Origin of the sequence: uncultured Maribacter sp. (genome assembly GCF_963977385.1) — a bacterium.
Lineage (GTDB): Bacteria > Bacteroidota > Bacteroidia > Flavobacteriales > Flavobacteriaceae > Maribacter.
Window position 1 is genome coordinate 1 of record NZ_CAXBOU010000023.1, and the last position, 57,671, is coordinate 57,671.

Genomic DNA, 57,671 nt, shown 5'->3' on the forward strand with positions numbered 1-57,671 from the left:
ACTGAAAATGGGAGAACAGCTTTTCTTGGTAATCCTTTTTTCCCTGCATAACTAATGTTAAGCAAAAACAGTATTTTTATCAAGGACTTGTGCAACAGGCACACCCAATAAAAATAATTGCTATTTTAGGCTTAAACAAAGGTAGTTGCACTTTTGTTACTTCTGATTATCCTTCGGAAAATCCTCGCACACAAACACGCAACATTTCATATACATAAACGTTACCTAACATAAGCCTTAGCGAACATAATTTTTGATGAAGAAAATTATATTGATTTTAAACTGAAAAGTTATTTTAATGTCCAGATTGATAAATCAATAATCATATTGAAACTTAAAATATATTATAGATGCCACTAATGAAAAGTAATCATTAAAAAATAACGTAACAAGTTGTAAAAAAGAAAAATATTATGATTTGTTTATTTTCTAATAAATAGTAATTTTAGAGTAGGCTTTGAAAAATTAAAAATTGTGATTAAAAAAATACAAAGCTTTTTCATTCTGCTCTTATTAGCAGGAAGCCTTTATGCCCAAACTCCTTTTATTCGCAATTTTCCACCAGAAGAGTATAAAGCTCACTCACAAAACTTTGCAACAGTGCAAGACCACCGTGGCGTTATGTATTTTGCAAATAACAATGGTGTATTGGAATATGATGGCACAAATTGGCGGAAAATAAATACACCATATGATCCGAGATCTATTTTTATAGACAGTATGGGTGTAGTTTATGTTGGTTTGAATGGTGATTTCGGATATTTACAACCGGATAGTCGTGGGAGTTTGCAATATAAATCATTAAGAGATAAAATTCCCGAAGAGCATCAGGATGTTAAAGCAGTCTGGGACATAAATACTTTAGGAAGTAAGGTTGTTTTTGTAGCTGCAAATAAAATATTTATACTGCAAAATGATAGCATTGATGTATTAGAAAGCGATGTTAATTCTATTAGACTTTTTGTTGTTGGTAATCGAATTTATATTCATAAAAGAGGAGAAAGCTTATATAGTTTGGAAGGCGATAGTCTTCGTCTTTTGCCGGGTAGCAGAGAACATTTTTACGACAAAAATGTCCGAGTCATGCTTCCTTACGAGAATGACGATATATTAATTGTTACAGATGAACAAGGGATTTTTATTTATAACCCAAACAATGCGCCATTCATACGGAAACCTGAAGAATTTGAAGCCGTAGATGATATCCTTATAAATAATAAAGCCTACTGCGGAACATTGTTATACAACGGGCATTTTGCCATTGGCACAAATTCAGGGGGCATTCTTGTTTTCGACAAAAAAGGCAAAATACATAGCCATTACAATAAACAAAATGGCTTACAAAGTAACAACATTTATTCTTTATTCACAGATTTAAACGGACAACTATGGACGTCTCTTGAAAGTGGGATTAGCCTTATTATGAATAATTTACCATTTGCAAACTATACTGATAAAAATGGATTAGATGGTTCAGTTTATTCCATACAGAAATTTAAAAATAAATTGTACGCAGGTACTTCCAATAATCTGTATATACAAAATAAAGAGAATAATTTTGAGAAAATTGAAGGTACAGAAGGGCAAAATTTTTTCATGCTTCAGGCAAAGGAAAAGTTATTATTAGGAAATAGCCAGAAAGGGATATTTTCTATAAATGATAATCAAGCATTACAATCGAAAAGTCTTAAGAATGTAAGTTCTGCTGTAGCAAAAAAATTGCACAAATATCCAAATTACATTATAACTTATGTATGGAATAAAGGCTTAGCATTACTTGAATACAAAAATGAGCAATGGGTATTCAAACATTTCATAATAGGCTTTGATAAAAACTTACGAAATATTGAAGAAGACAACAATGGGTACCTCTGGGTAGATGCTAACAACTCCTTATATCAACTTCGTTTAAACGAAACCCTAGATAGCGTAATATCCTCACAACATTACCCCATAGATAAATATCATTTACCAGTGGGTTCTCTAATACCATACCGATTGAATGATGGAGAAATTATTTTTGGTTCAGACAAAGGTATTTATCATTACATCTCTGATGGGGATTATTTTGAGCCACACCCAGACTTCTCTATGTTTACAGAAGGCATAAAATATATAAAACAAGATGTAAGTGGCAAGATATGGTTTGAGGAATATAAGAAAGGCGATTTTGCCGAAAAGGGGGTATTACAGTTAATTAATGGCAAATATGAAATTGTCAAAACCCCTTTTTTCAAATTTATCGATATACCTATTTCTAATGATTATTCTCTATATCCATACTCCGACAGCTTAGTTTATTTTGGTACAAATAAAGGGGTTTTAGAATATCATCCCAAGCAAAAAACGAATTACGATATCCCATTTAACACACTAATTCGTAATGTATTTATTGTTGATAGTTTAATTTATGGGGGTTCTCGTAATGATTCTTCTTTGATTTCTGATGGTCCGGTAATTTTAAAATACAAGGATAATAATCTGTTCTTTCATTATTCCGCTACTTTTTACGAAGAATCAGAAAAGAATTTATTCTCCTATCGCCTCATCGGTTCTTCCGATACCACATGGTCTGCCTGGACAAATAAGCACCAAAAAGAATACACCAACTTGCATGAAGGAAAATATATCTTTGAAGTAAAATCTCAAAACATTTATCGAAAACAAGGTGTTAAAGCAGCCTTTGCCTTCGAAATACATCCTCCATGGCAACGAACATGGTGGGCTTTTTCTATATATGGGATTTTAGCGATCGGTCTTGTTTGGTTACTCATTAGAATAAACTCAGCACGGTTGAAACGGCAAAATGAATTGCTAAAGCAAACTGTAAAAGAACGCACTGCTGATATAATACAACAAAAGGAAGAATTATTAGCGAAAAATAACAAACTCATTGAACTCGACCACTTCAAAGAAGGCATGACTGGCATGATTGTTCATGATTTGAAGAATCCTTTAAGTACAATAATTGGCTTATCTAAATCACAAGAAATTGTTCAGGCTGGTAATCAAATGTTGAACATGGTACTCAATATTTTAGATGTGCAAAAGTTTGAAGATGCGGAAATGAAACTGCAGGTATCAGAATTTCATGCAGCTGGAGTTATTAATGATTCAATAAAACAAGTACAGCCATTGTATGATCGAAAATCAATAGAAATAAAGCAAAACATAAATGCAAAAGCCAATCTGCAAGCAGATAAAGAAATTATAAATCGGGTAATCGTAAATATCCTTACTAATGCAATAAAGTATACTCCAAACAATGGTTCAATTACAATCAATGCTGATCCTGTTGAGGATTCTGACTTTATTAAAATTTCTATTACAGATACCGGAGAAGGAATTCCAAAGGATAATCTTGCATCCGTTTTCGATAAGTTCTCTCAAGTGGCAGCTAAAAAGTCAGGGGGAGTTGCATCAACAGGTTTGGGATTGACCTTTTGTAAACTGGCTATTGAGGCTCATGGCGGAGAAATTGGGGTCGAATCCAAATATGGAGAGGGAACTACATTCTGGTTTATTCTACCAAAAGCAAAGGCAGCAATATCTGAAATTATAGAAATTGAAGATACAAAGATTAAGGAGCTTGAAACATACAAACAACTTACAGATGTAGATATAGCCTACTTGGCTCCATTCATTATATCTTTAAAAAAGTTTACCGTTTATGAGTTTAGTGATATAATCACGATTCTGAATACAATTAAAACAAAAGAGAGTAATGCAGTTCTTAAATGGAAAATGAATATTGAAAATGCAGTGAGGGCTTGTAATGAAGAAAAATATAACGAACTACTAAAATAAAAAAGCGATGGGTAAAACTACGATTCTTGTTATAGACGATGAACAAAGATTTTTAGATATTATAACAAATACGCTCAAAGCATCTAATTATAAAGTGATACAGGCGCTGAATGGAGAAATGGGATGTATGGTTGCGCGAAAATTTATTCCCGATATCATTATCTGCGATTGGGAAATGCCGGTTATGAATGGTATTGATGCCATTAAAATCCTTAAACAGGATGATTTGACTAAAGACATCCCTATAATTATGGCAACAGGTGTAATGACCACAGCAGAAAACCTGAACATGGCATTATCTGCTGGAGCAATTGATTATATTCGGAAACCCATTGTTCCTATTGAACTTCTTGCTAGACTGAATTCTGCTTATAAACTAGCATCATCTTATGCTGAAATAAAAGTAAAGAATGATAAAATTATGGAACAGTTTAACGAGCTTAAACTTTTAAATGCAACAAGAGATAAATTTTATGCCATCATTTCTCATGACCTAAGGAGCCCCTTCAATGGTATATTAGGGCTTACAGATTTATTAGTTGAAAACTATGGTGATTACGATGATTCTGAGAGAAAAGAAATTATTTTTTTGTTAAGAGAATCATCCTATTCTGCATTTGAATTACTAGAAAACTTACTTTCTTGGTCACAAATACAAAGAGGGCAAATAAAAATTAATAAAGAAAATCTCAACTTAAAAGAATTGGTTGAAACAAGTATTGCTCCTTATAAGTACAATAGTTCGAAAAAAAATATTGAGATAATAACAAATATCCCCCCCCTTACTAAGATTTTCATTGATAAGAATACCTCAATGACATTTATTGGAAATTTGGTAAATAATGCGATAAAGTTTACTCCTGAAGGAGGGACAATTACAATTAGTTATAATGAAAATGATGCTAATATTGAACTGCACATTATTGATACTGGTGTTGGCATGACTTCAGAAGTTATTGGGAGATTGTTCAGGATTGACGAAAACATATCAACCAATGGAACTAATAATGAAAAAGGTACAGGATTGGGACTTATTCTTTGTAAGGAATTTATACAAAAAAATGGCGGCGATATTTCAGTAATAAGTGAAGTAGGAAAAGGCAGCGATTTTATTGTAACACTTTCTAAGTAAAATGATTCATAAATCCATAATAGCTATTGAATTACGTTAGGTAACAAAAAAAAAATATAGGTCATTTTGCGGATAATGCTAAATTTGAAAATGTGTCCATTTAATATACAGCGGTGCTTTAAAATACCAAACGCCCCATATTTAAACCGTTGAATCAATAGCTCAAAAATAAGAATAAAACCTTCTTTGAACTTCACAAGGAAAAACATCTACGCAACCTAAATATATTTATTACATCTAATTAATAGCATAGTAAATTGTCAAGTTATGAATCGGATTATTATAATTGTCCTATCTATTTTTCTCATTTCCTGTGAGAAAAACGGATTAAATTCTCAAGATGAAATTGAATTTCAAGCTGGAAAGTTTCCCCAAAAATGGGAGTTAGTAAAGATGTCTGGTATGGTGGCAAATGAACCACCTACGGAAGGCAATGATATGGATTGGCAAGAAAGTTATGTTTTAAAAGCGGATGGCGCATTTATAAAATCCAGAGTTAGTAATGAAGAAACAGCTATAGTAACTGGCCTTTATAAAATAGTGAAACTAGAAGATGGCGAGTACCTGAAATTGTCACATGAATCGTTCAGCGATATTATTGGAAATTGCACTAACAGTTCAGAAGAATATCTAAGATTTGAATCTGTCAATTCTCTCATTGGAACTTGGTGGGCTTGCGATGGGCCAGGCCTTTTCTATGGAAGGACTCAATAAAATTATTTATCCAATTAGATTAATTACTTCTTTTAACTAATTACAGATTTCGAAATTTTCAAAATTTGAAATCTTAAAAAAGGTAGTTGGTTTGCGCAAATGGACTTTACTCGAACGCAACTGTTACGCAGATTGACTTCACTCAAACGCAACTGTCGCATTGAGGAACTTACCACTCAGACAAAAAAGCTAACTCGGACGGAAAAAACGTTGGGTAACAATACCTATAGCAAATAGAACGAAAAGTACTAAATTTAATAGCTTGAGCTTAGTTGTCTAGTCCGCCAATCCGATAGCTATCGGGATTGGATTTTGCTTTTAAAAGAAAAAAACAAAATGTAAAAATTCGTCTCTGTGTTATCCCTATAACTATTTAGACCAAACGTCAGCGTCCTTTTACATGCTCATTTCAAACAACCATTAACTGTAAAATAGTAAGCCTGACTAAAAGCTACATAACAAAACAATTAAGTTATTAGTTGTTTCAGTGAAACCTTCATTCGAAAATCATTAGCAGCTCTTAACCATTTAAGCATATGCCAATGAGTTAAGTAATTTTAACATTAAACTCCTGATTTTAAGACAACATTGTAAGAGTTCGGGTATTTAACCCTTATACTATCTATGAACGTTTAAAACGATGTAAATGGGAATGATAAAAGATAGAAAGAAATTCAAAAGAACAAAAGAACAGACCAATCCAACAAATCCGACCGGTAATACTGACCAACTTACCAATCATTTTGATTATGATGAGACGACTGTGAAAAAACAACAAAACAAAAATTAAGGGAATTGAAAAATACATAAGAGCAGAAGGAAAAAAGGAAAGAGTAATCTATTAAAACAAATACATATGAGTACAACATATTTGAATACTAAGTCAAGAGGAATAACGAAAACAGTAGCTGAATTTTCCAAGCAGGATGGTCAGAGCAACAAAGAGTTCCGTGAATTTATCAAGGAACAAGTGGTGGAGCATAGGAAAGAGGGAATGGACGTATTCAAGTCACCGAGACCAGGAGATAACCAAAAGAACTAAAAACCTCATAACGAGAATCAAAAAAGGAGTATTACAAAGGACTAAAAGGCTATTCAAAAAACTTAAATAGCCTTTTAGAAACCTTTAATAAAAGCATAATAAACTATGACAATTCAAATAAATACTGACAAAACAATTTCTGGAGAACAAAGGAGCGGTGATTTTTTTAACTCTCAAATTGCCAAAGCATTAGAACTGTTCGAATCTCATATTACCAGAATAGAGGTTCACTTAAAAGATGTGAATAGAAAAAAGGATGGATTTAATGATATCTCGTGTCTACTAGAGGCTAGACTTGAAGGCAGACAACCCATTGCTATCAGTAAATAGACAAACACAATTGATCTTGCCGTAGCAGGTGCAATTGACAACATAAAAAGTACCATTGAAACCATTATAGTAAAAAGTCAAAAGCATTAATATTTATAAAAAATTAAATATAATATTGATTTTGAATCAACAGATGAAATGAGGGATAATGAAAAAAGTACCTTTTAGAAATCTAGTTAAAAGTTAAGTTTGATAAAAAAACGCAGTTAAATAAAATGTTTTATATGATTTAATAACTAGATTAAAATCTATTACAATAAAGTAACAATCTAAAAAATACATAAAATTTAAAGTATACTCTCTAGAACTTATCTGCCTAAATTAAAGCATAAAATTACCGCCATTTCAGATAAATATTTTGTTCTTCAAATAAAAGGAATTACTACATTCATTCGATTATTTAAGCTTAAAAAGCAATACACCAAAATCGAAAAAACAACTTTACATGAAGAAACTAATCCTTATCCTTTCTTTTACTTTTCTAGGTTGTACAAATAGTGTTCCTGAAAATCAATTGAAAAACTCTCAGTTGTCGATTCGAAAAAACTAAAAAGAATTCAAATATTAAATGTTAGTTTTTTTTATTTTGGTTCCGTTCGCACTATTCAACGATTTACACAACTCTCTTACTGGTTTATCGAACTTGGAATCATGCCTGTCTTTTTAGACCCGGCACCCCCCGAACAGAATGGACGACATGAATGCATGCACCGTGATCTGAAGGCCGCTTGCGCCAAATCCTTGGCTTATGATTTAAAAGCCCAACAAAGACGTTTATACCACTTTGTGAAAGAATATAATCATACCAGGCCTCATGAAGCCTTGGGATTGGAAACCCCTGCTTCTATTCATGATTTCTCCAATAGACCTTTTCCAGAAAGAATACTTAAATTCGAATATGGGAGCAATATGAAAATAATGAAGGTTTATCAAAACGGGTCTGTCAGATGGAAATCATATTAATGGGTATATCTAACTGCAGCACTCAAAGGTAAATATGTAGCTATAGAGGGTATGGGAATGGGCATTCGAAAGGTGTTTTTTAGAAACGTATTTTTAGGTTTTTTTAATGAAAATAATATCAGAAATAAACAAGTATCAATAAGGTTAAGTCAACATATGGTGTAAACTATGTCCCTTTAACTTTGTAAACTATCTGCCTTAACGAACATGTAAATCGACCGAAAGAATATGAATTTAAATCAGATAACAGTTCCATCATTGGATTTGACAAAATCAATCCCCTTTTACGAAAAATTAGGGCTAAAATTGATTGTAAAATCTCTCCCTCATTACGCACGATTTGAATGCCCAAATGGAAACTCAACTTTTTCAATTCATCAAACAGAGATATTGCCAAAAGGAGATGGAATATATGTTTATTTTGAATGTGAAAATCTAGAAGAACAAGTTGAAAAAATAAAAGAAAGCGGAATTAAGTTTGAACAAGAACCAACTGACCAAAATTGGCTGTGGAAAGAAGCACGATTAAAAGATGTTGATGGAAATCAACTGATATTATTTTATGGTGGAGAAAACAGATTAAATCCACCTTGGAGAATATATAGTTGAGCAGTATGAATAACAAAAAACGACAAACAGTAATGTATAAAAATAATAGCGGTTTAATCGCTTAAACAAAATTAAGTAAATATAAAAAAGGTCAGTATTAAACCGAAAAGTTAGCATTTCAAAATTCGCTACTATTCGTATAAGAGACGGTGACAAGCTAAAAAAACACCCGTAACAATCATTGAATTATTGCATCTTTAAAATGAACACTAATACCTAAACAATGAGAACTATAATTCTAGTAGCCTTAGTTTTTTTCCAAGTATGTTTAGCAAATGGACAGACATCATTAAAAGAAATAAACCTAAAAAGCGGAGCGTATAATGTAGGTTTTAAACATTATACAACAATCGATAGCACAAGACTTTATATAATTGAAAATGACTTTAATAATCAATTAGTTTACAGGCCAATACCAGTTAGCATATGGTATCCAGCCGTAATTGACAATAAAAATTCTAAACAGTTAACAGTTTTAGATTATTTGCAGATTTTAAAAGAAGAGGAAGAATCGAAAAACTTGCCAAACGAGTTATTGTTGGATTGGTTTCCTGAATTAGGGGACACACCGCAAAATAGGGCCCATTTGTCTGAAAAAGTAAATGCCTTGTTGAATACCAATTTTCTGGAAGGAAAATTCCCGGTAATAGTTTATGCACCAAGCTATCAAGCCTCATCAATTGAAAATTTTGCATTATTCGAATATTTGGCAAGTAATGGTTACGTAGTAATATCAAGCCCTTCAAGAGGAACAGATACAAGATGGTTAGAAGGAGGAACTACAAAAGATATGGAAACGCAATCTAGAGATGTAGAATTTCTTTTAAAAGAAATTCATAAATACGAATATATAGACTTCGATAGAATAGCACTTATGGGCTTTAGTTTTGGCGGACTATCCAATGCTATAACGGTCATGAAAAATAAGAAAATAAGTGCATTAGTGAGCTTAGATGGAACTGAAAGATATAATTACCCTGTATTAGAAAAATCACCTTACTTTAACGTAGATAGGTTCAATATTCCTTATGTCCATTTTGCTCAAAAAGATATTCCAGTAGAAATACTTACAAGTGATAAAATACCCGCCGAGTTAAATTATAAATTCCAACTGTACGATTCTTTAAACTATAGTGATACCTACAGTTACAAATTCCATGACCTAACACATTCCTATTTTGGTACTGTTGGTGTTTTATTTTCATATAGAGACAAAAGACAAGATAAAAGTGACGATAAAATTATGGCGTCTTACAAACTACTTTCTCAACACACCTTGCAATTTTTAAATGCTACTTTGAAAAATGAGGAGAGCGCAAAGGAATTCATTGAAAATAGCCCAGATAAAAATGGTATTTTGAAAAACTTGGTTTCGAAAAAAATAAAAAAATCACTTACAAAAGAGTTTGATTATAATGATTTCAAGAATTTGGCTCTCAATCAGGGTCATCGAGATTTAATCCCCCTATACGAAAAAACAGTAGCGAAGCATTCAACACTTAAGCTTGAAGAAGGTATGTTAAACAACCTTGGCATTCGATTATCATTTAACGCTGGAAAGATGGAGCAAGGTATAAATGTCTTTTTATTGGCTCTACATATCTATCCGAAATCAGCAAACTTATATGATAGTTTGGCCCTAGCTTATCTTTATAATCAAGATCATAAAAATGCTATTGCTAACTTCAAGAAGTCATTGAAGTTAAATCCCGAAAATCAGCATGCAATTGATAAACTTAAACAATTGACGGAATAGAACCAGCTATTAATAAAACCTAAACGTTAGACTTCATGATGACCAACCATTAAGAAATGATAAAATTCTTTAGAAAAATACGCCACGACCTTATGGAGAAAAATAAAACTGGAAAGTATTTGAAATATGCCATTGGTGAAATTATCCTTGTAGTCATTGGAATTTTGATAGCTCTTTCTCTTAATAATTGGAAAGAAGAAATTAAAGCAACACAAGATTTAAAAACATCTATGAATTTAACGCTGGATGATTTATCACAAGATATTGCTTTTTACAATCTACAAATTGAAAAAATAGCAACCAGAATATTACTTCTTAATAATTTTGCGCAAGGGAACTATTCGTATATTGATATTGAAACAATTTCTGGTGAGGTATCTAAGAATGTTCCATATAAAATTTTCGGAACAACGCATATAAGTTTAAAAGAGGATAGAAAATTTAGTGTGATTAAGAACCTGGAGTTGAAAAAGAAAATCACTTTCTATTATGAAGTGTCTTGTAAAACATATTCTCAATTCTCAAATTGACACTATTGAAAGTTATATTGTTCTTAATCTTCCTTTAAAAAGAGGCTATTTAGTCAACTCAAAAGATGTAATTAAATCATTAGAGAATAGCAAATTGGTTAGTTTAATAAACTATCAATTAACAATTAATGATGAAGCATTAATAATGTTAAAGAATAACAAACTGTTGGCAGAAGAATTGAGTAAAATAATTAATTCTGAATTTAATTAGATTTGAATAAAACTTAAGAAGAATTGAGGTAAAAACAATTCATTTCTTCCATAATACAAGACACTAATATTCTAGCCATGTAGTTACGCTTTAATATTTTATATGCTTTGTCTAAAACTACCATCTACCTGTATTTCAAAAGCTTTCTAATAGTATTATTTTATTCATTCTCCCTTCTTAGACCCTTATTATATGCATTGAATTCAACTAGTGTGAAAAGCATAAAAGTACTTTTACAAAAATTTTAGTACGGTCTTTCAAAACATTATTCTTGTATCGAATATGCTTCTTAAATAAATAAAGAAAGGTTTTTCTTACAACATTTATTAAACGTTCTACGTTATCTAATGAGGTTTCAAATTAAAATTGGCTCTATTTTTCTATAGACCATAAAACTATTAGGTAACAGTTTGGAATTAATTAATAAATAGGATGGTAAAAAAAGCTAAAAGTTCAGGAAGACAATTTTGGGTAGGTCTTACTTCAATTTTATTGGGATTAGTTGTGATAATCGGTTGGCGGTTAGAGATTCAAGTACTCATGACTATTGTACCTGGCTATGAATCCATGAAAATAAATACGGCACTTTTCTGCATACTTTCAGGGATTGTGTTAGTTCTATTGAGCCTTAATAAAAATCGCAAACAAATACTATTTCTTTCGTCATTTCTAGCTGTTTTTGCTTTCGCCTCTTTATTACAAGATATACTTTCTGTAAATTTTGGAATGGACCAACTTTTTATTTTAGATAAAACGGCTATAGAAAAGGGCCATATGACCCCTGGTCGACCATCACCTATAACCTCGCTTTGTTTTGGTTTGCTCGGAATAGTTTTCACTATTATCCGTTCGAAAAGTTTACACTTTAGAAAAGCAGCACAATACATATCACATATAATCACTTTTCTTTCTTTTATAGCCATACTAGGGTATCTTTTTAAAGTACCAACTTTCTATAAATTATCTTTTTTTACATCGATGGCTATCCATACCTCTATTACGCTTTTCTCTCTGTCAATTGCTGTTGCTTTGGTCAATCGTGAATTCGGAGTTACAGCATTATTTAGTGGAGAGAAAATAGGTAATGTTATGGCCCGAAACTTGTTCAAAAAAATGCTACCTGCAATTTTGTTTCTTGGGTTCTTTCAATTGATACTATTGAGAATGAACATTTTAACCGTTGATTTCGGTATAGCCCTATTCACTACTTGTTTTATATTAATTATTTTATATGCTTTATGGTCAACGGCAAAATTGCTTAATAGAATTGATGACCAAAGAAAGGTTGCTAGAGAAAAAATCATAAAAACAAATAAAAACCTAGAGAAAACAGTAGGTGAGCGAACTTCTTATTTAACCAAACAAAATAAGCAATTAGAAGATTTTTCTTATATAATATCACACAACTTACGTGGCCCAATGGGAAATCTTAAATCACTTTTGAACTTTTATAAAAAAGAAGAAGAGATAGAGGGTAAAGATTTGTTGATGGATTATTTCAATACAACAGTTGGTAATCTATCTGGTACACTTGACGATTTATTAGAGGTTGTTACCATTCGTAATAATTCTAAAAAAGAAAAAAGCATAATAGCTTTTAAGGATGTTTTTTCAAAAATATTAGAGAATTTCCAAGGACAGATTATGGAGACCAATGCAATTATAACTTCTGACTTTTCGAAAGAACCAGAACTAAATTATTCATCTGTCTATTTAGAAAGCATAATGCACAACCTTTTCAGCAATTCCTTAAAATATAGGTCAAAAGATCGTGTGCCTAAAATACATTTTGAAACAAGAAAAACAGGTGATAAAATTGAACTGTTAGCTAGTGACAACGGCCTTGGCATGAATATGAAGACTCACGGAAGTCGCCTATTTGGATTACACAAAACATTTCATAAACACCCTGATGCGAAGGGAGTCGGTCTTTTTATAACCAAAGCACAAGTAGAAGCTATGGGAGGGGGAATAAGTGTACAAAGTGAAGTTGACAAGGGGTCTACTTTTGAAGTAATATTCTAAATCACATCACAAATCTACTTACTAGTTTATGTATATACACAACAGAAATTATCGATTTAAAAAGCTATTTACTCTTATTATAGTATGCTTCATATTTGTGTCTGTTAAGGCACAACTTATCATAAACGACACACACGTAGAGTTCATTTCCGTTCGTCCCCAAGCAGAACTATTTCTTGCTGGCCAGAAAACGTATAGTATTGACGACATTCTTCGGTTGAAAAACGAACTTCCATTTTCCCCTTTAACTGACTATAAAGAAAACTACGGTTTTTCTGATGATAATTTTTGGATTAAGTTCGAAATCAAAAACGATACAGAGCATACTGTTGATTATTATCTTGAAACAGGACGTCCATTTACAGACGAACTCACGCTTTATCAATTTGGGCCAGATGGGAGAAAAGATACCCAATATAGTGGTGACCAAATTGCATTTAAGCAAAAGAGTGTCATGCAGCGAAAATCGGTATTTACAATCCACCTTCTTCCAGGTGAAACAACCTCTGCCTTTATACATATGAAGAGTGATGGTCAAGAAGTTATGCTCACCTTAAGGTTATATTCACAAAATGAGTTTATGTTCAGGTCTTATAATGAACAATTATTCAATGGCCTTTTTTACGGTATTTTAATGTTGGCCTTCATTATATACCTATTTTTCTTTTTTGCATTGAAAGATTCCGTATTCATTTATTATAGTTTCTATGTATTATCTATTGCTATGCTGCAGTTTGCTCTCGATGGATTTTTTCATCAATATGTTATACCAGAAGGAGGGTTGTTATTAAATCAGTTAACACTTGCAACAGCACTTATTTGCTTGATCTTCCTTTTTAAATATATAGGTACATTTTTGAGGATAAAACATTACTTAAGACCTATGCACAAACTGTTTACAATTCTTTCAGTTATTGTTACCATTTGTCTTACTGCACTATTCCTGGCACCTAAATATTCGGCATTTTATTATCCGATTACTAACCTACTTGGGTTTGCTATATTGGTACTGGTCATTTGTTCAATCATCGTGCTAAAATTTAAAAAAGCACCTGTAGATATATTTTTTATTGCAGGAATATCCTTTTTAATTCTGGGTTTCGTATTCTTTATACTGAACAATTTTAATTTTATTCAAAATTCATTTTTCACTGAGAACGGCACAAAATTAGGTATAGGACTGGAGATTATTTTGCTATCCCTATCTATGAGCAACAGAATTCGAGGCCTAAGGATGGAAAACGAAATGAATCATACATTGGCATTACAACGTGCGGAGGACATGAACGACATGAAATCCTCATTTCTTTCTAATATCAGTCATGAGTTACGAACACCACTAAACTTGATTATGGGGGTAGCTACCTCACTTAAGAGCACCAAAGAAAATAATAATCACCAAGAAAATTATGATCTTATATTAAAATCATCAGAAACCCTTTTGGGATATATTGAAGATATATTGGACTTCACCATCATCGAGAAAGAAGGACAGCAACTAGAGAAAACCTCTTTTGACCTAGCTTCAGTTATACAGAGAACAATCTATGTCAACAAGAGAAAAGCAGAAATAAAAGGGTTGCAATTCGACTTTAGCCTCTCAGAAGAGCTACCCAAAAAAGTAATTGGTGACCCAACCAAACTGAAACAGATACTGAACAATCTTCTTGACAATGCGATAAAATTTACATCGTTAGGTTCTATAAAAGTTCATCTTGAACCAGTTATCATAAAGGGCGAATCCATTAAACTTAAAATAACGATTACAGATACTGGCATAGGTATTACCGCAAATAAAATGAGTACTATTTATGAGTCTTTTGCCAAAAGATCCTATATCGATAAGCGAGAATTCAGTGGTCTTGGGTTAGGACTATATATCGTAAAAACTTACGTAGATCTGTATGATGGTACTATTAAGATTAGTAACAACAACCCAAAACCAGGCACCAATTGTTCGGTAGTCTTAGAGTTTCAATTGGAAGAGGAAAGTCTTGATAATAAAAGTTTTAACCCTGTCGAAGTTTTGGAGAACCAGAACCATCATCTTGATAGATGTGATATCCTCTTGGTCGAAGACAATAAAATGAACCAAATGGTCATCAACATGTTCGTCAAAAATTGGAAAAATTTCACATTAACCATTGCGAACAATGGACAGGAGGCCTTGGAAAAAATCAAAGAAAAATCGTTTGACCTAATTCTAATGGATCTTCAAATGCCTATAATGGACGGTTTTGAGACGATGTCAATTATCAGGAGTGGCGAAGCTGGTGCTGCTATTATGGATATTCCGATAATCGTAATAACAGCAGATATTACAGAAAATACCAAAAGGGAAGTTCTAAGGTTAGGGGCCAATGATTATATGACCAAGCCAGTAAACAGAGAGCTACTTTTAAGCATGATAACAAAAAATATTAGCCAAACTTGGTCAAAGGAACATAAATCGTAATTCTTTATATTATTCCTTCCCTTGCTTCTTTACGTATTCCGTTTTATTCTTTTATTATAATAGCTACCTACTCTTTACTACAAAGATTATTTAATTCTTATCTTTCTAATGAATTATAATCTATAACTCACAAACCATGAAGAACTTAATCACAGTATTAATTTTTACAGGACTATTGATTTCTTGTAATACATCGGACAAAACAAAAAAGGCTTCGGAAGAAGTCTCAGAAACAGAAATGGCTACAGAAAGCTCATCAAAAGAAGCCAAAAAAAACTTAAAGGCTATTGAGAGCGATGAAGATTTAATTGCAACAGCATTAATGGCAGCTCCTGAAAAAAGTAGAGCTTCAGCTAAAGTTATAGTATTTAACATGGCGGGTGAATTTGTAACACTTAAAGAAGGTGATAATGAGTTTATTGTTCTTGCAGATGATCCAACCAAAGATGGCTTTAATGCCGCATGTTATCATAAGAACCTTGAACCTTTTATGGCAAGAGGAAGAGCATTAAGAGCAGAAGGCAAGTCGGCTGAAGATGTATTTGCAATGCGAGAAGAAGAAATGAAATCAGGAAAACTTAAAATTACTCCTGGTTCAACACTACATATCTATTACGGGCCTAATACCATGTACGACCCAGAAACTGCAGCTGTTGATGGCGCACAAATGCGTTATGTAACCTATATTCCTTGGGCCACTTCAGAAACTATTGGTATACCTGAAGCACCTACGGCACCAAATCATCCTTGGCTTATGAATGCCGGTACACACAGAGCACATATTATGATTTCACCTTTACCAAAAGATAAAGAGTAAAATTAATAAGGAAGTAGAAAAAAGAATACAAAGAAAAGAAAGTCCTGAAAAATATGAAAAAACCAATTCTAAACTACATTGGTTGGACGTTGATAGCTTTTTTATTAGGGTTTGTTCACATGCGTATCGTATTAGGACCTTCGCCAGAACCATCTTCAGGCGCACTGAAGATGTTTAATGGTCTTCATGAATTTGTTTTCATTTATGTAGGGTCAATTATCGGTAGTATTATTGCGGTAATATTTATTTTACTAGATGTTTTCTACTTCAAAAAAAAACTTAGTAATAATACCAATGCAACTCTCATTCGTTTACTACTTATTATTTTCATTGCCATTGTGGTGGGGTCAACCCATTATATTTTAGAGGAAGTTGTGAATGTAATTTAATTTTACATACCCAATAGATTATTGCACAAACTCTATCTTAGCATTTATGAATACACTTGATATTAGAACAGTTGATGTTGTTCAATATTTACAACCATTACGAGAAGGAGGTTCAATGCCTGCTATTGTAAAGGCGGATGATGATTTTTTATACGTTTTAAAATTTAGAGGTTCAGGCCAAGGTAAAAAATCACTTATTGCCGAATTTATAGGTGGAGAATTAGCACGTGCTATTGGCTTAAAAGTCCCGGAACTAGTATTTATGAATCTAGATGATTCCTTTCGAAATACCGAACCAGACGAAGAGATTCAAGATTTATTGAAGTTTAGTGTTGGGCTAAATCTAGGATTACATTTTCTTTCAGGCGCCATTACCTTCGACCCACTGATTTCAAGGGCAGATGCTATGACTGCTTCAAAAGTTGTGGTGTTAGATAGTCTTATCAGTAATATCGACCGTACAGCTAAAAATGCTAATCTATTATACTGGCACAATGAATTGTGGGTTATTGATAATGGAGCAAGCTTCTATTTTCACCATAACTGGGAAATTTGGGAGAGTCACCTTTCAAGAACATTCCCTTTTATAAAAGATCATGTCTTATTAGAGCAGGCAAATGATTTAACCGAAGCAGCTCATGAAATTCATGGTTTACTTACACCAGAAAAAATCACCGATATTGTTTCGAATATACCCGAAGATTGGTTGATTAGTGACTCAGATTTTTTAAATACCGATGAAAAAAGAGCAGCCTATATTCAATTTATAACCACTAAACTATCTATGATTGATGTATTAGTTAAAGAAGCTGAAGATGCAAGATAGATATACCTTTAAGTATGCCATTATTAGAATCGTACCTAAAGTAGAGCGAGAAGAATTCTTTAATGTGGGCGTCATTCTATTCTGCAAGCGAACAAAGTTTTTAGATATTAAGTATCATATCGATGAAGAAAAGTTAAACGCCTTTTCTCCAGAAATAGAGTATGGAATATTAAATGATTACTTAAAGGCTTGGAAATTAATATGTGAAGGGAACGCATCTGGTGGACCTATAGGAAAATTAGATTTATCTGACCGATTCGGTTGGTTGACTGCTTGTAGAAGTACTGTTATTCAAAGTTCAACCACCCGATCAGGATTAAGTTTTGACCCACAGTTGGAGTTGGAAGATATATTTAATAAATATGTTTTGTAATTTACACTGATCAATTAATAATATAGGTGAACAAATAAACCATAATTTTTAAGCTTAAAATTTATCATGAAATCTTAATGGATTTCTAAATTGGTAACTAGTACTATTAATGGTGGTTTTGAAAAATCAAAACAGAACATTATGCATGATTTATTATTTGATTTTATCTCAAAATACATAACCCTTTCCAACGCAGAGAAGGAGAATTTAATTTCTTTAAACATTTTTCATTCTAAAAAAAAAGGAACAGTTTTACTCAAACAAGGGCAGCACAGTAAAGAAGGCTATTTTGTATTAAAAGGATGCATTCGAACCTACTACATCATTAATGGTGAAGAGAAAACAACCGCTTTTTATACAGAAATGGAAGGTGTAACACCAAATATTGTTACTAGTGGTGAAGCATCTGAGTATTTCATAGCGTGTAATGAAGACTCTATTGTAGTAGTTTCTAATCCAGAAATGGAGAGTGAAATTTTTGATAAATTCCCTAAATTCGAGACCTTGTGCCGTATACTATCCGAAGAGCTTTTAGCGAAACAGCAAATCGATTTTGACCAGTTCAAAACTACTTCTCCCGAACAACGCTACTTAAACTTATTAAAAAACAGACCCGACCTTATACAGCGAATTCCACAACATCAACTGGCTAGTTTTATAGGCGTTAAGCCGCAATCATTAAGTAGAATAAGATCTAGAATTCTAGATAAAAAAGTATAGTCTTCATTTCTTCACTTAAGTGAACGTTTTCTGCACTCGAGTGAGTTTAGTTTTGTGTCAAACATATAATGATGCAGAACAACATTTTAATTGTAGCATTGACACTTTTATTGATGAATTCATCAAATCTCAATGCGCAATACACAGAAGAGGAAACCAAAACTAACAGATGTTTTATAGGGAGCACTCCCTTCATGTTCTTTAATCTAGATTCAAATGAGCGACCAGATTTTTATCAGCTTAATCTTGGGTATCGCATAACACACAAAGATGTAATTGCTGTCGAGTTTAAAACGTGGCGATATTTTGAACCATTAGGAATCCCCTATGGTAAATCGCGTAATGATAGTGCCGAAAATTTCCCAGGGTATATTCGAGAAAAAGGATTTGCACTTGCCTATCAACGGTTTTGGTGGAAAGGTTTATATACAGGAATTCATATTATGAATGCCTGGCAAAATTTTATTGACGAAAATGAAGATAAAATTGACAATGGCTTTCAAATTTTTAATACCTATCGAATTGGGTATCACATAAAACTTTTTAAAGGAAGTTTTTTCATTGAACCGTCTATTGCCATAACACATAGACCGTACCACACCAAAATGCCAGATTCATTTAAGCAATTAGATGATAAATGGTCTAAATTCTTTTACGGAGAGCCAGGGCTGCATGTTGGTTTTAATTTTTAAAACACTTAAATATTGACCATTGAACAATAGAACCATAAATACCAAACAACTACTATCAACTCTATGGATATTTTTAACTGTTAATTATATCTTCTGTGATGTATTCTCTCTGTATTATTCAGAGTTTTTAAAGCAGTTACTTATAGGCGAAATTGATGGCATTTTATTTACCGAAAAATTTCTACTCTCTTTTGCTATAATTATGGAGATCCCGATGTTAATGATAGTACTCTCCAAAATACTTAACCACAAACAAAATAGAGTACTAAATATAGTTTGCGGAGTCTTAATGATTGTTGTTCAGATTGGTAGTTTATTAACTGCTAACAATACGCTGCATTATTATTTTTTCAGCTTCATCGAGATTTGCACTTTGGTAATCATAATCTGGTTTGCATGGAAATGGATTACTCCTGAACAATTGATTAAAACGGATAAAACAACAATGCAAACAAGATAATAGTAAAGGAACCAATTAATATAAAACTCATTCAAAAGCAAACAAATGAACAAATCATCACTCTTATATTTTCTTTTTTTTATCGCCAACGTATGTTATGGCCAAAATGATGCTCAAAGACTAAAGGGACTTGACCAAGACATACAAACCTTACTTGAATCTTATAATGCAGTTGGTTTATCTGTATCGATTGTAGAAAAAAAAAATATTATATATTCTAAAGGTTTTGGTTACAGAAATTTAAAAAGCAAACTACCTGTTTCTGAGAATACAAGTTTTCATGTAGCTTCTGTTACAAAGGCATTTACGGCTTCTTTATTGGGAATTTTAGCATCTAGAGATAGTATTTCTTTAAAACAAAAGCCATCTTTTTATATTCCAAAACTTCAATTCTTCAATAATGAAATGGACAATTTAATTACTATAGAAAGTTTATTGTCCCATAAAAGCGGCATTGGAAATCTTGATGGTTCTCTTGTTCTTTTTCCTGAGAATAATAGATTAAAAGCTCTTGAAAAACTAAAATATCTAAAGCCTAATGGTAAAATCAATGATAGTTGGTTATATAGTAATGCAGGCTATACAATAGCTGGCGCAGTTACCGAGCAAGTTTCTGGCCAAAGTTGGGACAAGAATATTGAAAGTAGAATTTTTAACCCTTTATATATGACCAATTCGCATACCGATGTGCAAAAAATGAAATTCAAAAACAACTATTCTTTGGGCTATGGATTGTTACATGGAGAAATTAAAAATGTTCCTTTTGAAAATTATTTTGATTATAGTCCAGCTGGTGCTATTAAAAGTTCATCAAACGATTTGGGCAATTGGATGATTACTTGGTTAAACGAAGGCAATTTCGAGGGTAATCAAATAATACCCCAAAATTATGTTTATGACGCTACCACAATACATAATATAAGACTAGGGCAAAGAGAAGAAAATTCTTTCTTATTTGGTGATGGATTCGGTTGGAGAATGGAGTCGAAAAACGGTAATTACAAAGTATATCATGGCGGAAACACTTCTGGTTTTACATCACTCGTTGTTTTGTATCCGTATAAAAAACTAGGTATTACAGTACTGACCAATCAACAAAATTCTACACTACCATATATAATAGCAGATATAATAACAAATAGGATGTTACAAATGCAAAAGATGGAAATCAGTGAATACCCTATTATTGTTTCTGATATTTACACTAATGACAAGGTTCTAAATGCAACAACCCAAGAAAAAAAACCAACTTATAAATTATCAGATTTTTGCGGCAAATATTTCCACCAGGGTTATGGAAAATTAGAAATAAAGGAATTAAATGGTGTTCTTTATGTTTCTTATCCAAGCATCACTTATAGACTCGAATATTTATATAACAATACATTCAAAATGAAGCTTGATAAAAATGGTTCTCAAATACTGAATCCAGATTTTTTTGAATTAGCTTTTTATTCAGATAATGGTGGTATAATAAATACTATGAAAATTAATCTAGCATATGAACCTATAGAATTTGTTAAGTTAATTACGGATTAAGGTTTAAAAGTAATTGTAACAACCGATAAAATACAGATGATTATGCTTTTTAAATACCAAACATATTTACTATGTTTATAGCAAATCAAAAAGCCCGACATAATGGAATCATCTGAACTTCATAAAATTATTCAAGGTATTCCTAAAGCTGAACTTCACTTGCATATTGAAGGAAGTTTTGAACCCGAACTTATGTTCAAGATAGCAGAAAGAAACAATATTGTCTTAACATATGATTCTATTGAATCGTTAAAGAAAGCCTACCAATTCAATAATCTTCAAGAGTTTTTAGATATCTATTATGCCGGTGCACAAGTATTGATTCATGAACAAGATTTTTTCGACTTAACATGGGCATACCTTACCAAAGTGCATAGTCAGAATGTAGTACATGTAGAAATATTCTTCGACCCGCAAACGCATACAGACCGAGGTATTTCTTTTGATGTAATGTTTAATGGCATTTATAAAGCATTAGAAAAAGCCAAGAACGAGTTAAACATTTCCTATAAACTAATTATGTCTTATTTGAGGCATTTAAGTGAAGAAGCAGCATTTGAAACATTAGAAGCTTCCCTCCCATTTAAGCATTTAATTGATGGCGTAGGTTTAGACTCCTCTGAAATGGGAAATCCGCCAAGTAAGTTTGAAAAAGTATTTAAAGCATCTGCCAAAAATGGTTATAAATTGGTAGCTCATGCTGGCGAAGAAGGTCCGGCAGAATATATCTGGGAAGCCTTAGATCTTTTGAAAGTCGTTCGAATAGACCACGGAAATCGATGTTTATATGATGAGAGTTTAGTGCAAAGATTAGTAAAAGAGAAAATTGCTTTAACCCTCTGCCCTACTAGTAATGTTGCACTCAAGGTTATTCAAAAAATGGAAGAACACCCTGTTGCTCAAATGCTTGAAAAAGGAATTTTAGTTACTATTAATTCTGATGACCCAGCGTATTTTGGCGGTTACATGAATGAAAATTATTATGAAACAGCAAAAGCCCTAAACTTAAATATTGACCAATTAATGCAACTAGCCATCAATGGTTTTGAAGCAAGTTGGTTAAGCAAAGAAGCTAAAGAGAAACGAATTATTGAAGTAAAAGACTATTTCAATTCTTTAAGCACATAAATAAGTACTCTCAATTGAAAAATTTTTATAATTAGCTCTTGGCCAACGGAATAAAAACTTCAAATTTCGCACCATTTCCAGGGCTACTTTCTACTCTAATTTTTCCTCTATGGGTAAGTACTATTCTTTTCACTATAGCTAAACCAATACCTGTACCTTGATATTCTTCATCACTATGTAAACGCTGAAAAATTTCAAATACTTTGTTTTCATATTTCTGGTCAAACCCTATTCCGTTATCGACTACAACAATATGAGCATATTTACTATCTTCGGATAAATCAAGATTAGGATATGATTTACCCTCAATAATATCTCCGCTTACTTCTATTTTAGGGAATTCATTCTTTTTAGTGAATTTAATGGAGTTCGTAAATATATTGAATAACAACTGTTTAAACTGAATAGGCCTTACCGTAATCTCACAATCGTTTAAGACTTTAAGAACTGTCTTGTGTTCTTTCAACTCTTCACTCAAAACATCTTTTACATCTTCAACAAGCTTTTTAAATGACACATTCGTTAAGCTATTGTCAATTGTTTCGGCAAAACCGTAGGTCAATAGATCTTGAATAAGGTTACGCATTCGTGCAGCAGAAAGGTCAATTCGCTCTAATTTATGTTTTCCGTTAGCAGATAAATTATCGAATTCAGTATCACTTACTTGAGAAATGAACATTTGAATTTTTCTTAAAGGCTCTTGTAAATCATGACTACAGATATGGTTAAAAGATGCTAAATCATTAATCATCAACTCTAACTTAATAGTCTTAATCTCTAACTGATTTGTCCGTTGAAAAACCTTTTTCTCTAATTTTTTAGAAAACTTTTTAAGCTTCTTATGCGTTTTTTCTAGCTCTACCTTATTTCTTCTAAGTTCTAATAAGTTTATGACTTGTTCAGAAATAATTTGGAGCGACTCTTTTTGATTGACTGTCAAAGTTCGAGGCTTTCTGTCTATTACACATAAAGTACCTAAGGGTAAACCATTTGAATTTCTTAAGGGAATACCAGCATAGAACACGATATTAGGGTCACCGGTAACCAAAGGGTTATCATGAAAACGAACATCATCTCTAGCGTCGTTCATTGTGAATATGGCATCATTTCCGGTAATTGCATGCGCACAAAATGCATTCTCTATTGGAGTTTCTGAAACAGCTAAACCATGGTGAGATTTAAACCATTGCCTTTTATCATCAAGTAAAGTAATTAATGATATAGGTGTTTGACAAATTTCAGCAGCAAGTTTCGTAAGGTTATCATAATCCTGTTCAGGCAGTGTGTCTAAGATAGAATATGAATTAAGAAGCGTAAGTCTCTCCTTTTCCTTATCATGAATCTTGGCTTTTATCATATTTTATATTCTAGTAGATATTTAAAATGAAAATAGTAAAAAACAGGAACAAATATAAAACATTAACCATCCTAGTTGTATAAATATAAGTCAATACCATTTAGGAATAGAGTAACATAAAATTAATCCTATTTACATTTTTTCAATATTCATAACTGAAAAATAAATTGATTTGACCTGGTGTAATGTGCGTAATGAGACAATTGTTAATTCAAAAAAGCACTAGTTTGTAAAAATAATTGTTAGTTTTGCATGGAATGAAACAAATTTTGCATAAAATAACAGCAGTTTTTATGGCAGCCGTAGTTCTGATGACTACGATGTCTTTTGCTGTTGACATGCATTATTGCGGAGATACATTGGTTGATTTTTCTTTTGTTCATCAAGTAGAATCTTGCGGCATGGAAAAAGCCCAGGTTATTGCAAATTGTGAAACTTCTATTGCATCAGAAAAATCTTGCTGTACCGATAAACAATTGATTATAGAAGGTCAAGAAGATTTGAAAGTTTCATTTGACCATCTAACATTAGAGCAACAAATCTTTGTTGCTTCCTTTACATTTTCTTACATCAATCTTTTTGAAGGAATTGAAACTAACGAAGTTCCTTTTGTAAATTACGCACCGCCCTTTCTCAAACAGGATGTGCAAGTACTGCACCAGACATTTTTAATTTGATTTATTAGACACTTCCGATAAACATCGGACATTAAAGCCCTTTGCAATTTTGTTTTGGGCATGTTTTGTTGTTTTTATTTTTTTTTGAAAACTATCAAAATCATATTAATATAACTGTCTAATATTCAATTCATATGCTCAATAAAAGCATCAAGTTTCTTATAGATAATAAATTGGTTGCTGTTCTTTTACTCGCACTCTTTGTGGGTTGGGGAATTGTAAATACCCCTTTTAATTGGGATACCGGCATTCTACCTTCTGACCCTGTAGCTGTAGATGCCATTCCTGATATTGGAGAAAACCAACAAATTGTTTTCACCAAATGGCAAGGTCGTTCGCCACAAGACATTGAAGATCAGATTACCTATCCTCTTACTACAGCGCTCTTAGGTATACCTAGTGTGAAGACCATACGTAGTTCTTCAATGTTTGGCTTCTCTAGTATTTATATCATTTTTGAAGAAGATGTCGAATTCTATTGGACCCGAAGCCGAATATTAGAAAAACTAAATTCTTTACCTAGCGGATTATTACCTGACGATGCTAATCCGGCTTTAGGTCCCGATGCAACAGGTTTGGGTCAGATTTTTTGGTACACCTTAGAAGGTCGGGACAACGATGGTAATGTTACGGGAGGTTAGGATTTACAAGAACTGCGAAGTATTCAAGATTACTATGTAAAATATGGATTGGCCTCAGCAAGTGGTGTTTCTGAAGTTGCATCTATTGGCGGTTACGTTCAAGAATATCAAATAGATGTTGACCCTGAAAAGATGCGCCAGTATAATATTGGTTTAAGTGCTATAGTAAAAGCAGTCAAGCAAAGTAATCAAGACATAGGTGTACAAACTTTAGAGATGAACCAAGCCGAATATTTAGTCCGTGGCTTGGGTTATATAAAATCAATTTCAGACATTGAAGATGCTGTTGTTACTTCTGAAGATTTCACCTCTATTCGTATTAAAGACATCGCTAATGTTCATTTAGGCCCTGAAGCAAGACGCGGTATTTTAGATAAAGAAGGTGCCGAAGTTGTTGGTGGGGTCGTAGTTGCTAGATACGGTGCAAATCCACTAGAAGTAATTAATAATGTAAAAGAACAAATTGCTGAAATTTCATCTGGACTACCTAATAAGGTTTTAGCAGATGGTCGTACTTCACAACTTACCATTGTTCCTTTTTACGACCGTACAGAACTTATTCAAGAAACATTATTTACACTAAAGGAAGCACTAACATTAGAAATTCTCATTACCTTTTTGGTCATTATTGTAATGGTTTTCAATCTTCGCGCATCCATTCTAATTTCAGGATTATTACCAGTTGCCGTACTCATGGTTTTCATTGCGATGAAACTCTTTAATGTAGATGCCAATATTGTTGCCCTTTCAGGTATTGCCATCGCTATCGGCACAATGGTGGACGTTGGTGTCATACTTGCCGAAAATATGATCCGACATTTAGAGGATGAAAAGTTACGTTTTCGAGAAAGTGGTATTGAATATACCACGAATGAAATAGTTTATAACGCAACCGCCGAGGTATCAGGTGCTATACTTACCGCTGTTTTAACAACGATTATCAGTTTTTTACCCGTATTTACTATGGTAGGCGCTGAAGGAAAATTATTTCGCCCCCTAGCATTCACCAAAACAATGGCACTATCGGCGTCATTGATTATTGCACTTTTTTTAATTCCACCAATCGCAGCATTCCTTTTTAGAAAAAGTAACATTAAGGAACGCTCTTTATACATAATAAATGGTGTGCTCATTATTCTTGGTATCATAGCAATCGCCTATGGTTATTGGTTAGGTCTTATATTGATTGGATTTGGAGTTGTTGCATTCTTACGTTCTCGCAGTTTATTTACTGCCAAGCGAGCTAACCTCATAAATATTATTATTTCAACCGTAGCCATTGTAATCTTACTGGCAGAATATTGGCGTCCGCTCGGGTTCGACCGTAGTATTATAATGAACCTAATTTTTGTTTCGCTTATTTGTTTTGGATTACTAGGTGTGTTTACTGTTTTCCAAAGGTATTATGATCGCATCCTTCGTTGGGCACTTCAAAACCGAATCCTTTTTTTAATGATTCCAGCCACGGTTTTGATTTTAGGTATAGTCATAATGCGCAATACCGGTAAAGAGTTTATGCCAGCGCTTAATGAAGGTTCCTTTCTTTTAATGCCTACCTCTTTACCACATGCTGGTGTTGAGGAAAACAAGCGTGTGCTACAACAACTCGACATGGCCGTTGCCAGTATTCCAGAAATTGAAACAGTTGTAGGTAAAGCAGGTAGAACAGAATCTGCCCTTGATCCTGCACCATTATCGATGTATGAGAATATGATTCAGTATAAATCTGAATATATGCGGAATACAGATGGGGAGCGACAACGCTACCGAATAAATGACGATGGCCTTTTTGTACTTAAAAATGATAAATTCATCATCAATCCGAACAATAAAACTGATGCTGATGCAAACTACGATGCTTCAAATTTGAGAACAACGGCAACTCATCATGACCTAATTCTCGATGATGACGGTGAATATTACAGAAACTGGTGACCAGAAATAAATAGTCCCGATGATATCTGGAATGAGATAGTTAAAGTAACCAAATTCCCAGGTATTACATCTGCGCCAAAATTACAGCCGATTGAAACAAGGCTTGTAATGTTACAGACTGGAATGCGAGCACCTATGGGGATAAAAGTAAAAGGTCCTGACCTGAAAAGTATAGAAGCCTTTGGCTTACAACTTGAAGATATTTTGAAACAAGTAGAAGGTGTAAAAAAGCAAGCTGTATTTGCTGACCGTATTGTTGGTAAACCTTATTTACTTATTGATATAAAGAGAGATCAATTAGCCCGATATGGAATTACAATTATGGATGTACAAGAAGTGCTTCAAGTTGCCGTTGGTGGCATGCCTCTTACACAAACAGTAGAAGGTCGAGAACGATATGGAGTTCGAGTTCGTTACCCAAGAGAACTAAGAGCAAACCCAGAAGATTTACGAAATATTTATGTACCTGTTGCGAATGGAAGTCAAGTACCACTTGGGGATCTTGTAACTATTAGATACGAGCAAGGCCCACAAGTAATAAAAAGTGAGGATACTTTTTTGATTGGTTATGTCTTATTCGACAAACTAGATGGTTTTGCAGAAGTAAATGTGGTGGAAAATGCACAAGCACTAATTGAGCAAAAAATAGATAGTGGCGATTTACTGGTTCCCGAAGGCATTAGTTATCGCTTTACCGGAACGTATGAGAATCAACTACGTGCAGAAAAAACCCTTTCTATTGTTGTACCTATGGCATTAGTCATCATCTTTTTAATTCTCTACTTTCAGTTTAAATCAGTTTCTACTTCGCTAATGGTATTTACAGGAATAGCCGTTGCTTTCGCTGGTGGATTCATAATGATATGGTTGTATGGGCAAGATTGGTTCTTCAATTTCAATTTATTTGGCGAGAATCTTCGAACACTTTTTAATATGAAGACCATCAATTTAAGTGTAGCGGTTTGGGTAGGTTTTATAGCCCTTTTTGGTATTGCTACAGATGATGGCGTAGTAATGGCCACGTATTTAACTCAGACTTTTGACAGAGAAAATCCAAATGATAAGAAGGGAATTCGACATGCAACATTAGAAGCTGCCGGTAAAAGAATACGCCCATGTTTAATGACAACAGTAACGACCATATTGGCACTTTTACCAGTGTTAACGTCCACAGGAAAAGGAAGTGATATTATGATACCGATGGCTATCCCGATTTTCGGAGGAATGATTATCGATATAACATCATATTTCTTAGTGCCAGTACTATTTAGCTGGAAAAAAGAATACCAACTTAAAAAAGCAAACAAATGAAAAATTGTATAATTATAATAGGTCTTTTGTTCGTTTCAACATTCGCTAAAGGACAACAATTACAAACTTATATAGACGAGGCCACAATAAACAGTCCAGAGATTCAAGCCTTCGATATTCGATATACTATTGCTGAAGAAAGAGTGGAAGAAGCAAATTGGTTACCCAGTACTGAAATTAGCGCTGGCTACTTTGTAAGTGAACCAGAAACGCGTGTGGGAGCACAACGTGCTAGAATTAGTTTGAAACAGATGCTACCTTGGTTCGGTACCATTAATGCACGTGAAAATTATGCATCATCAATGGCAGAAGCTGAGTTCATTGAGGTTACAATTGCCAAGAGAAAATTGGCGTTATCAGTTGCCGAAACATATTATTTGCTTTATGAGGTACGCAGAAAACAAGCGATACTAGATGAAAACATTCAACTTTTAGAAACGTATGAACGTCTTGCACTTACCTCAGTAGAAGTAGGTAAAGCTTCTGCAGTTGATGTACTACGTCTGCAAATAAGACAAAATGAATTAGTACAAGAAAAAAAAGTTTTGGTGCAACAAGCATTAGGAATTCAAGCAGCTTTCAACAATTTACTTAATAGGCCATATAGTCTTGCAATAGAAACAGTACAGAATTTACAGTTGCCCGAAGAAGATTTGATGACTAGTTACGATGCGTTATCACTTAACCCCGAACTACTCAAATATGATAAGCTTTATGAATCAGTCATAAAATCTGAACTAATTAATCAAAGAGAAAGTTTACCAATGATTGGTGTTGGAGTAGATTACCTACCTGTGAGTGAACGAACTGACATGGCCTTATCTGAAAATGGAAAAGATATTTTGATGCCAATGATTTCTGTATCCATTCCGATTTTCAATAGTAGATATAGCTCTATTTCAAAACAAAATGAACTCCGTCAACAAGAAATTAAGAGCAAAAAAGAATTGCGATCAAATGTTTTGGAGTCTGCTTTCGCCAAAGCGTTGTCCCAGCGAAATCAATCGCGAATTAAATACGAAACACAAATTGAAAATCTTAAACAAGCTAAAGATGCAGAAGAAATATTAATCAAAAACTATGAGACAGGTACAATAGATTTTAATGATGTTTTAGATATTCAAGAGTTACAATTAAAATTTCAAATGAACCAGATTGAATCTGTAAATAATTATTATTCGCAAACGGCGATCATTAATTATTTAACAAATCAATAAATGAACGATTAGCGTCAAAGGAAATCCATAATAAACGATAATTTGTTTTAAATAGTAATTCTATGAAACTTATACTCAACATTTCACTACTAGTACTGATTGTTTCTCAATCCATTTTTGCACAGCAAAAAAACGGTAATAAAGACCATTTAGCTGTGCATGAATACACTTTGACCATTAAGAAAGAGATGGTTAATAAGGCAGGTAAAGAAGTTATGGGAATGACCGTGAATGGGACCATACCAGGACCAACACTCGAATTTACCGAAGGAGAATATGCAGTTATACATGTTAAAAATGAAATGAGCATGGAAACTTCAGTTCATTGGCATGGGTTACTATTGCCGAATTTTCAAGATGGTGTTCCGTATTTAACAACACCACCTATTAAACCTGGTACAACGTTCACTTATGAGTTTCCTATCAGGCAATCGGGAACTTATTGGTATCATTCACACACCATGTTACAGGAACAGAGTGGCGTTTTTGGCTCTTTGGTGATACAGCCAAAAGCTCAAACACTTGAATATGATAAAGAACTGGTTTTGATGCTGTCTGACTGGACGAATGAGAAACCACGTAATGTGTTACGTAATTTAAAACGTGGCAACGAGTGGTATCAGATGAAAAAAGGGACTTCAACACCGTTAAATAGGGTTGTAGCACGTGGAGCTTTTGGTGCACAACTAAATTTTTGGAAACAACGAATGGAAGGTGCAGACATTGCAGATGTATACTATCCAGCTTTTTTAGTTAACGGTAAAGAAACGGTTGAATATCCAGAATTTAAGTCTGGAGAAAAAGTCCGACTGCGTATCATCAACGGTTCTGCCTCCTCGCAGTTTTGGATGACCTTTGGAGGAGAGCTGCCCATATTAGTATCTGCCGATGGACTCGATGTCGTTCCTGTAGCTCGTAATAAAACCTTTATTGGGGTAGCAGAAACTTATGATTTTATCGTTACGATTCCACAAAATGGAAAAATTGAATTTAGGGCAATGGCACAAGATGGTTCGGGAACAGCTACAGCTTATTTTGGAGAAGGAACAGTACTGAAAGCTAAAGAACTTCCGCGTCCAGACAAAATAAAGATGATGCAGCAAATGGCGAAAATGGACATGAAAATGGGTGCGCACGCTTTAAAATTCCAACCCAAAGAGGACGACCGTTTTGAGATGAAAGAAGAATATGGAATGCAGATGGATGAAATGACCATGAAAACAGATGCTGTGATTATGGATCATAGTAAAATGGATCACGGTAAGATGAAAGAGAATAACTTGAAGATGGAAAATATGGAAATGAAATCCGATTCCACATCTATGGATCACTCAAAAATGCCTTCCGACAAAAAAGTAATGGACCATTCCAAAATGAGTGCTATGCAGATGAGTGGCATGAACATGTTCGATGAATATAATTATGAATACCTGAAAGCAAAGGAAAACACTACGTACAGTAAAGACCTTCCTGTTAAGAAAATTCTCTTGAATCTAACAGGAAACATGAACCGGTATATATGGAGTATGAACGGTGTTCCATTAAGTGAAGCAGATAATATAAAAATTAGTAGTGGTGAGGTCACTCGTATGACCTTTAATAATCTAACCATGATGCACCATCCAATGCATTTACATGGTCATTTCTTTAGGGTAATTAACGAAAACGGTGAATATTCACCATTAAAACATACCGTAAATGTGCCGCCAATGCAAGAAATTACCATAGAATTTTATGGCAACAATGGCGACGAATATGGAGATTGGTTTTTTCATTGTCACATTCTTTACCACATGATGAGTGGTATGGCGAGAGTAATAAGTTACGATACTCCACGAGATTCTAGAATGGCGGAATTTCCAGTATCAAAATTGATAAGCGAAGCAGATATGTTTTATTCTTGGTCTATGTTAGATGTCGCGTCGCATATGACCGAATTTAATTATGTTGCCTCGAACATACGGAACCAATTCAATGTCAAGGGTGAATATGGTTGGAATCAAAATTTAGAAGCGGAAATCACATACGAACGATACCTACACGATTATTTGAGAATTTTTGCTGGGGTGAACGTAGAAAATGAAATGGAAGACAGTTTAGATGAAATATCGACAACTGCGATTGCCGGAATTCGATTTTTAACGCCTTATTTATTTAATCTTGATGTACGGATAGATAACAAGTTAAGACCTCAAATAAGTTTAAGTCGTGAAATTATGATTTTTCCACGAACTGCCATTTTCGGAAATTATGAATATCAAGCAGATTTTGGATGGGTAAATGACTTCCCTACAAGTATAGACTATGAAAATGAGGTTGTTTGGAATGCTGGTATAGAATATTTTTTATCACGTAATTTTTCGTTGATGGGAAGCTACGATAACCGTTTTGGAGCAGGTGGCGGACTATCATTAAGGTTTTAAATATGAACAATAACTATAAAAAAGACAGTCTATCATTAATAGGGGCTGTAGCATTAGGTACCGGTGTAATGATTGGTGCTGGAATATTTGCCTTATTGGGTCAGGTCGCTGAACTGTCAGGTAATTTATTTCCACTTGCATTCATTGCCGGAGCCATAATTTCGGGATTTAGTGCGTATGGTTATATTAAAATGTCAAACGCATTTCCATCCTCTGGCGGAATAGCTATGTATTTGGTGAAAGCCTACGGAAAAGGAACTGTTGCGGCATCAGGTGCACTTTTAATGGCGTTTTCAATGATAATCAATGAAAGTCTGGTCGCCCGAACTTTTGGTTCTTATACCTTACAGCTTTTTAATGTGGGCAACAATAGTGTTTGGGTGCCAATACTAGGTGTAATCTTAATAGTCGGTGCCTTTCTAATTAATATTTCTGGCAATAAAATTATTGGAAAGTCATCATTAATTATGGCTATCATTAAGGTTGGAGGTATCGCTATATTTGCAATAGGCGCTCTTTGGGCTGCTGGATTTTCTTTCCAAGATGCTATTTCTTTAAGCAATTCAACAAATTATGCGATAACAGATTATTTAGGTGCATTGGCATTATCCATTTTGGCGTATAAAGGATTTACAACTATTACAAACAGCGGTGGGGAAATTGTTAACCCAAAAAAGAATGTGGGCCGGGCAATTATAATTTCTCTTTCAATATGTACTATAATATATCTATTAGTAGCATTTGCGGTTTCCTCTAATTTAACTATCTCAGAAATTGTAGCAGCCAAGGATTATTCATTGGCCGAGGCTTCGAAGCCAGCTTTTGGTCAATACGGATTATGGTTCACCGTTGGTATAGCAATAGTAGCTACCATATCTGGAATTATAGCCAGCATCTTTGCCGTATCAAGAATGACAGCAATGTTAACAAAAATGAAGCTCATTCCGCACAAACATTTTGGAATGCCTGGTAATATTCAAAAACATATGTTGGTTTACGTTGCTGTTATAGCAATTGTGCTAACTATATTTTTTGATTTAAGTCGAATAGCATCTTTGGGTGCAATATTTTATTTAGTAATGGACATCGGCATCCAATGGGGTATACTTCGAAATTTAAGAAAAGAAATTAAAGTTAATTCAGCCATAATTATAATTGCAATACTATTAGATATAATAGTTTTAAGTGCCTTTTTATGGATTAAAGCAAGCACCGATATAACAGTCATAATTGTTGCATTAGTGGCTATGACACTTATCATTTTAGGAGAAAGATGGTTTTTAACTGACTACAAAAACATCAAGGAATCAGCATAAAAAATGTATATAAATAATTTAAAATTAATAAAAATGAAAAATATGAAAACAATAGTAAAAACGCTACTGGTTATAGCATTAATCGGTACGGTGGTTAGCTGTAAGTCAGCTTTCAATGCCACCGAAACAATGCAGGTTGATGAAAATAGAAGTGCCATTTATCAAGAAATCATTTCAAACCCTATTCAGTTTACCAATTTTATCAGTGAGGCAGAAAAAAGTGAAGAAGCTAAAAAGATATTGATGAAAGCTCATATGGAAAAGATGGAATCTGGAGATATGAAAATGATGATGGATAAAAATCCTGAAATGAAAGCAAAAATGCAATCCCATATGCAGATGATGATGGAAAAAAATCCTGAAATGATGCAAAAAATGCAATCTAAAATGCTCAATAAAATGATGGAGAGTGAAGAGGGTCGTAAAATGCTGATGGATGAAATCCATAAAAACAAAATGATGAAAAAAGAAATGAAAACAAAGATGATGCAAATGATGGATGAAAACCCTGAAATGATGGAAGAAATGATGCAGAAAAAGCCCGAAATGATGAAGAAGATGAAAGGGAAAATGAAGAATGAAGGATAATAAATTCCTCACTAAAGATTGGGGTAATTACAAATGAAAATAATTAATTAACTATTAAAACTATACAATTATGATGATGTGGTGGTGGATACCCATACCGTTGATGCTTGTATTGGCAGTATTTCTGTACAACAGACGAAATGGACAAAATACCGTGAAGGAAGAAAAACCCATGGAAATTCTGGACAGTCGATTCGCAAAAGGTGAAATATCTAAAGAAGAATATGAAGAACATAAACGAACGTTGAATATTAAAAATTAAAAACAATGAAATATTATTTTAATAAAACAGTCAATGGAACCTTCGAGGAGGTAATAGAAAAAGTGACAGAAGCCTTAAAAAAAGAAGGCTTTGGTATTCTTACTGAAATAGATATTCAGAAAACCTTAAAGAAAAAACTGGATGTAGATTTCAAGAAATATAAAATTTTGGGTGCTTGTAACCCGCCATTTGCCTATAAAGCTCTAGAGGCAGAAGATAAAATTGGTACGATGTTACCTTGCAATGTCATTGTTCAAGAAATAGAGTCAGGGATTATTGAAGTTGCCGCAGTTAATCCGATGGCTTCAATGCAAGCTGTAAACAATGAAGCACTTAATAAAATTGCATCAGAAATAACGGCAATGTTAGAAGATGTAATCAAAAAATTATAGCAATTAATTAATAAGTAAATTTTAAACCTCAACACAATGAAAAAAGTACACGTTACAACAACAATTCTTGCAATGGCACTTATAAGCTTAACCGCTTTATCTTGTAAAGACGATAAAAAAGAACATGTGAATGGTGATAGCCATTCTGAAATGACTCATGATGAAAATAAAGATAACACCATGGAACATGATAACATGGATATGGCATCCCATGATGGGCAAATGACCAGTTCAAAACAAGTAGTTGCAGATTATATGACTTTAAAAGAAGCCTTGGTTGCTAGTAATAAAGATGCTGCTGCAAAGGCAGGAACTAAAATAGTTGGAAGTTTACAAATCTTTGATATGAGCGGTTATACGGCATCACAACAAAAGGAACTCAAAGACATTATTGCTGATGCTACAGAGCATGCCGAGCATATTGAAAAAAGTGAAATGGACCACCAACGTGAGCATTTTAAAACGTTGAGTAAAGATATGATGGATATGGTAGCGATTACAGGAACCGATGCGACACTATACCAACAAACTTGCCCAATGTACGACAAGGGTAGCGCTTGGTTGAGTATGGACAAAAATATTGAAAATCCATATTACGGAAGCAAAATGATGACCTGTGGTAAAGTGGAGAAGGAGATTAAATCTACCATGTAAATATCACTTAAAATCTTCAAGGTAGTTCCGTCGCTTTTTTTACGGCGGATTCCTTGTAGTATTAAAAAAGTTTAAATGAAAATTTTTAAAATCATAGCATGGGGATTATTATTTGCTTTTGTGGCGATTCAATTTTTTTCCACAGAACGCAATCAAAGTAGCGTGGTACCAAAAACAGATTTTTTGTTGGTCAACAATCCACCACAAAATATCAGAACCATACTACAAGAATCCTGCTACGATTGCCATAGTAACAATACAGAATATCCTTGGTACAGCAATGTACAGCCTGCAGCTTGGTTTTTAGAAGACCACGTTAAAAATGCTAAAGGCGAATTGAATTTTAATCTTTGGAATGAACTTTCCGATAGAAGGAAGTCCAGTAAATTAAAGTCAATAATAAATCAAGTGAAAGATGATGAAATGCCACTATATTCATATACATTGATTCATAAGAATGCCATTTTGAGTGATTCAGATAAGAGGGCGCTAAATAATTATATGAATAGTTTATTGGAGATTTTAGAATAATCATTGCTAAATAAAATACATATGGAAACTTACGACACACTTTCAGAAGGCATCCACAATTTACAAAAGCGTGGATACACTTATGATTTCAATTTGAAGCACGAGCATATCGAATGCAATGCGTTAAAATTGAAATTACATCCCGAAGATTTTGAAGTAGATGAATTCTATCGATTTGAAGGCATGAGCAGTACCGACGACAATAGCATTCTATATGCCATACATTCTAAAAAAGGGATTAAAGGCCTTTTAGTTGATGCGTACGGTGTTTATGCCGAAAATATTTCAGAAGCCATGCGGAAAAAATTAAAATAAAATGCAGCAAATCCTTCACATCAAGAACATGGTTTGTGACCGTTGCAAATCGACTGTATTACGCGAACTCAAAAACTTGGGCTACACGGTTGATGCGGTAGAATTGGGACAAGTCAAAATTAGTGGAAAAAGTGAGGTGGAGTTGTCTAAAGTAGAAGATGCACTTCAAAGCCATGGATTTGAACTTATTAAAGATGAAACAGATAGCTTAATAGAAAAAATAAAGATTGCTCTGATAAAGAAAATTGAGAATCAGGACAACACTAATCTATCCAACTATTTAACAAAGCAGATTAATAAATCATATTCGGCACTGAGTAAAATGTTTAGTAAAACAGAAGGAATGACCATTGAAAAATATGAAATCAATTTAAAGATTGAAAATGTAAAAGAAAAGATTCAGTTAGGGCAACTCAATTTTTCCGAGATAGCGTATAGTCTTAATTATAACAATAGCGGACATTTGGCGAGACAGTTTAAAAATATTACAGGAATGTCCATGACCGAATTTAAGAACCTACAACAATGGGACAGAAAATCCATTGACCAAATTGTGTAAATAGTATCCAAAATCGTACTAATGAAAATGCTGAACCAGAAGTACTTTTGAACAATCAAATAGTATTATACCTATGAAACATACATATCACATTCACGGTATGACCTGCAATGGTTGCCGTAATCACGTTGAAAACATACTATCAAAAGTTGATGGTGTAAGTAATGCATTTGTGGATTTAGAGAAGGCTGAGGCCACGATTGAAATGGAGTCTCATATTCCTATAGAAAATTTTCAGAAAGCGCTGCTAGATGATGGCGGTTCATATAGCATTCATAATGTAGGGGAACATCAGCATCACTCGGAAAAGAAAAAAGAAAAACCAAAAGGAACAGGAACAGGTACGTTTTACTGCCCCATGCATTGCGAGGACGATAAAACCTATGATCAAGCAGGCGATTGTCCGGTTTGTGGAATGGATTTAGTGGAAGAACAAAGTTTAAGTGCAACCAATTCAGAGCAATGGACATGCCCTATGCACCCAGAAATTATTCGCGATGAACCAGGAAGTTGCCCTATCTGCGGAATGGATTTGGTGCCTTTGCAACCAGACCTTTCCGCAGAAGAAAAGACATATAAAAAACTTTCAAAAAAGTTTTGGATAGCACTTGCTTTAACCTTGCCCATCTTTCTCATTGCCATGAGCGAGATGATTCCTAATAATCCGCTGTACGATATTATGGAGCAGAAATGGTGGAACTGGATTCAGTTTGCACTTTCTATTCCCGTAGTCTTTTATGCCACATGGATGTTTTTTGAACGCGCTTACCGAAGTATCAAAACGTGGAATCTGAACATGTTTACCCTCATTGGCATTGGTGCCGGTGTGGCTTGGCTTTTTAGTGTTTTTGGAATGTTGTTTCCAGACTTTTTTCCTCCGCAATTTAAAACGGAATCGGGTGCGGTACATGTTTATTTTGAAGCGGCAACCGTTATTCTTACGTTGGTCTTAATGGGTCAGGTGCTAGAGGCACGTGCTCACAGCAAAACAAATTCTGCCGTAAAGGAACTGTTGAAACTAGCTCCTAATAAAGCTGTACGTGTTGTAGATGGAATTGAAGAAGATGTTGCTATTGAGAAAATACAAAAAGGCGATACGTTGCGGGTGAAACCGGGAGAAAAAATTCCTGTAGATGGAGTTATTATTGAAGGACAAACCACCGTTGATGAATCTATGATTTCGGGTGAGCCTATCCCTGTTAACAAAACATTGGAAGACAAAGTAAGTAGTGGAACTATAAACGGAAATCAGTCTTTCTTAATGAAGGCCGAAAAAGTAGGTAACGAAACCTTACTGTCTCAAATTGTACAAATGGTAAACGACGCCAGTCGTAGTCGAGCTCCTATTCAGAAGTTGGCAGATACCGTTTCTAGTTATTTTGTACCAGTAGTGGTGATTATTTCGGTGATAACATTTGTGGCTTGGGCCATTTGGGGTCCAGAACCTGCGTATGTATTTGCTCTGGTGAATGCCATTGCTGTTTTAATCATTGCCTGCCCTTGTGCTTTGGGTCTTGCTACTCCCATGTCTATTATGGTTGGGGTCGGTAAAGGAGCTCAGAACGGAGTGTTGGTTAAAAATGCCGAAGCCCTAGAGAAAATGTATAAGGTAGATACTCTAATTGTTGATAAAACAGGAACTATTACCGAGGGTAAACCAACGGTAGAGGCTATTGGTACCTCGAGAGGGGATTATTCTGAAAAAGAAGTATTACAATACATAGCTTCCTTGAACAATTCTAGTGAACATCCACTTGCGGAAGCAACGGTGAAATACGGAAAAGAAAAAGGGGTAGAAATCTTGAAAACCGAAAACTTTAATGCTGTAACCGGAAAAGGAGTAGAAGGAAAAATAAAGGGCAAAAAAATAGCTTTAGGGAATGTTAAAATGATGGAACACGTTAATGCTACTCTAAACTCTGAACTCGAAAATGCGGCTAATGAACATCAAAAGAAAGGCAAAACGGTATCCTATCTAGCCATTGAGAAAGAGGTAGTTGGCTATGTTGTTATTGGTGATAAAATAAAAAGTACAAGTGCCGAAGCTATCAAAGCACTTCAAGGGAAAGGGATAACCGTAATAATGCTTACTGGCGATAATTATGATACCGCACAAGCGGTGGCCAAAGAGCTAAACCTCGCGGACTTTAAAGCGGGAATGCTTCCAGAAGATAAATTAGCAGAGGTGAAAAAGTTGCAGGAACAGGGTCATATTGTGGCTATGGCAGGCGATGGTATTAATGATGCACCAGCTTTGGCAAAAAGTGATGTTGGCATAGCCATGGGAACTGGAACTGATGTTGCCATTGAAAGTGCCATGATAACTTTGGTAAAAGGTGATTTACACGGAATTGTAAAAGCGAGAAATTTGAGTGATGTCGTAATGAAGAATATCAAGCAAAACTTATTTTTCGCATTGATTTATAATACTATTGGTATTCCAATTGCAGCCGGAGTGCTATACCCTGTTTTCGGACTCTTATTATCACCAATGATTGCTGCTCTAGCCATGAGTTTTAGCTCGGTATCCGTTATTGCAAATGCACTGAGATTAAAAACTAAATCAATAAACTAATTTCTGTTAAAACCCCGAAGAGATGGATAGCACTAAAAATATGAATCACGATTCAATGAAGAAAAACCAATACACAAAATTTATTGGAATGCTAGCAGCTTCATTCGTAGCCATGTATATTACAATGTATTTAAATACATATGCTATTGACCATGTATATCTTAGCTTAACCAGGTTTTATATGACTTGTTTAGGTATTTCTACAATGGCTATTATCATGTTTGTAGCAATGCGTAACATGTATAAGAATAAGAAGAAAAACAAAGCCATTATTGTCGGTAGTATCGCTCTATTTATAAGTGCATTAATGTTAGTTCGAACACAAGCACCAATTGTTGGTGATGTATTGTGGATGAAAGCAATGATTCCACATCATTCCATTGCAATTTTAACTAGTGAACGCGCAGCTATACAAGACCCAGAAGTGAAAAAATTGGCTAATGATATTATTGAAGCACAAAAAAAAGAAATAGAAGAAATGAAGGCGATGATTACGAGACTTGAAAACGAATAGTTTTCAAATTTAAAGTGTAATTATTTACTTACTTAAGTACTGTTATTATGAATAAGAATATTTTATATATAGGGATTGCTGTATTCGTCGGTTTATTTGCTGGTTGGATTATTTTCGGAAATAATGGTTCTAAATCGAACTCAAAATCAACTATTTCTGATACACATGACCATTCTAATGAACCCCAAGAAGAAGTATGGACCTGTTCTATGCACCCACAAATTATGCTACCAGAACCTGGTGATTGCCCTATTTGTGGAATGGATTTAATTCTTGCGGAGACTGGCGCAGAAGAACTTGCTATAAATGAGATAAAAATGTCTAAAAATGCAATGTCTCTCGCTAATATTCAAACAACCATTGTGGGGAGCAATACCCCTTCGGAAAAAGATGGAATAATATCGCTTTCAGGGAAAATTGCTGCAAATGAAGAGAATAACAAGGTGCAAGCGAGCTATTTTGACGGTCGTATTGAGCAACTAAATGTAAATTATGATGGCCAAAAAGTAACTAAAGGTCAACTTTTAGCTACTATTTATTCGCCAAACCTTGTTGCAGCACAACAAGAACTAATAACAGCTGCTTCTTTAAAAGAATCACAACCTGCACTCTACAAAGCCGTTCGTAATAAATTGAAAAATTGGAAGCTTTCAAATACACAAATCGACGCCATAGAATCTTCAGGTAATGTCCGTGACAACTTTCCTGTTTATGCAACAATTAATGGAACTGTTTCAGAAGTAATGGCACGTGAGGGTGATTATATAAAGCAAGGGCAGCCTATTCTAAAAGTAAGCAATCTAAATTCCGTTTGGGCAGAGTTCGATGCATATGAAAATCAAATTTCAAATCTAAAAGAAGGTCAAAAAATAAAGATTTACGCGAATGCATATAGTACTAAAGAATTTGATGCATCGATATCATTTATCGACCCTATACTTAATAATGCGACTCGTACTATAACAGTGAGAGCAACCATAAAAAATAATGATAATTTATTTAAACCTGGTATGTTCGTAACAGGCAAGATTCAAGGAAAAACAGTAAAATCAGAAATGCTTAACATACCTGCCTCTGCTGTAATGTGGACTGGTGAACGGTCATTAGTTTATATAAAAACAAACCCTAATGAGCCCATTTTTGAAATGAGAGAGGTTTCTATCGACAAGCGAAATGGAGAAAATTATAGGATTAGTGCCGGCTTACAAGATGGAGATGAAGTTGTAACAAATGGTATTTTCACTGTAGATGCTGCAGCACAACTACAAGGAAAAAAATCAATGATGAATAAAGGAAAGGTAGTCAAATCTGAAATGCCAATATCTCAAATGAAAATGAAATTTCCAGAAAGCTTTAAAAATAGCTTTAATGACGTAATCAAGCCTTACCTTGAAATGAAAGATGCTTTTGTAAAGAATGATGTAAAACAAGTTTCTGCCTTCGCGAAAAAGACTTCCAAGTCTTTAAAAGCATTAGATACAGGAAGTTTGGGAAAAATGGAACAATTACATATTAAGAAAAGCATCGAAATGATCGATGCCATTTCAGAAAATGATGATTTAAAAAATCAACGAAATTATTTTGTTTTGCTAAACGAAAATATAGTTCCTATAGCAATGAATGCCGATGGTAATAATCAGATACTATTCGTTCAAAAATGCCCAATGGCAAATAATAACAAAGGGGCAATTTGGTTGAGTACTGAAAAGGATATTAAAAATCCATATTATGGTAATGACATGCTCACCTGCGGTAGTGTGATTGAAGAAATCAACTAATGTTTTTTTTAATTAAAAAGATTTTTAAAAAAATAAAGCCTTGTAAACATAGAGTCTACAAGGCTTTGTATTTAAATAAATTAGCATTTTCAAATACATTCTTAAACATAAAATACTTGTAGTCATATTGAAAATTTCCGGTATTTAAAAAAGCTTTTCACTTTTGTTTAAATAGAATTTCAATCATATACTAAATGAAGAAAGCCCTACATCATAAGATATAGGGCTTTTTTTAAAGCGGAGAAAGAGGAACTATCCATAATCTACATTATCGCCTGTTTTCGGGCGATAAACAAACTCTTAATTTTAAGGTCCACCGAATTAGCCCCTTTTTAACAAAAATTTGGGTGTTTTGGGTTATCTGCCTTTAAATTAACGGCAAATAAGCTCATTTACGAAATTCTAATACGTAATCTACATTTCTAAAAAAGCAATATAATATCTTCTTTAAAATATAATACCATCCTTTATTTGAACTTTACGAATTACGACTTGGTGTCCTAACTCTTGCTTTATTTGAACTTTAAGCCAAGATACCGTGTTCAATTCTTCCTAAAGCATACATAACCTTCTGTACGCCTCTTGCACTCTTTAAAAGTGATTCAGGGGTTATCCCGCCCAAGGCTTTTGACTTTGTCTTTAACCACTTTTCAAAGTTAGTTTTATCCTCGAAAACTGATTCGCCGTATTCCTTTAATCGAATTTGTTCTTTCTTTAAGTTTTCCATTCTTTAATTTGTATGGTTATGATTAACGACGTGGTGTCCTAACTTATCCTTTATTTGAACTTCAGTTTAACTGGATTCTTTACTATAATACGTCTTTATTTGTCCAGTCGGTATTTGCTATACTTAATAATCAATCCTTCTGCCGCCCTTATCATCATAGGTTCCGCACGAGTAGTCCAATTAAGAGCACCATCTTTTTCAAAATCTGAATGTCTTTCAGTATCTATTGCATTAGCATTTGAAGAAGATATCATGGTGCCACTTTTCAAATCATAAATTTTTATGGAGACTGAAGACCTGTTGCTTGTATTAAAAGAGGATGATTGGTTATTTGTATAAAAGCTACTAGCATTATTGGATATAATTTGTCCCCTAACATTGATTAAAAAATCACAATTCGAGTTTTCATATAGCTCTTTTAGTTCCGACTGGGTTGCTTCAAATTTTATTTCCGGAGCGACCAATACAACATTTCTCAATGAGGTAAGGTCGATTAATGAGTCTCCAAGAATTTTGTTAAACTCCTCGTGTATTTCCTCATAAAGTCTTTTGTTGTTTTCGATTTTTGAATTGGATCTTACGTCATTAAGGATCCATTTGCCACTACTAAAGTCCAAATTCTTTCCTGTATCGAATTCATAGGTATATTTTCCGCCAACACATGAGTAACTGAGAATGACAATAGACATTAATATTAGGTTCTTAAAGTTTCGGTTTCTCATATCAAAATGTTTTACAACATACATATAATCCTTTATTTGAACTTTGTCGCTATAGATGGGTCTTTGGTTAAGAGCTTTGGTTATTTCTTAGTTATTCATATATCTGTTGGCAAATTCCTTTTAATTTTTAAAATAACGTCTTGTCTTGATGACCAATCGTTTAGAACTGATTTATTTTCAGAAATCTTAATTTCTAACTATTTCTCTAAATTATATACAACTTTTTGGAAGTCCAAATATAGCTGAGATATGTTTATTTCGGTCTGTTTTTTTCTGTCTACTGTTTCCAAGTAGATGTTCTCGATTACAATAGATTTATCAAATTCAATGAACTCTACTTTTCCAGGGTTTCCGTAAAGTATTCCACTTATTGCTATAAACCTGTATGCCTCCTCTAATATTTCGTCATGAAAAGTCCACTTCAGTGTTCCGAAAAATGGCTGTCGACAGTCAATTAAGGATTCATCGATTCTCTCGTCCAAATGCTGAAAAGTATTTCTTGGAGAGTTAACATATTCTATTGGGGTTATTAAGGGGTAGTTTTTATCATTAGGTAGAACTTTATATATTCTTATGAATCTCCGAATATTGTCCAACAAGCTCCAAGCGTAATGGAAAACTTGAGGATGTATTTTATATTCTTTTCCTGTAGAAATCCCTAAAATTCTACTCTGTAGTTTTCCATAATTATAGTCAATAATATCAATTGTGAATCTCAAAGAGTCCAGTATTAATAACTGTTTTTCATCAAGCAAGGGTAATCGACGTAGTACAGAGGTTTTTTTTAGCAACATTTTTTAAAATTTACCACCACTTATATAAGTACATTTCAACTAAATAATATATCTGGTGTTTAGCTTAAAATCGATGTATTTAATTGCCCTTTATAAAAGATTTCCCAATGTAGCAATTGTATTACGTATGCTAAAGTCGAAGACCCAAATAGCGTAGAGCGGCAACACATTTTATATATGACTCTTTCTTCTTTTTTCATAAAGGTTGCAAAGTGTGTTTCTCGGAAATTACAACTAGTCTTTTCGATGCACGGGTTAAGGCAACATAAAGATGTTTTGGACATTTGAATTCATGTGCATTAAGTACAACAACATTTTCGAATTCCAACCCTTTGGTCAACAAAGTTGTACCTAGGCACCTTCCAAATACCTTTCTACCAACTCGTCTCAACTTATTTCTTCTGTTTTCCATTGCGGTTTGCACACTAACATTATCGTTTTGTGCTTCCTTTAGAGCCCAATAAATTGAGTCATATAAATCTCTTCTGTATTTCCTGATATCTGGTAGCTTCGAAACAAGAGTGAGTAGTTCAGCTACAGAAGAAAATGAGCAGCCAATACTCATTTGATTGGCGTATTCATTCACTGGGAACACAGCATTTTTATCCTCTTGACTATTTTTTCTTTTCAATCCTTGATCGTTAAACCACCTATTAAACGCAGTCTTATTAAAAAGCATGATTGACATTTCTCGAACTATTGAAATCGGCTCCTCAACATCGATTCGATCTGCAATTTTTGCTAGTTGATACAGTTCCTTGGCATCAATGGACTCAAGCATGTTCAATCGACCACCAAAATTTTTCGCAAATTTCAAACGTGGTTGAACGGTATGCGAAACTGGATGAATGAAAAGGACATTCTCTAAATTAAGAAGATCTCTGATTTTCTTTGCATAATCTGAGTATCCATTATAGACTTCATTAGCAGACCAAGTGTGGCTCTCAATAGAGGTAAATGAAGATAAATATATTGGCTTCTTTGACAGTAGCAATTGTCTAATGCTTTTTAGGTCTTCCCCAAGCTGAGTATTGTTCTGCCTCATCCATCGCTGTGGTTGGTAAAGCTCAAATTTTTTATCAGCGTAGCCAACCATCTGAACAGGATTGTCAAGGTCGACCAGAATATCTCCATTAAATCCAAAAATACCTTGAAGCGGATCCCCTAAAATTCTTGTAGGAAGTATAGCTGCCAGAACATTGATGAAATTGTGTTGTGAAATTGAGCAGTCTTGATACTCGTCTACAAATAAACCAGAATATGAGCCTTTGACCATTGATGAGACACATTCCCTTGCTAGTAGAAGTGTTGCCCTCTCCAATATGAAGGAGTAGTAGACACTTCCTTCATCCTGATTCGGGATATCATTATCAATATGGAAGGCCTGAACATAACGTTGGCAAAAACTTGAAATCGTTTCTATCGAAAAGCTTGACTTTGGAATACCCTCCTTAGCAACCTTTTCCTTAATAGATGATATCCCAGCGTGAGTATGTGTGAGGACCAACTGCTTCCCTGTTTCAGACAAAGCTTTAAGACTTGAGCTAATAGTATATGTCTTACCATAGCCAGCTGGTGCAATTAACATCGATTTTCTATGTGCCGTAAAGTCCATAATATCAATCATTGTCAATCCAACTAGAGAGTTTAGAAAGGATTTTACCAAAGCCTGTCGAGCTTGGTATATTTTCGTCTATTAAGCATATTTTACCGGCGAACTCACCGTGATCAACTCTTTTAAACCACTTCTTTGATCCGGCAACTTCGCCAATCGCCGAGCGTAATTCAATCGACTCATTATCCATCCAATTATCGTTCAAGGTTATATTGCACTTGGCTTGAAGGCTATTTTCAACTGCCTGAAGGCTATTTTCAACTCCTTGTTGGTCTAACTCTTCAATCCTATATTTCAAAAGTTTTTTTATTCCTTGCCATTCAAGGTCTTTGAAAAGTTGCTTTTCGAAAGATAAACCGTACTCGCAATCAATAACAGTAATGCCCAATGCTTCCACTGCCGTTTTTTTTTCTTGTACATTCGGTTCATCAGAATCACAGTAAAGGCACGTTCTATACCCGGCGGCATTAAATGCATTTGCATACTCTACCATTTCTGAACCATGTCCATCCGCAAAGCGAACTCCGAGAAATGCTGAATTTGGTTTATTTATGCTAATTCTAGATTGATTCAATGCTCGACATAATCCGACTTCGGTTACACCCTCACAGACTATAACCGACTTGCAGAAAAATGCCTCAGGGTTACTTCGCAATACACCTTGAAGTTGCTTGTCCAATCGAAAAAGTGAACCTTGCCCTTTTTTAACTCTAAATATGTCTGTTGCGTCCAATTCTACTATCACATCTCTTGAATGGGTTGTAATTATAGACTGGGTATTGGAATTGCATTTTAGCGATTGAGCTAAGTGCTGTGCTCTGTCAGGTTCAAGTCCTTGCTCTAGCTCATCAATTAGAATAGTGCCACCATTATTTGTCAGTTCACTTTGTATAGCCAATGAAATAAGTCTTTTTGAACCTTTTCCTTTTAAACGAAAGGGCGTACTTCCCGAGTGTAAAGAGACCTTTCCTTCGTTTACCGTAAGATCTCTGAAATCAATAGTTGTACTGGCATCTTTAATATCAATGCCAAAACCTTTTGCTGTTGCAATAACTTTTTTAAGAGGCTCATCTAAGTCGCTGAAATCGGAGTTGTCAATTTTCCTTTTTGCCTCTCTTAACGCGTCTAATAGAGGTCTTTCATCAGCACCCTGGCCAGCATTTTTGGGCACAAGCGAGTACAGAGGATTGCCTTTACTCCATGAAAAGTGTCTATCTACATAGTCGGTAATGGAGAATATACTAAGTTTCGCTCTATCTTTTGAACTGATTTCTTTATCTTCTTGATAAGGTCTTTTGGAAATCACACACCACTTAGGCTCAAGACTTTTGTCAACACTCAGTCTTATTGTCAACAATTTGGTGGAACCATCTGTTTCTTTTGCAAGTGGATCGTCAAGTATCTCTCCTGTTTTTGCCAAGAATCGAATATATAACCCGAACTTTTCATCTAGGAGCAACTCTTCAGGAACATTGTAGACGCTGACTTCAAGTTCAATGGGTTTTTCTAAATTACCATTATGAAAGTCCGTATCGTGAAAGACCAAGTTCCATTGTGAGCTAAGTGCTTTATCAATTGAGTCAAGAATTGTGCTTTTTCCAGAATCACCTCTTCCTATTAGACAAATGAAATTCGTTTCGCCAAAGTGACATTCGAATTCTCTAAACCCTCTATAGTTAGATATTCTAATTCCTTCAATTTTCGCCATTCTTACTCTTTATTTGTAGACAGCAATTGGATAGCTACATTTATATATAATATTTCACTTGTGCCTAAGTTAATCAACTATTTATTTGGTCTTACTCTGGATCCTTCGTTTATTTGAACTTCTCAATTTTGTCTATAATTACAAATATTTTATCTGGGTCAACATTTTCATCATACATTCTGAAAAAGTGAATAGCCGTTGTATGAGCAATTTGGTTTGCACTTATTGTTTTATCAGGAACTTCTCCATCTTGTTGCCATGTAAAACATGAATGTTGGACGGCATCGATTCCCGGATATTCGGCTTTAAATCTGGCAATGAATTTTATCATTTTTTATCCTTTATTTGAACTTTACACGATAGGCCTTTATTTACCAATCAAAAATAAATTATAGTTTAACTGATATTCTAGGCCGATAAACCGTGCTGTATATCTCCAACTTCGTAATCCTTTATCAATATATCAGCTGGCACGTGTAATCTTTTATTTATAGCCCTAATATGGTTTAGGGTCAATTTTCTAGTTCCACTGAAAAGTTCGGACACCCGAGACCTACTATTTATAATTTTACCTAAATCACCTTCACTGATTCCATTCTGCTCCATCATAAATCTGATTGCCTCCAAAGGATGTGGCTCTTCTATATGGTAATGTTCATTCTCATATTTTTCAATGACTAGAGCCAATAAGTCGAACTCATCAGATTCAGGTGTTCCTTCTTCTGCATCGAATATTTTATTGAATCGTTCCAAATACTGTCTGTACTGATTTTCGGATTTGATAATTTTGATTTCCATAACTCTAACAGTCTTTTGTTATAGCTTGAACTATAAAGGTTATTATTTAACTAAAGGCTTTCTATGTCCAATTTATCATACTCTTTATGTGTGCCAATAAACCTTATAAAGGCCGCATGTTTTTGATAATTGAATTTAACGATCAATCTAAAATCGTTACGACAAATATTGAATATTATTTTACCATCCTTAACCACATCTGCAGTGTTGAACAATGCTGTCACCTCGTTAGAATTTTTAAACTCAGTGTTCTTGATAATACTGTAAAAAGCCCTTAACTGTTTTTCCGCTTTTGGGTTCTTTTTCCAGAATTCAATTAAAGTGCTTTTCGAATATATTCTCATGATTAAGATGAATACCTTGATACAAATATATTTATTATTTCCCGTTATGGGAAATAATAATTGTTAAAATTTCCCGAAATGGGAAATCGGCTTAAATCATCAACTGGCTCATTATTTAATTCAATTCAAGGAATTACTCATAATGCCCTAATTAATCGTTTATTAAGACTTTAATTTTTTTATGAGGAAGACTTAAAAAAGTTGAAGCTTTTTCAGTAAACATATCTTTTGGATCATCAACATTTTTAAAAGTTAAACCAACGGCAAAATCTTTAGCTGAATTAATATGTTCAATTTTCATATTGACCAATTCATAAGTGCCTTTATCTATCTCAAAAATATCATATAAATAAATTCCCTCTACCATCCCTTATTTGACCTTCTACTGTTCGTTATAATCATTCTCCCATTCTTTAATATAAATATCCAGTTGTAACAATACCCAATTTACTTTTTCCATATGGAATTTTTCAGGATCATATTTGCCATTGATAGCGACAAGCTTACTTTTTACCCATTTTTTAAACTCTTTATATTCGGGGTGCTTGGGCTTGCCCATAATCTTCAAAAAGTCATAAAAACCTGGTAGGCCGCCAACATCCTCCGGGGGGCAGCCAAGCTCGCCGGAGCAACAGACCGGAAATGGAATTGTCAAATCATCTATGATCATTTCCAGAGTCAAGGAATGTTCCCAGTAATCCCCGAAATCATATAGATAATGCAATTCCTTGCTTTTGGATTTTAGAACGTCACAGATTTTTATCCTTTGAGAATCTATTACCTCATGGGGACCATTAAATCCATCGTCCTCAAATTGTTGGCCGATACGATAGCTATCAATAGTGAATTCGTATAGGTGATAGTTCTCCCACCCCATAACAATTTGAACAATATGGTGAAGCCTGTAAAAAGTGATATCGGATGGCACCAAAAATTCCCGCCATATTTTGGGATTACTGCCTTCCAACTCGATTCGAAACTTAAAAACGCTACTCAATTTTTAATCTTTTATTTGAACTTTGTTTTGGAATTTACGAAATTTCATTGAGTACGAGACGGGGCTTGTCATTCAATGCAATTTGATAAAATTAATGCTCGAAACTATTTTTCTTTGAAAGGAGACGCAACGTTTTTGGATGATTGACATCTATTTTAAAATTGCTTTAATGAAAACGAAACTTTTTTTGCTTTTAATATTTGTAATATTCTTGGGCTGTGACAAAGATAAAAATACGGAACCTTCACTCCAAGATAACTCCTTCATAGCCCAAAGAGCTAATGAAACATGGAAAGGAACTACGGAAATCGATCTGACCGCCAATGACACTCTAATCTTCTTAGCTGTGGGTGACCGCCTTGATAATGGTGTGATGGTTACCAAAATTAAATTTGATGGCATTGGGTCCTATAAATTAAATGACCGTGAAGGTATTTACTACAACACTTTGGGTGGTGATGTTTTAATTAGTCAATATGCGATTGAAGATGGTTCTAACGGTTTATTTTCGATTACTACTTACAATCAAGAAAGTAGATATATTGAAGGCCATTTTGAACTGCCCCTAAGGGCTACTAGATTAAATAATCCTGAAATAAAAGACAGCTTACTTATAATTTCCGATGGGCTTTTCAAAGGATTTATTCGGGAAGATATTTTAGAATGAAAAATCAGCTATCTTTTATTTGAACTCTAAATTTCTAACACTTCATTGAAAAGTCTAAACTCAACATCCATAGGAGTTATTTCTGCATAAACTCTTCTTACTTCTCTTTGATAATTAATATACATATCGTAATTATTCATACGGCTCCAAGCTACTGGAATTCTACTAATCTTGGATTTATGAAGTAGTAAATCTTGAATAATATTATCTATTGGGATATGGAAAAAAATATAGTTCTTTGTTATGCCCGGCACTCTACTTTCACCTAACGCAAACAAATACTTCAAATTCATATTAATCCATTTTTGAGCTTGTCCTATGGTAAAATCGATGGCACCATAATTTGTTTTAAAGGCTTTTATAAGTTCGATACATTTTAGTTCATGGGAGATATCGAAAGAAATTTGGTCATTAAAATCCATATTTATTAGTTCATCTGAAACACCTATCAAAACTTTACTGATTTTTTGATATTTTTCCTTTGATTGATTTTTAGCCATCCCATGAATAGTTCTATTCAAATCTCTATACGACCTATTAGCACATGCAGTTCTAAAATCCAATTTAGGATTAAGATAAACTCTTATCCAAAAATCCTCAATGTCTTTAGGTGTTAGATTTGTCATTTAAATTTTTGATTGCTCGGCCATTCTTTATTTGAACTTTGATTTGATTATATCTGTATTGACTCCTTCTGCTCTTAGCTTCTGTTCTAGATCATTTCTATCAAATTCATTTAAATCTTTACCTACTAAAATATGAATTGCGTGTCCCTTAGCCACATAGACTTCAATCAATTCAACCAGTAGTGCCTTTTTGTATTTTGTATCCTTGATAGCCATCCTATTAATTTTTTAATTATACTATTCAAATTCCGACATGGTGTCCTAATCAATATTATTTCTATCCTAACAATGGCCATTCGCCATATTGCCCTTCTGCTTGTTCTATAACTTCTTTTAAAAGCTTATCTAATTCTGAGAAAGGAACTTTTCCTCGTAGTTCTTTTTTAACGGCTAAACGTATGGCTGCTCGTGCATTTTCTTTTTTGGTCCAATCTAGCTGAAGGTTTTTCTTTACTGAAGCTACTACAGTGTGGACCAAGTCCTGTACCGGTCCCGCTTCATTTAAGATGGCGCTATTTGCAGATAGTAGATCATAAAAAGCGAGTTCGTCTTCGGTAAGCCCTAGTTCTTTTGTTCGCTTATCGTCTTCTTTCATCTCATTTGCAATGTCTAGCAAATGCTTTATTGCTGCAATGGAATCTAAACTGTTCTTATGGTATTTGCCCAATACTTTTTCAAGTTCGTCTTTAAGCTTTCTACCTTTTTTAATGTTTTTGCTCATACGTACTTTCAATTCGTCATTGATGATACGGCGAAGCAACTCTATTTTAATATTTTCTCCTCCCTTGTCTTTTACAATGGCTTGGAAAGAATCATCTACGATAGAAATATCAATCTTATCTAAATTGTACATGGCAGCTAAATCTACAATAGCTTGAGATTCCAATGACTTACTAATAAGGTCTTTAATACGGTCATTTTTAGTTCGCTGAGCACCTGGAGGATATTTAATCTTTCGTATCTGTTCCCTGAACTTTTGAATAATAGCCACTTCTTCTTGAATCTCCCAAATTCGTTCATCTGAATTGGTCATAGCCATCAACTCACTCAACTTACGTTCTTCTTTTAGGTAGCCTTCTGTTGTTGCATCATCTTTTAGCAATCCATTTAGGATATTAGTGGTCCACTTCATTTTCTCTGTTGCCGGCAATTCATTAATGACATCCAATTCAAAACCACCTACCAAAGATTTAACGATACTCAATTGTTCTAAACACAACTCCACAGCTGCATCTAAATCTAAGGTGGGTTTTCCTGCTCCACCGCTACCGGTATATTTTTTGGTGGCTTCTGCTAAAAAGCCTGATATGCCAATAAAATCAACTACCAATCCATTCGGTTTTCCTTCAAAAACTCGGTTGACACGTGCAATGGCTTGCATCAGGTTATGACCTTTCATAATCTTGTCCACATACATAGTGTGTGCGCAGGGTGCATCAAAACCAGTAAGCCACATATCTCTCACGATTACCATTTTCAAAGGGTCTTCAGGATTTTTAAATCTTGACTTTACCGCTTCCATAGCATCTTTGGTCCGCATATGCGCATTCCAACTCACAGGGTCTTTTCCAGGGCTGCTGGTCATGATTACTGCAATTTCAGGGCAATCGTCCAGAGCAGATAAGGCATCGTACATTTTAACGCAATTACGGCGACTCATACAAACTACCATAGCTTTGCCATCTAAAGTTTTAGTACGTGCTGTAAAGTGTTCTAAAATATCTTTAGCTACAGTCTTTACCCGGTCTTCTGAACCTGCAGCATCTTCAACAGCTGCCCAAACTCCTACGGTAGTGTCTTCTGCTTGTTCTTCAACTTCTTCTAGTTCTTGGGTGTATTTTGCTTTAATATTAAGCGGTACCATTTTTGGCTCGTAGTAGATGGGTACCGTGGCACCATCTTCAACGGCTTGTTTAATATCATAGGTGTGAATTGTGGGACCAAAAACTTGTTCCGTATCGGCATCTTTACCATCTACTGGCGTTCCTGTAAAACCTATAAATGAGGCATTCGGTAATGCACGGCGAATGTTTTGGGCAAAACCACCACTTTCAAAACCGTATTGGGTACGGTGCGCTTCATCTGCCATAACAATTAGATTATAGCGCTCGCTCAAAATGGGGTGCTGTGTTTCTTTGCCGTTTTCTAAATCTTTAAGTCTAAATTTCTCAATAGTCGTGAAAATAACGCCACCACCGTCAGAGCTTAATAATCTTCTTAGGTCGTCGGTACTTTCGGCATGCTGAACATCACCTACCAAATCTTTGGCGAGTACAAAGTTGTCATGCAATTGCTGGTCTAAATCAGAGCGGTCTACTTGTATTACAATAGTTGGATTCTTCAATTCTGGTCGCTGGCGTAGAATACCGGTTAGTATTGCCATACTGATACTCTTACCAGAACCCTGGGTATGCCAAATAACACCTAGTCGTCCATCTCCATTTGGTTTTATATTCTCTAGGCTACTTTCCACGGCACGACTGATACCCCAATACTGGTGGTACTTTGCGCCTTTCTTTATAATCTTGCCATTGTGGTCTTCATGAAAGATGAAATGTTGTAAATAATCTAATAGCGTCTTTTTTGGGAATAGCCCATGCAATAACGTTTCTAATTGTAACTCTGCTTTTTGCTCGGTATCATCTCCATCCAAACTTTTCCATGGAGCGAACCATTCTAAGGCGGATGAATACATACCGTGTAAAGCCTCCAGACCGTCTGATGCTATACAAATGGCATTATAATCAAATAACTGTGGAATATCCAATACATAGTTATGTAGTTGCCTATGTGCATTTTCAACCCCTACGGTGGAATCAAACGGATTTTTAAATTCAAAGACAATAAGTGGCAGTCCGTTGATAAAGATTATGAGGTCTGTACGGCGGCTGTTTTTGCCTAAGATGCTGACTTCGTCTGAGACTATAAAACTGTTGTTTTCTGGATGTGTAAAATCTATAGGATATAAGTGTTTTGCCTTTTCATTGCCCTGAGCATCTTTCCAAGCGATATCTATACCTTGGGTAAGTTTGCGGTGAAAATCTTGATTACGGTAAGCGACCTCCATACCCTCGTGTTGGGTAAATTGAGCAAAAGCTTCATTACGTGCCGTTTCTGGAACGCTGGGGTAGGTGGTTTTTAGAAAGTTTTTTAATTCATTTTCTAAAACTACTTTTTTAAGGTCACGTTCTAGTGCATTACCGGGTATATGGTTATAGCCTAAACTATTTAACCAAGCTATGGCAGCATTTTGGGCGGTATGTTCGTTTAAGCTCATAATGCTGAAGTTATTTCTTCCTCAAATTCCTTTAGGCGGACTTCCCCTGAAATGAGTTTGGGGAGTAAAGTGTCTCGGAGTTTGGTTAGAGTTTGGATTTCTTTCCTATTAACTGAAATCATTTCTAACTTCTTGAGTACAGAATTATTAAAGTTTTTCAATATTTTTTCTGGTGGATACACAAACTTCAAACTCTTTAGAACACCCAAACTCACATTTGCCTGTACCCCTTGAACAATGGATAAATCAATCTCATTTTGGGTTTGGATGGAGTTTATCCATAAATAAATAAAACCATTGTTCAATTCCTTATTGGTTAATCTTACAAATGCAAGTGCTTGATTGCAATTTGCATTGTCAAGATTACTTGGGATAATAGCAGTACGCCCAATTGTTCCTGCTATTGAGATAAGGATATCAGCTGTTTTTAAAATAGATCTCTTTAATTGTTTATTGTGTACTGAATCAGGAATATATTCTAAGCTAGATTCATTAATTAGTCCAAAATCATTTATATCTTTTACTTTCAAAAAAGGGATAGTACAAGCTAAATTGTCTACATCTTTTTTTCGAGGTGTAGTACCTTTAGATAAAGTGTCTATTAAATTTTCCAATTGTTTCACCTCCCACCCCTCAGGAATTTCACCCAACTCAGAGTCAATGAACTTGCCTTCTTGAAATGGACCAAAATCTACAAACCAATGTTTATAAAGTGCCATTGCCATGTCTTCGAGGGTTTTGTTCATGGCTAGGTTGTTTTCTATTTTGTCGTCTATGGAAGAGAGTATGCTGGCGATGGTGCGTTGTTCTGGGAGGGGTGGGAACTTAAATGATAAAGCACCTATTTCAGCTAAATTGATATTCGGCTGCGCAGATTGACCAGATTGAGAATTGACATATGCAATAGTTTTAGGGTTACGCAGTGAATATTCAACAAATTTCACTTCAACTAGGGGACTGTCAATTCTAATTATTCCAACTGCTTGATTTGTATTGGCAGGGCAATGCGAATCTTTAACTAGACCAACCATACCTAAATATGCCCCAGCCATCGAAAATAATATATCGTTTGGAATTAATTGTGAACGCTTAAGCTTCTCATGTGCATTTTGCGATATGAACGAAAAAACTTCTTGATTAATTGAACCATTATAATTTAAACTCTGAGCTCTGATATAATTAATTCCTGAATCTAAAAATTTATAGCCATATGTGGATGGTGTAGTACCTTTCGTGATAACACTTGTTAATTCAGAAAGCTTATATGTTTTCCAGTTTTCGGGCATTTTAATTTTATTGTTTTTATGTCAATAGATTAACGACCACTTTAACCATCATATCTTTATCTGCGGGGTGGCTTTGTGCAATCATTAGCGTAAGGGCAACCAAGGTGGTGTCTGCCACTATTTTTTCGCCATTTGGTTTGTATAATAATTGGTTACGTTCTAAGAACCATACAAAAATAAAGGCAGCTATACGTTTGTTACCATCTGTAAACGAATGGTTCTTTACTACAAAATACAATAAATGGGCAGCTTTTTCTTCCGTCGTTTTATATAGGTCAACCCCATCAAACGTTTGGTAAATGTTTTCTAAGGATCCTTTAAAAGAGTCGTCTTTTTCTTTCCCGAACAAGCCTTTAAACTGGGTTTGTCTACCTAATTCTTCAATGGCTTTCTTGGCTTCAGGGTATTCAATTTGTACAACGTCGGTACTGCCTTCTTTGGGTAATTGTAAGCGCTGGTGGTCATAATCATCTAATAACTCTAGAGCTGTTGCATAATTTGCAATAACTTGAATAAGACCTTTGGTTTCGTTATTACTTAAAGGATATTCTTCAATAACCTGTGCTTGTAATTGAGCTAATCGTTTAAATTCTGCTAATTGCTTTTGGCTTTGTTGTAATCGTTTTTCGTTAATAGCATAACCTTTAACCAAAAATTCTTTCACTATTTTATTTGCCCAAATACGGAATTGAGTACCTTTTTTAGAATTAACCCTATAACCAACAGACAAAATAGCGTCTAAATTATAAACATTAATAGTTCTCTTAACTTCTCTATCACCTTCTTGTTGAACTTGTGCAATTTTTGCACTAGTTGCCTTTTTATCTAGTTCATTAGAATTATAAATATTCCTTAAATGACGACCTATTGAAGTTCTATCAGTATCAAATAGAGCTTCAAGTTGGTATTGATCTAACCAAACAGTTTCTCCTTCAAGTTTTACATCTATTGTAACACCAGAATCTTTATCATGATAAATTACTATCCGGTTTTCTGTAACCATTTAAAATGTATTATTTTTTCTAAATAAAGTATGTTCATTTTTAAACTCTGTTCACGGAACATGAACATTAATATTTAATGAACATAACTAACTACAATTTATCAAAATTGGCTAAAATTTGTTCTTTTAAAGCTTCTCCTTTTTCAAATTGTTCTAATAAAGTAGATTTCAAAGTCTCCATTTTTTCTTCAAAGGGAATACCATCATCTTCTTCTGCTTCTGTACCTACATAAATACCTGGTGTAAGCTTGTAATCTTGTTTTTGTACCTCTTCTAAAGTTGCTGCTTTGCAGAAACCTTCTACGTCTTCGTAGGTTTTGCCAACAGTTCTCCAGTTGTGGTAGGTGTCCGCTATTTTGTCAATATCGGCATCTTCAAAAATTCGTAGTTTACGACTCGCCATTGTGCCCATTTTAGCGGCATCAATGAATAAAACCTCTTTCATCCGCTCGCGGTGCTCTCCATCTTTACCATCGCGATTTTTACTCAGGATAAATAAACAGGCAGGTATACCAGTGGTTAAAAAAAGCTTGTCTGGCATGCGAACAATACAATCGATCATACCTTCATCAACCATATACTGGCGCACATTTTTTTCTCCTTTTGTATTAGAGGTCATGGCTCCGTTTGCCATTACGATACCAGCGGTGCCTGTATCGCTTAAATGGTTCCAGAACGTTTGCATCCACATATAATTGGCACTGCCATCTGTTGTGAATTCTTCTCTTGGTCCAAAAAGTCTAGGGTCTTTTTCAGAAAGATCTTCAGGGTGCCAATTACTTACATTAAAGGGTGGGTTGGCAATAACATAATCTGCCTTAAGATTAGGGAACTTATCATCTAACAACGAGTTACCTAATTTGATGTCAAAAGATAGGTCTCTTAATAAAAGGTTCATTAGACACAAACGCAAAGTTTGTGAAGTCATTTCTTGTCCGTAGATAGATATATCACTTTTATTACCACCATGTTCTTTTATGAACTTTAAGCTTTGTACAAACATACCGCCACTACCACAAGCAGGGTCAAAGATTCTACCTTTGTAAGGCTCTAAAATCTCAACCAATAAACGAACAATACTACCTGGTGTAAAGAATTGACCGGCACCAGAACCCTCTGCCATAGCAAAACGACCAATGTAGTATTCATAAATACGACCAAGTATATCACTTTCAGGATTCTCTTTCTCAGAGAATTTTGGGTGAGATAATAGGTTTATTATTCCGCCAGTTTGTTTAGCCGATAATTCGCTCTTAACAAATATTCTAGGTAATAGGTTATTTAGCTGTGGGTTGTATGCAGATAATAGTTCTTGTATGACATCAAAGGCATCATCTATAATGACTTTAATATTATCCTGCTCCGCATTGTCCTTAAAATACTGCCATGAGGCTGTTTCTGGAATCATAAATGTATTTCGCGAGCGAAATTCATCTGGATCAGATAACACGTATTTCTTCTCCTCTTCATCTGTCGTAAAATAGGATGAAGATGGCTCATTGAGTTCATTGGAAAGTTCTTCTTGAACTACCTCAAAACGTTCA

The 57,671-nt window shown here is 34.3% G+C and carries 53 protein-coding genes and 1 pseudogene (1 of these 54 running past the window's edge); 37 read left to right on the forward strand and 17 right to left on the reverse strand.

Annotation, left to right across the window (positions count from 1 at the left end):
* Nucleotides 1-474 precede the first annotated feature (474 nt).
* The 21 genes from AAC084_RS18970 (at nucleotide 475) to AAC084_RS19070 (ending at nucleotide 22,518) form a co-directional block, all read left to right on the forward strand.
* The gene (locus AAC084_RS18970) at nucleotides 475-3,807 is read left to right on the forward strand and encodes an ATP-binding protein (protein ID WP_339841866.1); all 3,333 of its coding nucleotides are present in this window, start codon (nucleotides 475-477) and stop codon (nucleotides 3,805-3,807) included.
* A gap of 7 nt (nucleotides 3,808-3,814) precedes the next feature.
* Nucleotides 3,815-4,939, forward strand: coding sequence for a hybrid sensor histidine kinase/response regulator (locus AAC084_RS18975; RefSeq protein WP_339841867.1), 1,125 nt, complete (start codon nucleotides 3,815-3,817; stop codon nucleotides 4,937-4,939).
* Between the two features lie 267 nt (nucleotides 4,940-5,206).
* Nucleotides 5,207-5,653: a hypothetical protein gene (locus tag AAC084_RS18980; RefSeq protein WP_339841868.1), complete on the forward strand. Its 447-nt coding sequence runs from the start codon at nucleotides 5,207-5,209 to the stop codon at nucleotides 5,651-5,653.
* 646 nt (nucleotides 5,654-6,299) lie between these two features.
* Entirely contained in the window at nucleotides 6,300-6,443 is a 144-nt protein-coding gene (locus AAC084_RS18985) for a hypothetical protein (protein ID WP_339841869.1), read from the forward strand.
* Nucleotides 6,444-6,509: 66 nt separating this feature from the next.
* Nucleotides 6,510-6,695, forward strand: coding sequence for a hypothetical protein (locus AAC084_RS18990; RefSeq protein WP_339841870.1), 186 nt, complete (start codon nucleotides 6,510-6,512; stop codon nucleotides 6,693-6,695).
* Between the two features lie 105 nt (nucleotides 6,696-6,800).
* On the forward strand, nucleotides 6,801-7,025 hold the full coding sequence (locus tag AAC084_RS18995; RefSeq protein ID WP_339841871.1) for an HPF/RaiA family ribosome-associated protein: 225 nt from the start codon (nucleotides 6,801-6,803) through the stop codon (nucleotides 7,023-7,025).
* A 651-nt stretch (nucleotides 7,026-7,676) separates the two neighbouring features.
* On the forward strand, nucleotides 7,677-7,988 hold the full coding sequence (locus AAC084_RS19000) for an integrase core domain-containing protein (protein WP_339841872.1): 312 nt from the start codon (nucleotides 7,677-7,679) through the stop codon (nucleotides 7,986-7,988).
* A 228-nt stretch (nucleotides 7,989-8,216) separates the two neighbouring features.
* Nucleotides 8,217-8,597 carry a VOC family protein gene (locus tag AAC084_RS19005; RefSeq protein ID WP_339841873.1) on the forward strand — a complete coding sequence of 127 codons (381 nt, stop codon included), beginning with the start codon at nucleotides 8,217-8,219 and terminating at the stop codon, nucleotides 8,595-8,597.
* Between the two features lie 223 nt (nucleotides 8,598-8,820).
* Nucleotides 8,821-10,353 carry a prolyl oligopeptidase family serine peptidase gene (locus AAC084_RS19010; protein ID WP_339841875.1) on the forward strand — a complete coding sequence of 511 codons (1,533 nt, stop codon included), beginning with the start codon at nucleotides 8,821-8,823 and terminating at the stop codon, nucleotides 10,351-10,353.
* A 92-nt stretch (nucleotides 10,354-10,445) separates the two neighbouring features.
* A complete protein-coding gene (locus AAC084_RS19015; RefSeq protein WP_339841877.1) occupies nucleotides 10,446-10,883 on the forward strand; it encodes a DUF6090 family protein in 438 nt (145 codons plus the stop codon).
* Nucleotides 10,884-11,526: 643 nt separating this feature from the next.
* Nucleotides 11,527-13,119, forward strand: coding sequence for a HAMP domain-containing sensor histidine kinase (locus AAC084_RS19020; protein WP_339841879.1), 1,593 nt, complete (start codon nucleotides 11,527-11,529; stop codon nucleotides 13,117-13,119).
* Between the two features lie 97 nt (nucleotides 13,120-13,216).
* Nucleotides 13,217-15,574 carry a 7TM diverse intracellular signaling domain-containing protein gene (locus tag AAC084_RS19025; RefSeq protein ID WP_339841881.1) on the forward strand — a complete coding sequence of 786 codons (2,358 nt, stop codon included), beginning with the start codon at nucleotides 13,217-13,219 and terminating at the stop codon, nucleotides 15,572-15,574.
* Between the two features lie 136 nt (nucleotides 15,575-15,710).
* Nucleotides 15,711-16,391, forward strand: a complete 681-nt coding sequence (locus AAC084_RS19030) for a hypothetical protein (RefSeq protein WP_339841882.1) — start codon at nucleotides 15,711-15,713, stop codon at nucleotides 16,389-16,391.
* Nucleotides 16,392-16,444: 53 nt separating this feature from the next.
* Entirely contained in the window at nucleotides 16,445-16,780 is a 336-nt protein-coding gene (locus tag AAC084_RS19035) for a hypothetical protein (RefSeq protein WP_339841884.1), read from the forward strand.
* 46 nt (nucleotides 16,781-16,826) lie between these two features.
* Nucleotides 16,827-17,606 carry a HipA family kinase gene (locus AAC084_RS19040; RefSeq protein ID WP_339841886.1) on the forward strand — a complete coding sequence of 260 codons (780 nt, stop codon included), beginning with the start codon at nucleotides 16,827-16,829 and terminating at the stop codon, nucleotides 17,604-17,606.
* Nucleotides 17,596-17,979: a DUF3037 domain-containing protein gene (locus AAC084_RS19045; RefSeq protein WP_339841887.1), complete on the forward strand. Its 384-nt coding sequence runs from the start codon at nucleotides 17,596-17,598 to the stop codon at nucleotides 17,977-17,979. The genes AAC084_RS19040 and AAC084_RS19045 overlap by 11 nt, the downstream gene beginning before the upstream one ends.
* 141 nt (nucleotides 17,980-18,120) lie before the next feature.
* Nucleotides 18,121-18,699: a Crp/Fnr family transcriptional regulator gene (locus AAC084_RS19050; protein WP_339841888.1), complete on the forward strand. Its 579-nt coding sequence runs from the start codon at nucleotides 18,121-18,123 to the stop codon at nucleotides 18,697-18,699.
* 68 nt (nucleotides 18,700-18,767) lie between these two features.
* The gene (locus AAC084_RS19055) at nucleotides 18,768-19,391 is read left to right on the forward strand and encodes a hypothetical protein (RefSeq protein WP_339841889.1); all 624 of its coding nucleotides are present in this window, start codon (nucleotides 18,768-18,770) and stop codon (nucleotides 19,389-19,391) included.
* Nucleotides 19,392-19,410: 19 nt separating this feature from the next.
* Nucleotides 19,411-19,851 carry a DUF6326 family protein gene (locus AAC084_RS19060; protein WP_339841890.1) on the forward strand — a complete coding sequence of 147 codons (441 nt, stop codon included), beginning with the start codon at nucleotides 19,411-19,413 and terminating at the stop codon, nucleotides 19,849-19,851.
* Between the two features lie 45 nt (nucleotides 19,852-19,896).
* Entirely contained in the window at nucleotides 19,897-21,390 is a 1,494-nt protein-coding gene (locus tag AAC084_RS19065; RefSeq protein ID WP_339841891.1) for a serine hydrolase, read from the forward strand.
* Nucleotides 21,391-21,492: 102 nt separating this feature from the next.
* A complete protein-coding gene (locus tag AAC084_RS19070) occupies nucleotides 21,493-22,518 on the forward strand; it encodes an adenosine deaminase (protein ID WP_339841892.1) in 1,026 nt (341 codons plus the stop codon).
* Between the two features lie 31 nt (nucleotides 22,519-22,549).
* Here AAC084_RS19070 and AAC084_RS19075 read toward each other — a convergent pair whose 3' ends face one another.
* A complete protein-coding gene (locus AAC084_RS19075) occupies nucleotides 22,550-23,875 on the reverse strand; it encodes an ATP-binding protein (protein WP_339841894.1) in 1,326 nt (441 codons plus the stop codon).
* Nucleotides 23,876-24,132: 257 nt separating this feature from the next.
* On the opposite strand from AAC084_RS19075, the gene AAC084_RS19080 reads away from it, so the two are divergent.
* From AAC084_RS19080 to AAC084_RS19150, 15 genes and pseudogenes are all read left to right on the forward strand, one after another.
* On the forward strand, nucleotides 24,133-24,552 hold the full coding sequence (locus AAC084_RS19080; protein ID WP_339841896.1) for a hypothetical protein: 420 nt from the start codon (nucleotides 24,133-24,135) through the stop codon (nucleotides 24,550-24,552).
* A 134-nt stretch (nucleotides 24,553-24,686) separates the two neighbouring features.
* Nucleotides 24,687-28,439: pseudogene (locus tag AAC084_RS19085) on the forward strand (efflux RND transporter permease subunit).
* A complete protein-coding gene (locus tag AAC084_RS19090; RefSeq protein WP_339841897.1) occupies nucleotides 28,436-29,656 on the forward strand; it encodes a TolC family protein in 1,221 nt (406 codons plus the stop codon). The pseudogene AAC084_RS19085 and the gene AAC084_RS19090 overlap by 4 nt, the downstream one beginning before the upstream one ends.
* 62 nt (nucleotides 29,657-29,718) lie before the next feature.
* Nucleotides 29,719-32,079 (forward strand): multicopper oxidase domain-containing protein, encoded by a 2,361-nt coding sequence (locus AAC084_RS19095; protein WP_339841899.1) that lies wholly within the window; start codon nucleotides 29,719-29,721, stop codon nucleotides 32,077-32,079.
* 2 nt (nucleotides 32,080-32,081) lie between these two features.
* Complete coding sequence (locus tag AAC084_RS19100; RefSeq protein ID WP_339841900.1) at nucleotides 32,082-33,395, forward strand: APC family permease; 1,314 nt, start codon at nucleotides 32,082-32,084, stop codon at nucleotides 33,393-33,395.
* A gap of 42 nt (nucleotides 33,396-33,437) precedes the next feature.
* Nucleotides 33,438-33,983, forward strand: coding sequence for a hypothetical protein (locus AAC084_RS19105; RefSeq protein ID WP_339841902.1), 546 nt, complete (start codon nucleotides 33,438-33,440; stop codon nucleotides 33,981-33,983).
* Nucleotides 33,984-34,053: 70 nt separating this feature from the next.
* Nucleotides 34,054-34,245, forward strand: a complete 192-nt coding sequence (locus AAC084_RS19110) for an SHOCT domain-containing protein (RefSeq protein WP_339841903.1) — start codon at nucleotides 34,054-34,056, stop codon at nucleotides 34,243-34,245.
* Between the two features lie 5 nt (nucleotides 34,246-34,250).
* Nucleotides 34,251-34,637, forward strand: coding sequence for a DUF302 domain-containing protein (locus AAC084_RS19115; RefSeq protein ID WP_339841904.1), 387 nt, complete (start codon nucleotides 34,251-34,253; stop codon nucleotides 34,635-34,637).
* Between the two features lie 36 nt (nucleotides 34,638-34,673).
* On the forward strand, nucleotides 34,674-35,291 hold the full coding sequence (locus tag AAC084_RS19120; protein WP_339841906.1) for a DUF3347 domain-containing protein: 618 nt from the start codon (nucleotides 34,674-34,676) through the stop codon (nucleotides 35,289-35,291).
* A 75-nt stretch (nucleotides 35,292-35,366) separates the two neighbouring features.
* Nucleotides 35,367-35,822 (forward strand): heme-binding domain-containing protein, encoded by a 456-nt coding sequence (locus tag AAC084_RS19125; RefSeq protein WP_339841908.1) that lies wholly within the window; start codon nucleotides 35,367-35,369, stop codon nucleotides 35,820-35,822.
* 21 nt (nucleotides 35,823-35,843) lie between these two features.
* Nucleotides 35,844-36,137: a phosphoribosylpyrophosphate synthetase gene (locus tag AAC084_RS19130; protein WP_339841909.1), complete on the forward strand. Its 294-nt coding sequence runs from the start codon at nucleotides 35,844-35,846 to the stop codon at nucleotides 36,135-36,137.
* A gap of 1 nt (nucleotide 36,138) precedes the next feature.
* Nucleotides 36,139-36,696, forward strand: a complete 558-nt coding sequence (locus AAC084_RS19135; RefSeq protein ID WP_339841910.1) for a helix-turn-helix domain-containing protein — start codon at nucleotides 36,139-36,141, stop codon at nucleotides 36,694-36,696.
* Nucleotides 36,697-36,769: 73 nt separating this feature from the next.
* The gene (locus tag AAC084_RS19140) at nucleotides 36,770-39,271 is read left to right on the forward strand and encodes a heavy metal translocating P-type ATPase (RefSeq protein WP_339841912.1); all 2,502 of its coding nucleotides are present in this window, start codon (nucleotides 36,770-36,772) and stop codon (nucleotides 39,269-39,271) included.
* A gap of 22 nt (nucleotides 39,272-39,293) precedes the next feature.
* Nucleotides 39,294-39,785, forward strand: coding sequence for a DUF305 domain-containing protein (locus tag AAC084_RS19145; protein ID WP_339841914.1), 492 nt, complete (start codon nucleotides 39,294-39,296; stop codon nucleotides 39,783-39,785).
* A gap of 47 nt (nucleotides 39,786-39,832) precedes the next feature.
* Entirely contained in the window at nucleotides 39,833-41,563 is a 1,731-nt protein-coding gene (locus AAC084_RS19150; RefSeq protein ID WP_339841915.1) for an efflux RND transporter periplasmic adaptor subunit, read from the forward strand.
* Between the two features lie 523 nt (nucleotides 41,564-42,086).
* Here AAC084_RS19150 and AAC084_RS19155 read toward each other — a convergent pair.
* From AAC084_RS19155 to AAC084_RS19200, 10 genes are all read right to left on the reverse strand, one after another.
* Entirely contained in the window at nucleotides 42,087-42,290 is a 204-nt protein-coding gene (locus AAC084_RS19155) for an MbcA/ParS/Xre antitoxin family protein (protein WP_286827712.1), read from the reverse strand.
* Between the two features lie 95 nt (nucleotides 42,291-42,385).
* A complete protein-coding gene (locus AAC084_RS19160; protein ID WP_339841917.1) occupies nucleotides 42,386-43,012 on the reverse strand; it encodes a hypothetical protein in 627 nt (208 codons plus the stop codon).
* Nucleotides 43,013-43,209: 197 nt separating this feature from the next.
* Nucleotides 43,210-43,806 carry a hypothetical protein gene (locus tag AAC084_RS19165; protein ID WP_339841919.1) on the reverse strand — a complete coding sequence of 199 codons (597 nt, stop codon included), beginning with the start codon at nucleotides 43,804-43,806 and terminating at the stop codon, nucleotides 43,210-43,212.
* Between the two features lie 196 nt (nucleotides 43,807-44,002).
* The gene (locus AAC084_RS19170; RefSeq protein WP_339841921.1) at nucleotides 44,003-45,433 is read right to left on the reverse strand and encodes a UvrD-helicase domain-containing protein; all 1,431 of its coding nucleotides are present in this window, start codon (nucleotides 45,431-45,433) and stop codon (nucleotides 44,003-44,005) included.
* Nucleotides 45,426-47,129 (reverse strand): AAA family ATPase, encoded by a 1,704-nt coding sequence (locus tag AAC084_RS19175; RefSeq protein ID WP_339841923.1) that lies wholly within the window; start codon nucleotides 47,127-47,129, stop codon nucleotides 45,426-45,428. Before AAC084_RS19175 ends, AAC084_RS19170 begins: the two co-directional genes overlap by 8 nt.
* A 109-nt stretch (nucleotides 47,130-47,238) precedes the next feature.
* Nucleotides 47,239-47,460, reverse strand: a complete 222-nt coding sequence (locus AAC084_RS19180) for a hypothetical protein (protein ID WP_339841925.1) — start codon at nucleotides 47,458-47,460, stop codon at nucleotides 47,239-47,241.
* A gap of 77 nt (nucleotides 47,461-47,537) precedes the next feature.
* Complete coding sequence (locus AAC084_RS19185; protein ID WP_339841927.1) at nucleotides 47,538-47,927, reverse strand: helix-turn-helix domain-containing protein; 390 nt, start codon at nucleotides 47,925-47,927, stop codon at nucleotides 47,538-47,540.
* Between the two features lie 50 nt (nucleotides 47,928-47,977).
* Nucleotides 47,978-48,271 carry a type II toxin-antitoxin system HigB family toxin gene (locus tag AAC084_RS19190; RefSeq protein ID WP_339654114.1) on the reverse strand — a complete coding sequence of 98 codons (294 nt, stop codon included), beginning with the start codon at nucleotides 48,269-48,271 and terminating at the stop codon, nucleotides 47,978-47,980.
* 151 nt (nucleotides 48,272-48,422) lie between these two features.
* A complete protein-coding gene (locus AAC084_RS19195) occupies nucleotides 48,423-48,638 on the reverse strand; it encodes a hypothetical protein (protein ID WP_339841929.1) in 216 nt (71 codons plus the stop codon).
* Nucleotides 48,639-48,653: 15 nt separating this feature from the next.
* Nucleotides 48,654-49,268 (reverse strand): plasmid pRiA4b ORF-3 family protein, encoded by a 615-nt coding sequence (locus AAC084_RS19200; protein ID WP_339841931.1) that lies wholly within the window; start codon nucleotides 49,266-49,268, stop codon nucleotides 48,654-48,656.
* 169 nt (nucleotides 49,269-49,437) lie between these two features.
* Here AAC084_RS19200 and AAC084_RS19205 point away from each other — a divergent pair, with 169 nt between their 5' ends.
* Entirely contained in the window at nucleotides 49,438-49,935 is a 498-nt protein-coding gene (locus AAC084_RS19205; protein ID WP_339841932.1) for a hypothetical protein, read from the forward strand.
* Between the two features lie 26 nt (nucleotides 49,936-49,961).
* Here the strand turns inward: AAC084_RS19205 and AAC084_RS19210 are convergent, their stop codons facing one another.
* The 6 genes from AAC084_RS19210 to AAC084_RS19235 form a co-directional block, all read right to left on the reverse strand.
* Nucleotides 49,962-50,561: a hypothetical protein gene (locus tag AAC084_RS19210; protein WP_339841934.1), complete on the reverse strand. Its 600-nt coding sequence runs from the start codon at nucleotides 50,559-50,561 to the stop codon at nucleotides 49,962-49,964.
* A 27-nt stretch (nucleotides 50,562-50,588) separates the two neighbouring features.
* Nucleotides 50,589-50,777, reverse strand: a complete 189-nt coding sequence (locus AAC084_RS19215; protein WP_210708355.1) for a hypothetical protein — start codon at nucleotides 50,775-50,777, stop codon at nucleotides 50,589-50,591.
* A 61-nt stretch (nucleotides 50,778-50,838) separates the two neighbouring features.
* Nucleotides 50,839-53,838, reverse strand: coding sequence for a type I restriction endonuclease subunit R (locus AAC084_RS19220; protein WP_339841935.1), 3,000 nt, complete (start codon nucleotides 53,836-53,838; stop codon nucleotides 50,839-50,841).
* A complete protein-coding gene (locus AAC084_RS19225) occupies nucleotides 53,835-55,124 on the reverse strand; it encodes a restriction endonuclease subunit S (RefSeq protein ID WP_339841937.1) in 1,290 nt (429 codons plus the stop codon). Before AAC084_RS19225 ends, AAC084_RS19220 begins: the two co-directional genes overlap by 4 nt.
* A 16-nt stretch (nucleotides 55,125-55,140) precedes the next feature.
* The gene (gene rhuM / locus AAC084_RS19230; RefSeq protein ID WP_339841938.1) at nucleotides 55,141-56,127 is read right to left on the reverse strand and encodes a RhuM family protein; all 987 of its coding nucleotides are present in this window, start codon (nucleotides 56,125-56,127) and stop codon (nucleotides 55,141-55,143) included.
* A 91-nt stretch (nucleotides 56,128-56,218) separates the two neighbouring features.
* Nucleotides 56,219-57,671 carry the 3' portion of a class I SAM-dependent DNA methyltransferase gene (locus AAC084_RS19235; RefSeq protein ID WP_339841940.1) on the reverse strand. The gene runs 125 nt beyond the window's last position, so the window shows 1,453 of its 1,578 coding nt (coding positions 126-1,578); its start codon lies off the right edge, out of view; the stop codon is at nucleotides 56,219-56,221.

What these genes read in the sequence shown, in the direction of transcription:
- AAC084_RS19095 (WP_339841899.1), top strand. Translation starts at nt 29,719, where the DNA reads ATGAAACTTATACTCAACATTTCACTACTAGTACTGATTGTTTCTCAA.
- AAC084_RS19100 (WP_339841900.1), top strand. Translation starts at nt 32,082, where the DNA reads ATGAACAATAACTATAAAAAAGACAGTCTATCATTAATAGGGGCTGTA.
- AAC084_RS19185 (WP_339841927.1), bottom strand. Translation starts at nt 47,927, where the DNA reads ATGGAAATCAAAATTATCAAATCCGAAAATCAGTACAGACAGTATTTG.
- AAC084_RS19150 (WP_339841915.1), top strand. Translation starts at nt 39,833, where the DNA reads ATGAATAAGAATATTTTATATATAGGGATTGCTGTATTCGTCGGTTTA.
- AAC084_RS19220 (WP_339841935.1), bottom strand. Translation starts at nt 53,838, where the DNA reads ATGAGCTTAAACGAACATACCGCCCAAAATGCTGCCATAGCTTGGTTA.
- AAC084_RS19120 (WP_339841906.1), top strand. Translation starts at nt 34,674, where the DNA reads ATGAAAAAAGTACACGTTACAACAACAATTCTTGCAATGGCACTTATA.
- AAC084_RS19110 (WP_339841903.1), top strand. Translation starts at nt 34,054, where the DNA reads ATGATGATGTGGTGGTGGATACCCATACCGTTGATGCTTGTATTGGCA.
- AAC084_RS19075 (WP_339841894.1), bottom strand. Translation starts at nt 23,875, where the DNA reads ATGATAAAAGCCAAGATTCATGATAAGGAAAAGGAGAGACTTACGCTT.
- AAC084_RS19135 (WP_339841910.1), top strand. Translation starts at nt 36,139, where the DNA reads ATGCAGCAAATCCTTCACATCAAGAACATGGTTTGTGACCGTTGCAAA.
- AAC084_RS19125 (WP_339841908.1), top strand. Translation starts at nt 35,367, where the DNA reads ATGAAAATTTTTAAAATCATAGCATGGGGATTATTATTTGCTTTTGTG.
- AAC084_RS19035 (WP_339841884.1), top strand. Translation starts at nt 16,445, where the DNA reads ATGAAAAAACCAATTCTAAACTACATTGGTTGGACGTTGATAGCTTTT.
- rhuM (WP_339841938.1), bottom strand. Translation starts at nt 56,127, where the DNA reads ATGGTTACAGAAAACCGGATAGTAATTTATCATGATAAAGATTCTGGT.
- AAC084_RS18990 (WP_339841870.1), top strand. Translation starts at nt 6,510, where the DNA reads ATGAGTACAACATATTTGAATACTAAGTCAAGAGGAATAACGAAAACA.
- AAC084_RS19190 (WP_339654114.1), bottom strand. Translation starts at nt 48,271, where the DNA reads ATGAGAATATATTCGAAAAGCACTTTAATTGAATTCTGGAAAAAGAAC.
- AAC084_RS19010 (WP_339841875.1), top strand. Translation starts at nt 8,821, where the DNA reads ATGAGAACTATAATTCTAGTAGCCTTAGTTTTTTTCCAAGTATGTTTA.
- AAC084_RS19205 (WP_339841932.1), top strand. Translation starts at nt 49,438, where the DNA reads ATGAAAACGAAACTTTTTTTGCTTTTAATATTTGTAATATTCTTGGGC.
- AAC084_RS19045 (WP_339841887.1), top strand. Translation starts at nt 17,596, where the DNA reads ATGCAAGATAGATATACCTTTAAGTATGCCATTATTAGAATCGTACCT.
- AAC084_RS19130 (WP_339841909.1), top strand. Translation starts at nt 35,844, where the DNA reads ATGGAAACTTACGACACACTTTCAGAAGGCATCCACAATTTACAAAAG.
- AAC084_RS19155 (WP_286827712.1), bottom strand. Translation starts at nt 42,290, where the DNA reads ATGGAAAACTTAAAGAAAGAACAAATTCGATTAAAGGAATACGGCGAA.
- AAC084_RS19195 (WP_339841929.1), bottom strand. Translation starts at nt 48,638, where the DNA reads ATGGTAGAGGGAATTTATTTATATGATATTTTTGAGATAGATAAAGGC.
- AAC084_RS19115 (WP_339841904.1), top strand. Translation starts at nt 34,251, where the DNA reads ATGAAATATTATTTTAATAAAACAGTCAATGGAACCTTCGAGGAGGTA.
- AAC084_RS19020 (WP_339841879.1), top strand. Translation starts at nt 11,527, where the DNA reads ATGGTAAAAAAAGCTAAAAGTTCAGGAAGACAATTTTGGGTAGGTCTT.
- AAC084_RS18975 (WP_339841867.1), top strand. Translation starts at nt 3,815, where the DNA reads ATGGGTAAAACTACGATTCTTGTTATAGACGATGAACAAAGATTTTTA.
- AAC084_RS19005 (WP_339841873.1), top strand. Translation starts at nt 8,217, where the DNA reads ATGAATTTAAATCAGATAACAGTTCCATCATTGGATTTGACAAAATCA.
- AAC084_RS19000 (WP_339841872.1), top strand. Translation starts at nt 7,677, where the DNA reads ATGCCTGTCTTTTTAGACCCGGCACCCCCCGAACAGAATGGACGACAT.
- AAC084_RS19040 (WP_339841886.1), top strand. Translation starts at nt 16,827, where the DNA reads ATGAATACACTTGATATTAGAACAGTTGATGTTGTTCAATATTTACAA.
- AAC084_RS19030 (WP_339841882.1), top strand. Translation starts at nt 15,711, where the DNA reads ATGAAGAACTTAATCACAGTATTAATTTTTACAGGACTATTGATTTCT.
- AAC084_RS19080 (WP_339841896.1), top strand. Translation starts at nt 24,133, where the DNA reads ATGAAACAAATTTTGCATAAAATAACAGCAGTTTTTATGGCAGCCGTA.
- AAC084_RS19140 (WP_339841912.1), top strand. Translation starts at nt 36,770, where the DNA reads ATGAAACATACATATCACATTCACGGTATGACCTGCAATGGTTGCCGT.
- AAC084_RS18985 (WP_339841869.1), top strand. Translation starts at nt 6,300, where the DNA reads ATGGGAATGATAAAAGATAGAAAGAAATTCAAAAGAACAAAAGAACAG.
- AAC084_RS19210 (WP_339841934.1), bottom strand. Translation starts at nt 50,561, where the DNA reads ATGACAAATCTAACACCTAAAGACATTGAGGATTTTTGGATAAGAGTT.
- AAC084_RS19215 (WP_210708355.1), bottom strand. Translation starts at nt 50,777, where the DNA reads ATGGCTATCAAGGATACAAAATACAAAAAGGCACTACTGGTTGAATTG.
- AAC084_RS18995 (WP_339841871.1), top strand. Translation starts at nt 6,801, where the DNA reads ATGACAATTCAAATAAATACTGACAAAACAATTTCTGGAGAACAAAGG.
- AAC084_RS19175 (WP_339841923.1), bottom strand. Translation starts at nt 47,129, where the DNA reads ATGGCGAAAATTGAAGGAATTAGAATATCTAACTATAGAGGGTTTAGA.
- AAC084_RS19070 (WP_339841892.1), top strand. Translation starts at nt 21,493, where the DNA reads ATGGAATCATCTGAACTTCATAAAATTATTCAAGGTATTCCTAAAGCT.
- AAC084_RS19055 (WP_339841889.1), top strand. Translation starts at nt 18,768, where the DNA reads ATGATGCAGAACAACATTTTAATTGTAGCATTGACACTTTTATTGATG.
- AAC084_RS19090 (WP_339841897.1), top strand. Translation starts at nt 28,436, where the DNA reads ATGAAAAATTGTATAATTATAATAGGTCTTTTGTTCGTTTCAACATTC.
- AAC084_RS19050 (WP_339841888.1), top strand. Translation starts at nt 18,121, where the DNA reads ATGCATGATTTATTATTTGATTTTATCTCAAAATACATAACCCTTTCC.
- AAC084_RS19065 (WP_339841891.1), top strand. Translation starts at nt 19,897, where the DNA reads ATGAACAAATCATCACTCTTATATTTTCTTTTTTTTATCGCCAACGTA.
- AAC084_RS19105 (WP_339841902.1), top strand. Translation starts at nt 33,438, where the DNA reads ATGAAAACAATAGTAAAAACGCTACTGGTTATAGCATTAATCGGTACG.
- AAC084_RS19225 (WP_339841937.1), bottom strand. Translation starts at nt 55,124, where the DNA reads ATGCCCGAAAACTGGAAAACATATAAGCTTTCTGAATTAACAAGTGTT.
- AAC084_RS19015 (WP_339841877.1), top strand. Translation starts at nt 10,446, where the DNA reads ATGGAGAAAAATAAAACTGGAAAGTATTTGAAATATGCCATTGGTGAA.
- AAC084_RS18980 (WP_339841868.1), top strand. Translation starts at nt 5,207, where the DNA reads ATGAATCGGATTATTATAATTGTCCTATCTATTTTTCTCATTTCCTGT.
- AAC084_RS19170 (WP_339841921.1), bottom strand. Translation starts at nt 45,433, where the DNA reads ATGATTGATATTATGGACTTTACGGCACATAGAAAATCGATGTTAATT.
- AAC084_RS19145 (WP_339841914.1), top strand. Translation starts at nt 39,294, where the DNA reads ATGGATAGCACTAAAAATATGAATCACGATTCAATGAAGAAAAACCAA.
- AAC084_RS19160 (WP_339841917.1), bottom strand. Translation starts at nt 43,012, where the DNA reads ATGAGAAACCGAAACTTTAAGAACCTAATATTAATGTCTATTGTCATT.
- AAC084_RS19165 (WP_339841919.1), bottom strand. Translation starts at nt 43,806, where the DNA reads ATGTTGCTAAAAAAAACCTCTGTACTACGTCGATTACCCTTGCTTGAT.
- AAC084_RS19180 (WP_339841925.1), bottom strand. Translation starts at nt 47,460, where the DNA reads ATGATAAAATTCATTGCCAGATTTAAAGCCGAATATCCGGGAATCGAT.